At 54.2% G+C, this 57000-nt stretch carries 52 protein-coding genes (2 of these 52 cut by a window edge); 26 read left to right on the plus strand and 26 right to left on the minus strand.

All coding sequences use genetic code 11. From position 1 onward, the window contains the following. Nucleotides 1-631 carry the 3' portion of a putrescine utilization regulator PtrR gene (gene ptrR / locus AC3Y5R_RS03095; protein WP_489920090.1) on the plus strand. 272 nt of this gene lie to the left of the window's left edge, so the window shows 631 of its 903 coding nt (coding positions 273-903); the start codon falls outside the window, past its left edge; it ends in the stop codon at nt 629-631. A gap of 145 nt (nt 632-776) precedes the next feature. On the opposite strand, the gene fabV is transcribed toward ptrR, so the two are convergent. The 3 genes from fabV to dsdA form a co-directional block, all read right to left on the minus strand. Next, nucleotides 777-1973: an enoyl-ACP reductase FabV gene (gene fabV / locus AC3Y5R_RS03100; RefSeq protein WP_489920091.1), complete on the minus strand. Its 1197-nt coding sequence runs from the start codon at nt 1971-1973 to the stop codon at nt 777-779. Between the two features lie 165 nt (nt 1974-2138). Next, entirely contained in the window at nt 2139-3797 is a 1659-nt protein-coding gene (gene eptB / locus AC3Y5R_RS03105; protein ID WP_489920092.1) for a kdo(2)-lipid A phosphoethanolamine 7''-transferase, read from the minus strand. Between the two features lie 261 nt (nt 3798-4058). Next, nucleotides 4059-5381: a D-serine ammonia-lyase gene (dsdA, locus tag AC3Y5R_RS03110; RefSeq protein WP_489920093.1), complete on the minus strand. Its 1323-nt coding sequence runs from the start codon at nt 5379-5381 to the stop codon at nt 4059-4061. A 342-nt stretch (nt 5382-5723) separates the two neighbouring features. On the opposite strand from dsdA, the gene AC3Y5R_RS03115 reads away from it, so the two are divergent. After that, complete coding sequence (locus AC3Y5R_RS03115; protein WP_489920094.1) at nt 5724-6998, plus strand: Glu/Leu/Phe/Val family dehydrogenase; 1275 nt, start codon at nt 5724-5726, stop codon at nt 6996-6998. Nucleotides 6999-7306: 308 nt separating this feature from the next. On the opposite strand, the gene AC3Y5R_RS03120 is transcribed toward AC3Y5R_RS03115, so the two are convergent. From AC3Y5R_RS03120 to AC3Y5R_RS03130, 3 genes are all read right to left on the minus strand, one after another. Continuing rightward, on the minus strand, nt 7307-7714 hold the full coding sequence (locus AC3Y5R_RS03120; protein WP_489920095.1) for a hypothetical protein: 408 nt from the start codon (nt 7712-7714) through the stop codon (nt 7307-7309). A gap of 62 nt (nt 7715-7776) precedes the next feature. After that, the gene (locus AC3Y5R_RS03125) at nt 7777-8223 is read right to left on the minus strand and encodes a DUF441 domain-containing protein (RefSeq protein WP_158781385.1); all 447 of its coding nucleotides are present in this window, start codon (nt 8221-8223) and stop codon (nt 7777-7779) included. 96 nt (nt 8224-8319) lie between these two features. After that, a complete protein-coding gene (locus AC3Y5R_RS03130; protein WP_489920096.1) occupies nt 8320-8955 on the minus strand; it encodes a hypothetical protein in 636 nt (211 codons plus the stop codon). 249 nt (nt 8956-9204) lie between these two features. On the opposite strand from AC3Y5R_RS03130, the gene hpxO reads away from it, so the two are divergent. Then, nucleotides 9205-10362, plus strand: a complete 1158-nt coding sequence (hpxO, locus tag AC3Y5R_RS03135; RefSeq protein WP_489920097.1) for an FAD-dependent urate hydroxylase HpxO — start codon at nt 9205-9207, stop codon at nt 10360-10362. Between the two features lie 29 nt (nt 10363-10391). Here the strand turns inward: hpxO and bdcA are convergent, their stop codons facing one another. After that, on the minus strand, nt 10392-11105 hold the full coding sequence (bdcA, locus tag AC3Y5R_RS03140; protein ID WP_489920098.1) for an SDR family oxidoreductase: 714 nt from the start codon (nt 11103-11105) through the stop codon (nt 10392-10394). 75 nt (nt 11106-11180) lie between these two features. Between bdcA and AC3Y5R_RS03145 the strand changes: the two genes are divergently transcribed. Then, on the plus strand, nt 11181-11774 hold the full coding sequence (locus AC3Y5R_RS03145; protein WP_489920169.1) for a TetR/AcrR family transcriptional regulator: 594 nt from the start codon (nt 11181-11183) through the stop codon (nt 11772-11774). Nucleotides 11775-11826: 52 nt separating this feature from the next. Here the strand turns inward: AC3Y5R_RS03145 and dcp are convergent, their stop codons facing one another. Both dcp and guaD read right to left on the minus strand, forming a co-directional pair. After that, nucleotides 11827-13872 carry a peptidyl-dipeptidase Dcp gene (gene dcp, locus AC3Y5R_RS03150; RefSeq protein ID WP_489920099.1) on the minus strand — a complete coding sequence of 682 codons (2046 nt, stop codon included), beginning with the start codon at nt 13870-13872 and terminating at the stop codon, nt 11827-11829. A gap of 60 nt (nt 13873-13932) precedes the next feature. Continuing rightward, nucleotides 13933-15264, minus strand: coding sequence for a guanine deaminase (gene guaD, locus AC3Y5R_RS03155; RefSeq protein ID WP_489920100.1), 1332 nt, complete (start codon nt 15262-15264; stop codon nt 13933-13935). Nucleotides 15265-15671: 407 nt separating this feature from the next. On the opposite strand from guaD, the gene ydfG reads away from it, so the two are divergent. Further along, the gene (ydfG, locus tag AC3Y5R_RS03160) at nt 15672-16418 is read left to right on the plus strand and encodes a bifunctional NADP-dependent 3-hydroxy acid dehydrogenase/3-hydroxypropionate dehydrogenase YdfG (protein WP_489920101.1); all 747 of its coding nucleotides are present in this window, start codon (nt 15672-15674) and stop codon (nt 16416-16418) included. A gap of 72 nt (nt 16419-16490) precedes the next feature. Here ydfG and AC3Y5R_RS03165 read toward each other — a convergent pair whose 3' ends face one another. Further along, the gene (locus tag AC3Y5R_RS03165) at nt 16491-16820 is read right to left on the minus strand and encodes a YnfA family protein (protein ID WP_158781377.1); all 330 of its coding nucleotides are present in this window, start codon (nt 16818-16820) and stop codon (nt 16491-16493) included. A gap of 143 nt (nt 16821-16963) precedes the next feature. On the opposite strand from AC3Y5R_RS03165, the gene AC3Y5R_RS03170 reads away from it, so the two are divergent. The 3 genes from AC3Y5R_RS03170 to AC3Y5R_RS03180 all read left to right on the plus strand — a co-directional run bounded on the left by AC3Y5R_RS03170 (nt 16964) and on the right by AC3Y5R_RS03180 (nt 18390). Then, a complete protein-coding gene (locus AC3Y5R_RS03170; protein WP_489920170.1) occupies nt 16964-17311 on the plus strand; it encodes a DUF1283 family protein in 348 nt (115 codons plus the stop codon). A 48-nt stretch (nt 17312-17359) separates the two neighbouring features. Continuing rightward, a complete protein-coding gene (locus AC3Y5R_RS03175) occupies nt 17360-17659 on the plus strand; it encodes a DUF1161 domain-containing protein (protein ID WP_489920102.1) in 300 nt (99 codons plus the stop codon). Between the two features lie 251 nt (nt 17660-17910). Further along, nucleotides 17911-18390 carry a cold-shock protein gene (locus AC3Y5R_RS03180; protein ID WP_489920103.1) on the plus strand — a complete coding sequence of 160 codons (480 nt, stop codon included), beginning with the start codon at nt 17911-17913 and terminating at the stop codon, nt 18388-18390. Between the two features lie 66 nt (nt 18391-18456). Here the strand turns inward: AC3Y5R_RS03180 and AC3Y5R_RS03185 are convergent, their stop codons facing one another. Then, a complete protein-coding gene (locus AC3Y5R_RS03185; protein ID WP_489920104.1) occupies nt 18457-19911 on the minus strand; it encodes an MDR family MFS transporter in 1455 nt (484 codons plus the stop codon). A gap of 317 nt (nt 19912-20228) precedes the next feature. Between AC3Y5R_RS03185 and osmY the strand changes: the two genes are divergently transcribed. From osmY to osmV, 4 genes are all read left to right on the plus strand, one after another. Continuing rightward, nucleotides 20229-20927 carry an osmoprotectant ABC transporter permease OsmY gene (osmY, locus tag AC3Y5R_RS03190; RefSeq protein ID WP_489920171.1) on the plus strand — a complete coding sequence of 233 codons (699 nt, stop codon included), beginning with the start codon at nt 20229-20231 and terminating at the stop codon, nt 20925-20927. An 81-nt stretch (nt 20928-21008) separates the two neighbouring features. Beyond that, nucleotides 21009-21875, plus strand: a complete 867-nt coding sequence (locus tag AC3Y5R_RS03195) for a glycine betaine ABC transporter substrate-binding protein (protein ID WP_489920172.1) — start codon at nt 21009-21011, stop codon at nt 21873-21875. Nucleotides 21876-21884: 9 nt separating this feature from the next. After that, complete coding sequence (gene osmW / locus AC3Y5R_RS03200; RefSeq protein ID WP_489920105.1) at nt 21885-22532, plus strand: osmoprotectant ABC transporter permease OsmW; 648 nt, start codon at nt 21885-21887, stop codon at nt 22530-22532. Beyond that, nucleotides 22532-23671, plus strand: a complete 1140-nt coding sequence (gene osmV / locus AC3Y5R_RS03205; RefSeq protein ID WP_489920106.1) for an osmoprotectant ABC transporter ATP-binding protein OsmV — start codon at nt 22532-22534, stop codon at nt 23669-23671. The genes osmW and osmV overlap by 1 nt, the downstream gene beginning before the upstream one ends. 52 nt (nt 23672-23723) lie before the next feature. On the opposite strand, the gene bioD is transcribed toward osmV, so the two are convergent. The 3 genes from bioD to AC3Y5R_RS03220 all read right to left on the minus strand — a co-directional run bounded on the left by bioD (nt 23724) and on the right by AC3Y5R_RS03220 (nt 26773). Further along, nucleotides 23724-24395, minus strand: coding sequence for a dethiobiotin synthase (bioD, locus tag AC3Y5R_RS03210; protein ID WP_489920107.1), 672 nt, complete (start codon nt 24393-24395; stop codon nt 23724-23726). A 131-nt stretch (nt 24396-24526) separates the two neighbouring features. Continuing rightward, entirely contained in the window at nt 24527-25744 is a 1218-nt protein-coding gene (gene mlc / locus AC3Y5R_RS03215) for a sugar metabolism global transcriptional regulator Mlc (protein ID WP_489920108.1), read from the minus strand. 135 nt (nt 25745-25879) lie between these two features. Further along, nucleotides 25880-26773: a LysR family transcriptional regulator gene (locus tag AC3Y5R_RS03220; RefSeq protein WP_489920109.1), complete on the minus strand. Its 894-nt coding sequence runs from the start codon at nt 26771-26773 to the stop codon at nt 25880-25882. Nucleotides 26774-26873: 100 nt separating this feature from the next. Here AC3Y5R_RS03220 and AC3Y5R_RS03225 point away from each other — a divergent pair, with 100 nt between their 5' ends. Further along, nucleotides 26874-28121, plus strand: coding sequence for an MFS transporter (locus AC3Y5R_RS03225; RefSeq protein ID WP_489920110.1), 1248 nt, complete (start codon nt 26874-26876; stop codon nt 28119-28121). Between the two features lie 89 nt (nt 28122-28210). Here the strand turns inward: AC3Y5R_RS03225 and msrA are convergent, their stop codons facing one another. Then, nucleotides 28211-28738 (minus strand): peptide-methionine (S)-S-oxide reductase MsrA, encoded by a 528-nt coding sequence (gene msrA, locus AC3Y5R_RS03230; RefSeq protein WP_489920111.1) that lies wholly within the window; start codon nt 28736-28738, stop codon nt 28211-28213. A gap of 33 nt (nt 28739-28771) precedes the next feature. After that, nucleotides 28772-29410, minus strand: coding sequence for a TetR/AcrR family transcriptional regulator (locus tag AC3Y5R_RS03235; protein ID WP_158781364.1), 639 nt, complete (start codon nt 29408-29410; stop codon nt 28772-28774). A gap of 300 nt (nt 29411-29710) precedes the next feature. On the opposite strand from AC3Y5R_RS03235, the gene bhsA (AC3Y5R_RS03240) reads away from it, so the two are divergent. The 3 genes from bhsA (AC3Y5R_RS03240) (at nt 29711) to AC3Y5R_RS03250 (ending at nt 32789) form a co-directional block, all read left to right on the plus strand. Beyond that, a complete protein-coding gene (gene bhsA / locus AC3Y5R_RS03240) occupies nt 29711-29965 on the plus strand; it encodes a multiple stress resistance protein BhsA (protein WP_489920112.1) in 255 nt (84 codons plus the stop codon). Between the two features lie 55 nt (nt 29966-30020). Continuing rightward, nucleotides 30021-30278: a multiple stress resistance protein BhsA gene (bhsA, locus tag AC3Y5R_RS03245; protein WP_489920113.1), complete on the plus strand. Its 258-nt coding sequence runs from the start codon at nt 30021-30023 to the stop codon at nt 30276-30278. Nucleotides 30279-30746: 468 nt separating this feature from the next. After that, entirely contained in the window at nt 30747-32789 is a 2043-nt protein-coding gene (locus AC3Y5R_RS03250) for a choline transporter (RefSeq protein ID WP_489920114.1), read from the plus strand. Nucleotides 32790-32828: 39 nt separating this feature from the next. Here AC3Y5R_RS03250 and AC3Y5R_RS03255 read toward each other — a convergent pair whose 3' ends face one another. After that, nucleotides 32829-33902: an AbrB family transcriptional regulator gene (locus tag AC3Y5R_RS03255; RefSeq protein ID WP_489920115.1), complete on the minus strand. Its 1074-nt coding sequence runs from the start codon at nt 33900-33902 to the stop codon at nt 32829-32831. A 19-nt stretch (nt 33903-33921) separates the two neighbouring features. After that, nucleotides 33922-34347, minus strand: a complete 426-nt coding sequence (locus AC3Y5R_RS03260) for a MarR family winged helix-turn-helix transcriptional regulator (RefSeq protein ID WP_489920116.1) — start codon at nt 34345-34347, stop codon at nt 33922-33924. Between the two features lie 660 nt (nt 34348-35007). Here AC3Y5R_RS03260 and AC3Y5R_RS03265 point away from each other — a divergent pair. Together AC3Y5R_RS03265 and tus are read left to right on the plus strand one after the other, a co-directional pair. Beyond that, on the plus strand, nt 35008-35409 hold the full coding sequence (locus AC3Y5R_RS03265; RefSeq protein ID WP_158781358.1) for an H-NS family histone-like protein: 402 nt from the start codon (nt 35008-35010) through the stop codon (nt 35407-35409). A gap of 170 nt (nt 35410-35579) precedes the next feature. Then, nucleotides 35580-36518: a DNA replication terminus site-binding protein gene (gene tus / locus AC3Y5R_RS03270; RefSeq protein WP_489920117.1), complete on the plus strand. Its 939-nt coding sequence runs from the start codon at nt 35580-35582 to the stop codon at nt 36516-36518. Between the two features lie 61 nt (nt 36519-36579). Here tus and fumC read toward each other — a convergent pair whose 3' ends face one another. Next, nucleotides 36580-37977, minus strand: coding sequence for a class II fumarate hydratase (gene fumC, locus AC3Y5R_RS03275; RefSeq protein WP_489920118.1), 1398 nt, complete (start codon nt 37975-37977; stop codon nt 36580-36582). A gap of 195 nt (nt 37978-38172) precedes the next feature. On the opposite strand from fumC, the gene manA reads away from it, so the two are divergent. Both manA and AC3Y5R_RS03285 read left to right on the plus strand, forming a co-directional pair. Then, complete coding sequence (gene manA / locus AC3Y5R_RS03280; protein ID WP_489920119.1) at nt 38173-39357, plus strand: mannose-6-phosphate isomerase; 1185 nt, start codon at nt 38173-38175, stop codon at nt 39355-39357. Between the two features lie 134 nt (nt 39358-39491). Beyond that, complete coding sequence (locus tag AC3Y5R_RS03285; RefSeq protein WP_489920120.1) at nt 39492-40994, plus strand: YdgA family protein; 1503 nt, start codon at nt 39492-39494, stop codon at nt 40992-40994. A 59-nt stretch (nt 40995-41053) separates the two neighbouring features. On the opposite strand, the gene AC3Y5R_RS03290 is transcribed toward AC3Y5R_RS03285, so the two are convergent. Continuing rightward, nucleotides 41054-41920, minus strand: a complete 867-nt coding sequence (locus AC3Y5R_RS03290) for an SDR family oxidoreductase (protein ID WP_489920121.1) — start codon at nt 41918-41920, stop codon at nt 41054-41056. A gap of 79 nt (nt 41921-41999) precedes the next feature. Here AC3Y5R_RS03290 and AC3Y5R_RS03295 point away from each other — a divergent pair, with 79 nt between their 5' ends. Continuing rightward, nucleotides 42000-42929: a LysR family transcriptional regulator gene (locus AC3Y5R_RS03295; RefSeq protein WP_489920122.1), complete on the plus strand. Its 930-nt coding sequence runs from the start codon at nt 42000-42002 to the stop codon at nt 42927-42929. 471 nt (nt 42930-43400) lie between these two features. On the opposite strand, the gene AC3Y5R_RS03300 is transcribed toward AC3Y5R_RS03295, so the two are convergent. Then, nucleotides 43401-44432, minus strand: a complete 1032-nt coding sequence (locus AC3Y5R_RS03300) for a Mal regulon transcriptional regulator MalI (RefSeq protein WP_158781353.1) — start codon at nt 44430-44432, stop codon at nt 43401-43403. A 198-nt stretch (nt 44433-44630) separates the two neighbouring features. Here AC3Y5R_RS03300 and malX point away from each other — a divergent pair, with 198 nt between their 5' ends. The 3 genes from malX (at nt 44631) to add (ending at nt 48622) form a co-directional block, all read left to right on the plus strand. After that, nucleotides 44631-46229: a maltose/glucose-specific PTS transporter subunit IIBC gene (gene malX / locus AC3Y5R_RS03305; protein WP_489920123.1), complete on the plus strand. Its 1599-nt coding sequence runs from the start codon at nt 44631-44633 to the stop codon at nt 46227-46229. A 107-nt stretch (nt 46230-46336) separates the two neighbouring features. Continuing rightward, nucleotides 46337-47524 (plus strand): MalY/PatB family protein, encoded by a 1188-nt coding sequence (locus AC3Y5R_RS03310; RefSeq protein WP_489920124.1) that lies wholly within the window; start codon nt 46337-46339, stop codon nt 47522-47524. Between the two features lie 99 nt (nt 47525-47623). Further along, entirely contained in the window at nt 47624-48622 is a 999-nt protein-coding gene (gene add, locus AC3Y5R_RS03315) for an adenosine deaminase (protein WP_489920125.1), read from the plus strand. Nucleotides 48623-48778: 156 nt separating this feature from the next. Here the strand turns inward: add and AC3Y5R_RS03320 are convergent, their stop codons facing one another. The 5 genes from AC3Y5R_RS03320 to AC3Y5R_RS03340 form a co-directional block, all read right to left on the minus strand. Beyond that, nucleotides 48779-49819: an oxidoreductase gene (locus AC3Y5R_RS03320; protein ID WP_489920126.1), complete on the minus strand. Its 1041-nt coding sequence runs from the start codon at nt 49817-49819 to the stop codon at nt 48779-48781. Between the two features lie 209 nt (nt 49820-50028). Further along, complete coding sequence (gene araC, locus AC3Y5R_RS03325) at nt 50029-50946, minus strand: arabinose operon transcriptional regulator AraC (RefSeq protein ID WP_158781348.1); 918 nt, start codon at nt 50944-50946, stop codon at nt 50029-50031. Nucleotides 50947-50955: 9 nt separating this feature from the next. Further along, nucleotides 50956-51945: an L-arabinose ABC transporter permease AraH gene (gene araH / locus AC3Y5R_RS03330; RefSeq protein WP_489920127.1), complete on the minus strand. Its 990-nt coding sequence runs from the start codon at nt 51943-51945 to the stop codon at nt 50956-50958. 17 nt (nt 51946-51962) lie between these two features. Beyond that, entirely contained in the window at nt 51963-53486 is a 1524-nt protein-coding gene (gene araG, locus AC3Y5R_RS03335; RefSeq protein WP_489920128.1) for an L-arabinose ABC transporter ATP-binding protein AraG, read from the minus strand. Between the two features lie 63 nt (nt 53487-53549). Continuing rightward, nucleotides 53550-54533 (minus strand): arabinose ABC transporter substrate-binding protein, encoded by a 984-nt coding sequence (locus AC3Y5R_RS03340; protein ID WP_489920129.1) that lies wholly within the window; start codon nt 54531-54533, stop codon nt 53550-53552. Nucleotides 54534-54897: 364 nt separating this feature from the next. Between AC3Y5R_RS03340 and AC3Y5R_RS03345 the strand changes: the two genes are divergently transcribed. Together AC3Y5R_RS03345 and araA are read left to right on the plus strand one after the other, a co-directional pair. After that, nucleotides 54898-56580, plus strand: a complete 1683-nt coding sequence (locus AC3Y5R_RS03345; protein WP_489920130.1) for a ribulokinase — start codon at nt 54898-54900, stop codon at nt 56578-56580. Between the two features lie 10 nt (nt 56581-56590). After that, on the plus strand, nt 56591-57000 hold the start of the coding sequence (araA, locus tag AC3Y5R_RS03350; RefSeq protein WP_489920131.1) for an L-arabinose isomerase. Its footprint extends 1096 nt past the window's final position; 410 of the gene's 1506 nt are visible here — the first part of the coding sequence; the start codon lies at nt 56591-56593; the stop codon falls past the right edge of the window.

The raw sequence follows: 57000 nt of genomic DNA on the forward strand, positions 1-57000 counted from the left end.
TACCCTAGGCTCAATTGAAAGCACCGCTGCGGTTCGCCTGCCTCCGCTGATTGCCCGCTATCATCAGGCCTGGCCGGAGGTGGAACTGGATCTCTCGACCGGCCCTTCCGGCGATATGACGGACGGTTTGCTGGCCGGACAGTTCAGTGCGGTATTTACAGACGGACCGCCCAGGCATCCGCAGCTTGAGGGAATACCGGTTTTTGCGGAGGAGATGGTGCTGATTTCGTCGCTGAATCATCCGCCGGTCAGCTCAGCTGAGGATATTGCCGGCTCAACCATCTATGCATTCCGCGCCAACTGCTCCTACCGGCGTTTGTTTGAGAACTGGTTTGCACGGGACAACGCCGCACCGGGGAAAATTTTTGAAATGGAATCCTATCACGGCATTGTAGCCTGCGTCAGTGCAGGAGCCGGGCTGGCGATGATCCCGCAAAGTATGTTGCAGAGCATGCCGGGACGTGACAGCGTGCTGGCCTGGCCGTTGGCCGGAAAGCGCGGACATCTGCATATCTGGCTGGTCTGGCGAAAAGACAGCCATTCCGCCAATCTGCAGGCCATGGTGAAAATGCTGAAATCCGATCGGAAAATTCCCACAGGCCAGACGGAAAGCGACTACATACCCGTCTGAGCCCGTAGAGAACAACTCTCAGGTTTGGTGCTGGTTTGTACGTCATTTGATACGCTGATTTTCACGGCAGCGGCCAGGCTTTAATTTGCTGAATTAAAAGCAAAAAAAAGCCTGTCCGCAGACAGGCTTTTTGCTTTTCACCTGATTACATCTGCACCAGGTTTTTGATTTTCACATCCGGGTTCACGTCAGCTTCGTAATCGACGCCCTGCAGACCAAAACCAAACAGGTGCATAAATTCGGTTTTATAACCGACGAAATCGGTCAGCTCGTTCAGGTTTTCGTTGGTCACCGTCGGCCACAGCTTAACCACTTCATCCTGCACTTCCGGCTTCAGCTCTTTGTAGTCCGCACGCAGACGGCCAACATCATCCAGAATCGGCGCCTGGCCATACAGGCTGTCTTTGAACAAGCCATAGACCTGCTCGATACAGCCTTCGTGAGTACCTTTGGCTTTCATCACTTTGAACAGCAGCGAAAGGTACAGTGGCATCACCGGGATCGCAGAACTGGCCTGAGTCACCACGGCTTTCAGTACGGAAACGCGCGCATCGCCGCCCTTTTCAGCCAGCGTTTCGCGGATAGACAGCACACGTTTGTCCAGATCCTTCTTCGCTTCGCCGATTGAGCCGTTCCAGTAAATGTCATGGGTGATCTGCTCGCCCAGGTAGGTGAAGGCGGTGGTTTTCGCGCCGTCGGCCAGCACGCCAGCAGCTTTCAGATCGTCGATCCACATCTGCCAGTCTTCACCCCCCATGACCGCCACGGTACCGTCGATCTCTTCCTGGGAAGCCGGTTCCAGCGTGATATCGGTAATGGTTTCTTTATCGGTGTTCAGGCCGCGGGTGGTCAGCGTTTTACCTACTGGCTTCAGCGTGGAGTTAAACACTTCACCGGTTTTCGGATGGGTACGACGTGGCGCAGCCAGGCTGTACACCACCAGGTCAACCTGACCCAGATCCTGTTTAATCAGTTCAATGGTCTTCTGCTTCACTTCATCCGAGTAAGCGTCGCCGTTGATGCTTTTGGCATACAGGCCTTTCGCTTCAGCGAACTCTTCAAAAGCGGCGGAGTTGTACCAGCCAGCGGTAGCCGGCTTACTCTCTTCGCCCGGACGCTCGAAGAACACGCCCAGCGTGTCAGCGCCACAGCCGAAGGCAGCAGAGATACGGGCAGCAAGGCCGTAACCAGTGGAGGCACCAATCACCAGGACCTTTTTCGGGCCGTTAGCAATCTGGCCGTGGCTGGTGACGTACTCGATCTGTTTTTCAACGTTTGCTTTGCAACCCGCCGGATGGGCAGTAACACAGATGAAGCCACGGATGCGTGGTTTAATAATCATGTCGACCTCAATTGGAACTGTCTTAAGTAAATATGGGCAACAGAATACCTGCTTGTGACGATTCAGGCAAAGATGACAGACACTTATCACCCGCACGGGCGGGACAAATCACCTTTTTGCTCACTCTTCGTCCGTTATCCCCGGTATAACTTTATGCCGGTCAACTCAGTGGTTAACGTGGCACCAGTTACGCAGTTCGTTAATCCCACCATCCGGCGAGGTATAGCCGATACAGCCGAGGATGCTGTTGAACAGTTTCTCGTGGAATACCGGCGTTTTATCCTTCGCCAGCGTTTTCAACTGCCGGAAAGCGGCAGCGTTATAAGGCTGCTGGAGAAATTTATCCGAAGCCCAGACCATAATCGGTACGGTACGCTGTGCCATTGGCGCCTGGTCTCTCGGGGTGCCGTGGAAATGCATGTTTTTGGAGATCGACTCGCCATGATCGGAGGCATAAAACACGATCGCGTTTTTGTTCCGAAGCTGGTTGAACACCTGCTCCAGTACGTAATCGGTATACAGCAGGCTGTTGTCGTAAGAGTTCACCATCTCCTTTGTTGAACAACTGTCATCTATCCCTTTGCATTCCGGCAGGTAGCGGGCAAACGATCGCGGATAGCGTTCGGTATACAGATAGTGTGAGCCTTTGGTGTGCAGCACAATCAGGTGTTTGCCCTGCGGATGGCGTTCGACAGAGTCCTTCAACTCGCTGACCAGCGCCATATCGTCAATCGGTTTGCCGACGTTACGCTTCTCGGACTGAATGGTTTCTCGCAGCGCGTAGTCATCTGCCATCACTTTGTTATAGAACCAGGCTTCGCTCTGCATCGCAAACAGCTCGGAAGAGAACCCCTGCTTTTTCAGTACGGAGAACACATTCATCTCTTTCAACGTACGCTCCGGTGCTTCGGAAGCTCCGCCTTCACGCACGAACATGCAGCGCAACGACAGTTTGGTCGAGGTATCGCACGAATATCCCTGCAGCGCGGCCAGATTGGGTTCTTTATCCAGATATGGCGTGTTGTCGCGGCCATAACCATAGACGCCCATATGGTCACGGCGGGCACTTTCACCAATCACAAACACCACGTAAAGATCGTTCACATCTTTCGGCGGTGTATAGGTGAAGTGGGCCGCAGGATCGAACAGGTTACGACTGTCTTCTGCCTGGCTCCAGCTGCTGTAGGCCAGCAGCCCCATCCCGGACAGCCAGTTTGACGGCGAATAGCTGCCAGCGACCACGCCACCGTAGCTGGCCATCATGCGATTCTGCTGCTTGTCCATCTCCTCCTGGTGGCTCCCCATCACCTTCAGCGGCAGCCAGCAGCACAACCCGGCGGCGATCATCGTGCCGCCACGGCGCAAAAACGCGCCCGTATTCCTGCGGTGAAGCGCAGCTTCCGGTAGCGGCGTCAACCACAGCATCAGCAGCGGCAACAGGCTGACCAGCACCGTCCAGACTTCAAAGTGCCAGCCCACTGACTCTTTCGAGAGATCAAGACTGTCAGTCGCCATCACGGCAGCAATGATGCCGTAGCCAATATCCACGTTGAAAAAGATCATGTAGTAGCTGGCGGCAACAGAACAAATGACCAGCAACGAGAGCAGAATGCGGAACAGCAGACGCCCTGCCATTGAGGCCAGCAGCGTGGTGAAGAGGACCAGCGCGAAGGCGGCAACCACCTCAATGGCGGTTGACAGGGCCGCATCATAGTGGAGTTGATGGAAGCGGCGGAAAAATATTGGCAGGTTTAACAGTATCCCAATGTAAAAAGCGATAAAGCAACAGACCCGGTTCTGGGTCAAAAAATGCAGTTTTTTCATCTGTGTCGTCGTTGTTATTGCAAGTGAATGTCATGCCAGAAACAGACCTGATTTGCTCTGCATACTGTCATATCGGTGATTTTGCTGAAGGTCAGACAGGGTAAAAGCGGGCGAGTTTAGTTATTGAGGTGGAATTAAGAGTCTTCTGTTGTAACAAGAAGTGTGAAGGAAACGTAAAACCACCTGTAGAAAGGTTACAGGTGGCGTGGTTAAGGCTGGACCTGCTCAGCGGCATGCCCGCAATAATCCTCCGATGGCTCCCTAAGCCCCAAGATACTTCGCCATCTCCTCCGCCGGCACCATACCGCCGCCGGTGGCCCACACCAGATGCGTGGCCTGACTGAGCTGCTGCGGGCTTATCCCCTGTGCTGCCAGCGCGTCCTGTGCCTGCTGCATCCGCCATGGCCCCGGCATCCCCGCCAGCGCCGAAGGCTCCAGCTTCAGGTGCTCATCTCTGGCCAGCAGGCCGAGCAGGTCAAACATCTGCCGATCGCTTACGGTAAAGAAACCGGTCAGCAGTCGTTCCATTGCCCGGCCGACAAAACCGGAAGCGCGTCCGACCGCCAGACCATCAGCAGCCGTCAGGTTATCAATGCCGAGCTGCTGAACGGAAACAGCATCATGCAGACCAGTATGGACGCCCAGCAGCATGCAGGGGGAATGTGTTGGCTCGGCGAACACACAATGCACACTATCGCCAAACGCCAGCTTCAGCCCGAAGGCCACGCCGCCAGGGCCACCACCCACACCGCACGGCAGATAAACGAACAGCGGATGTTCAGCATCAACCTTTACCTGCATTTCTTTCAGCTGTTTGCGTACGCGCCCGCCCGCAACCGCATAGCCTAGAAACAGCGTGCGGGAGTTTTCGTCATCGATGAAAAAGCAGCGCGAATCGCTGGCCGCTTCACGCCTTCCCTGCTCAACGGCCATACCATAGTCCTGTTTATACTCGACCACGTTGACGCCGTTTACGCGCAGCTTATTCTTCTTCCATTCCCGCGCATCGGCAGACATATGTACGCTGACGCCAAAGCCCAGACGTGCGCTGACGATGCCAATTGATAATCCGAGATTACCGGTTGAACCCACGGCGATGCGGTACTGAGAGAAGAACTCACGAAATGCCTGCGAATTTAAGATGCTGTAGTCATCACTTTCCTTCAGCAGTCCGGCCTCAATGGCCAGTTTTTCCGCATGAGTCAGCACTTCATAGATGCCGCCACGAGCCTTTATCGAACCGGAAATTGGCAGATGGCTGTCTTTTTTCAGCAGTAAACGGCCGCCAGATTTGATACCCAGGCGGACATCAAGCGTCTTTTGCAGTGTGGGTAACGGGACGATAGCGGATTCAATAATCCCCTGAGCCGCTGCCGTCTCCGGAAATGCGCTCATCAGAAAAGGTGCAAAACGCTGCAGGCGCTGAGCGGCTTCTTCCACCTGATCCGCGGTGAGTCCGACATAAGGCAAACCCTCTTCGGTGCTGGTGGCCTTTGAGTTAATCCAGGTGACCGGCTCCAGATCGCACAGAGTCTTCACCAGCGGAAAGGCATTTTTTAACTGTTGCTGCATATCGGCGTCCATCGACACTCCTCCGTTATCTCACGGTTCGCCGCGGCCGGGTTCACTAACCCTGACGGCAGAATTTGATCGCATTCAAAGTTTTGAAAAATAACACCAAAGCGGATGATATGCACTTTATCTGCATAAATATGGGTATAACACTGAACACCATCAGACTGCCTGCCATTTACCTAATTATTTATTCGCCATCCATTCGTTCAAACGCAGTATCGCAACAGATTTAACATTAATTTAAAGGATTACATACATAAGAACGGTGATAGATTGAGCCACGCATAAGTCATATGCACTAAACACTCCACGTTTTTGCAGCACATATAACTAATTCAATAAAGGTTTGTTATGGACAAGCTATCCTACGTTTCCGACAGCAGCACAACGGCCTGGTCAACCTACTTACAACAAATCGACCGCGTCGCCCCTTACCTGGGCGATCTCACCCGCTGGATCGATACCCTTCGCCATCCCAAACGCGCTCTGATTGTTGATATCCCCCTGCAGATGGACGACGGCTCAATCCGCCATTTCGAGGGCTTCCGCGTTCAGCACAACCTTTCACGCGGGCCGGGTAAAGGCGGCATCCGCTACCATCCGGATGTGGACCTTAACGAAGTGATGGCGCTGTCAGCCTGGATGACGATCAAATGTGCCGCAGTTAACCTGCCTTACGGCGGCGCGAAAGGCGGCATCCGCGTCGATCCCTTCAAGCTCTCTGAAGGAGAACTCGAGCGTCTGACCCGCCGGTATACCAGCGAGATTGGGCTGATTATTGGACCACAGAAGGATATTCCGGCTCCGGATGTCGGCACCAACGCCAAAGTGATGGCGTGGATGATGGACACCTATTCAATGAACCACGGTACCACGATCACTGGTGTGGTCACCGGCAAGCCAATTCATCTGGGCGGATCGCTGGGACGTGAAAAAGCCACAGGTCGCGGCGTGTTTATCACCGGCCGTGAAGTGGCCCGCCGCTCGGGCATTGAGATTGCCGATGCGAGAATTGCGGTGCAGGGCTTTGGTAACGTGGGCAGCGAAGCCGCACGTCTGTTCGTGGCTGCCGGTGCGCGTGTGGTGGTGATGCAGGATCACTCAGCCACCCTGTTCAACCCGGACGGTATTGACCTGGCAGCGCTGACCGAATGGCAGGCCGCCAATAAAAAAATCGCCGGATTCAGCGGCGCGGAAGAGATTGTCAGCGAGGCATTCTGGACAGTTCAGATGGATATTCTGATCCCGGCGGCGCTGGAAGGCCAGATCACCCGTGAGCGCGCGGAAAAGCTGAGTTGTAAGCTGGTGCTGGAAGGGGCAAACGGCCCGACCTACCCGGAAGCTGACGACGTGCTCAGTTCACGCGGTATCACCGTGGTGCCGGACGTGGTCTGTAACGCGGGCGGGGTGACGGTCAGCTACTTCGAATGGGTGCAGGACATGGCCAGCTTCTTCTGGAGCGAGAGCGAAATCAACGACCGCATGGACAAGATCATGACTGAAGCGATGATCCACGTCTGGGACAAAGCCAGAGAGAAAGAGTGCAGCCTGCGTACAGCCGCTTATATCGTGGCCTGTGAACGCATTCTGATGGCCCGTAAGGATCGCGGTATCTACCCTGGTTGAGAATACACGAAAGATGACCGGCCACCAGATTTAGCTACCGGGAGCCGGTCACTTTTTTCTGATCTGTTACACGGCAGATCGCCTCATTCGTAATTGACCCAGCTGGAACCGCTGTCAGCCAAACGGACACAGTTCTCAACCCAGCGAACTCCTTCAACCACTTTTTGCATCCGAGAACTTGTCGGCGCTGTCGCAGGAAGCCTGAAAGATGTCACCGCCAGCCGGAGCTATCTGCGCAGCGTCGGATTTTAACGTTCGATGATGGTAAACAAGTGGCCATTATTGAACCTTCTGGCCGTTTTGTAGCGCTATTCGCCCCGAACTGCCTGATACTGGGTTTTAAACGCCTCGTTCTCTTCAGTCAGACGGATAGCGGCCTCAATCATTTCATTCTGCACCAGCGAGGTCGCCCCTCCGCTGGTCCGCCAGTGGATATACAGCACGCAAAGCGCGGCAACCTGCAACATATCGTTTTCCGCACTGCCACCGTCAAAGCCGTACTCTTCATCGGACCAGCGGTAGATCTCCGCCACAAACGGCATTTCACCGTTTTCATCCAGCGGGGGCATCGTGGCAAAAAGCGCCAGCATTTCCGGCGTGGCGACATAGCTCTGGCGACCTACAGCATCCAGCTGTTTGCCCCTTGCACGCGCGTTATTTGCTTGTCTGGCCTTAACTTTTGCGCGCTTATTACGCTTGTCCTGTTTAGTACTCACCGGCTTTCTCCCGCATCAAAAAAAAGAGCGTGATCATAGCAGAGTTCACCGGCGCAGGACGGCTACATTTTACCGATAAACAGGGAGACCAGACCGGCCGCAATCAACGGTCCGACCGGTACGCCACGAAACAGCGATACGCCAATAATCGTGCCGATCAGCAGGCCGCCCACTACCGTGGGTTGCGTACTCATCAGGGTGACACCGCGTCCGCCAACCCAGGAGACAAAGATGCCAACCGCAATTGCCAGCAGGGATTTCCAGTTCATAAAGGAGTGCATCAGTGTGCTGGCGGGAATGCCACCGCTGGCAATGGGAGCCATCACTCCGATGGTCAGGATGATGATCCCCACCGTCACACCCTGCTTCTCAATCCAGGGGAAAGTGGCGTTGAGCGGGGTCATTCGCACCACAATCAGCACCAGCAGGGCAATGGCTACGGTCAGGTTGTGGCTGAAATAGCTGAGGCCAGCCAGGAAAAGCAAAATAAACAGCGTCAGATCGAACATGGTTTTCCCGCAAAGGTATTGGTAACTTATTATCCCTACACCTTAAAACGGTTTTTCACTCCGCTCTACTTTTTTTAACACTCTAAATACATTTGCTCAGTAAATCGTCTCAATGGCGGCCTGCAGGCTGACCGACGGTCCGGTCAGTACTGCCAGCGTGCTGGTGATATATTTTTCAGCACCCGCCATCGAGGCCTGTGCCAGCACGATGCAGCCCAGCGAACATTCCGGGCGCTGCTGAATATAGCTGGCAATTTGCTGGTGATAACCTTCAATATCACCAGCGTTAAAAAAGGCCCAGGCGCGGGGGATCAGCTCGACGGAGAGACGGTCGCCAGGGATAAAGGCGGTAAAAAGATGTGTGGTCATTTCCATCTTGGACTCTGCCGTGCAGAGCACCAGTATCGAGCCATGATAGCGGGAAGCCACCTTCGCCAGCGAGGCATCCACTCTCAACACCGGCTTACTGAAATGTTTTGCATCCCATGCCACCGCGCCGAGCGTGGTACAGGTCACAATCACCGCATCAGCATGCTGGCACATCTCTTCTATGATCTGCCGGGTGGTATCGGCGATGGCAGGTGTGACCTCATTGGCCTCAATGGCACTGGCAAGCAGTTCACTCTCCACGCGGTGCAACAGCTGGATATCTTCGTAATCCAGCGTGTGTAGTGCCTCTTCAAACACGTCAATGTTGCTTCTTGCAGCGTGCAAACAGGCTATAATCGCCATGCTGGTCTCTCCGGCAGAGTAATCCTGACACTGTGGCAAATTTGCTGGCCTTTGCCAACCTGTCCTGTGAAATAAGGCAAATGTTTCACCGGAGAATCACCAAATCAGTGCAATGCCCCGCCCCGATGCAAAACTTCATGAAACTATAGTTTCATTTATTGTGAAAACCCGGTACTGAAGGCATTTCCGATTCATAAGAAACTGGTATGGAAATTGCTTCACTGTTGATGAATCCTGAAGGAGAGACAGATGAAAGCAATAGTGATTGGAGCGGGGATCGGCGGCATGTGCACCGCGATTGCCCTGAAACGTTTTGGTATCGACACTGCGGTCTGTGAAGCCGTCAAAGAGATCAAGCCCGTGGGTGCGGCGATCTCCATCTGGCCTAATGGCGTCAAGTGCCTGAACTTCCTTGGGATGAAAGAGCAGTTGCGCGCGCTCGGCGGCCCGATGCGCTCGATGGCCTATAACGATTTTCTGCATGGCAACACCCTCACCCGCTTCAGCCTTGACCCGCTGGTAGCGGACTCCGGCGAACGGCCCTATCCTGTTGCGCGGGCCGAGTTGCAGGCGATGCTGCTGGACACTTATGGCCGCGACAAGGTGCAGTTCGGTAAGCGGGTCGCCCGCGTGGAGCAGGATGAAAATGGCGTCACCGCCTGGTTTGAGGACGGTAGCGAGACCCATGGCGATCTGCTGATTGCCTGCGACGGCACTCATTCCGTGGTGCGAAAATACGTACTGGGCAGAACGGTTGAACGCCGTTATGCAGGCTATGTGAACTGGAATGGTCTGGTGGCAATCGACGAAAGCATCGCTCCTGCGCAGCAATGGACTACCTTTGTTGGCGAAGGTAAACGTGTTTCACTGATGCCGGTGGCGAACAATCGCTTCTATTTCTTCTTTGATGTGCCGCTACCCGCAGGTCTGGCAGAAGACCGCAGCAGCCTGCGCAACGACCTGAAACGCTACTTCAGCGGCTGGGCAGAGCCGGTGCAGAAGCTGATTGACCTGATCAACCCGGAAACCACCAACCGTGTGGAAATCCATGATATCGATCCTTTCGCGCAGCTGGTTAAAGGCCGGGTTGCCCTGCTGGGTGATGCCGCTCACAGCACCACGCCGGATATCGGTCAGGGCGGCTGTGCCGCAATGGAAGATGCCGTGGTGTTGGCTAACGTACTGCAGACCAATTCGCTGGGGATTGAAGATGCCCTGCGGCGTTATCAGCATAAGCGCGCCGACCGGGTGAAAGATCTGGTGCTGAAGGCGAGAAAACGCTGTGATGTGACGCACGGTAAAGAGATGGCGGTGACCGAGCAGTGGTATGAAGATCTGAAAAGCGAAACCGGCGAACGCATTATCAATGGTATGTGCGACACCATCCAGGGCGGCCCGCTGGCCTGAAAAACGGGGACGTCAGTCCCCTGTTATTCTCAGGAACCAAACGCACCATCAATGGTATGCATCGCTCCCGTCACGAAACCGGCTTCCGGACCAGCCAGCCAGGCAACCATCCCGGCCACTTCTTCAGGGCGCCCATGACGTTTCAGTGCCATAAAGCTGTGCATCAACTCTTTCCTTGGCCCTTCAGCCGGATTCGCATCTGTATCGATCGGCCCGGGTTGTACCACATTGATAGTGATGCCTCGAGGACCGAAATCACGCGCCAGTCCTCTCGCCATTCCCTGCAGGGCTGATTTACTCATGGCGTAAGAGGCCATGCCGGGAACTGGCATCCGGTCACCATTAACGGAACCGATGATGATGATCCGTCCGCCCTCGGGCATCTGCCGGGCCGCCTCTACGGACGCATAATAGGGCGCGTGGATATTGATGCGAAAAAGACGGTCGACTTCGTCAAAATCCTGTTCCAACGCATCGCCGAACAAGACGATCCCGGCATTAACCACTAAAACGTCGAGTGGAGCGCTATCCCTGACCCGCGCTATAACTGAATCCCGGTCTGAACTGTCGGTCTGGACCGCCACGCTGCCCGTGTCATCTGCCACTTTTCCGGCAGCCTCTGGCGAGCCGGAATAAGTGAACGTCACTGCCGCACCTTCTGACGAAAAGCGCTGAACGATGGCTGCACCAATCCCCCGGCTGCCGCCAAGCACCAACACAGACTTTCCTTTAAACGCAGACATAGAAACACTCCTGAGTAATTTTGTAGTAACCTATATAAAATGTCTCAGAAGACGCTGTCAATTGGTTTTGTAATGATGACTACAAAAATATTACGTTCCCCTGGTCGTCCCCGTCGTTTCGATCCGGAACAGGCTGTCGCAACAGCTCAACATTTATTTCATGCTCACGGCTACGATGCTGTTAACGTCGTGCATGTCACTGAGGCGCTTAGCATCAATCCTCCGAGTTTCTATGCTGCCTTCGGCAGTAAAGGCGGACTCTATTCAAGGGTTCTTGATCGTTATGCCTGTACCGATGCGATTCCCCTCGAAGATCTGCTTCTGAGTGACCGGCCAGTGGCTGAATGCCTTGTCTCCGTTCTGGAGGACGCCGCCCGACGCTATGCATCCGGTCCCGGTGTTGCTGGCTGTCTGGTGCTGGAGGGGATCCGGAGTATTGACCCGGAAGCAAGAAAGGCGGCCAGCGTCTTCCACGCAGCCGCTGAAGAGAAACTCCGCGACTATATTGCCGCACGTCACCCCGAATGTGCGGAGCGCCTGACCGACTTCATCAGCACCACGCTGTCTGGCCTCTCGGCTAAAGCGCGTTACGGTTACAGTCAGGATCGCCTGATGGCAACCGCGCGGCTGGCAGGCTTGGTTGTGGTGCATGAGATTTCTGTTAAGTGAGCCATTCCATGCAGGGATCGCAGCAGCAATGGAATGGCCTGCACCTGAAAAATTATGCCTCTTTCAGGCCCCGGTTTATCAGCATAGGTTCGATCTCCGGATCGTGACCACGCCAGTCTGAATAGAGTTTTTTCAGGTCCTCGCTGTTGCCGCGTGACAGGATTTTCTCACGATAGATCTGGCCGTTTTCCCGCGTCAGGCCGCCCCGCTCCCGGAACCATTCGAAGCCGTCATCGGCCAGCATCTGCGTCCACAGGTAGGCGTAATAACCCGCAGCGTAGCCACCTCCCCAGATATGATTGAAATAGCTGGAACGATAACGCGGCGGTACGGCTGCCAGATCAACCCGATCGGCCTGCAGGGCGCTCTTCTCGAAGCTGTCGACATCCTGCTCTGGCTCGCCCGCTGACAGGCTGTGCCAGTGCATATCCAGTAGTGCTGCGGCCAGTAGCTCAGTCATGTCATAGCCCTTGTTGAACTTACTGGCTTTGATGATTTTCTCATGCAGAGCGGCAGGCATTGCCTCACCAGTCTGATAATGGCGGGCGAAGTTTTTAAACACCTGCTCATCGCTCGCCCAATGCTCATTGCACTGTGAAGGAAACTCGACAAAGTCTCTCGGCGTGGCCGTGCCCGACAGGCCCGGATAGCGCTGCTCCGCAAACAGGCCATGCAGCGTGTGGCCAAATTCGTGGAACATAGTGATGACATCTTCCCAGGAGATCAGCGCGGGCTGGCCGGCAACCGGTTTGCTGTAGTTGCAGACGTTGTAGATCACCGGCATCGATTCCAGCAGGGTCGATTGCTCAACGAAGTTACCCATCCACGCGCCGCCGCTTTTGTTGTCCCGCTTAAAGAAGTCGGTATAGAACAGCGCCATCGGCTCGCCGTTGCTGTCAACAATCTCATAAACCTTCACATCCGGATGATACACAGGGATATCGGATCGGGGCTTAAAGGTGATGCCAAAGAGCTGGGTGGCGGCGTAGAACACCCCGTTTTCCAGCACGCTGGTGATTTCGAAATAAGGTTTAATCTCGCTGTCATTGAGATCGTATTTCGCCTTGCGTACCTGTTCGGCATAGAACTGCCAGTCCCAGGGCGCGAGACTGAAACCGCCCTTTTGCTGGTCGATGACCTGTTGGATATCAGCGGCTTCCCGCCTGGCACGGGAAGTGGCTGCAGGAACGATTTCCCGCATAAAATCCAGCGCGGCCTGCGGCGTTTTCGCCATCTGGTTCTGCAGATTCCACTGCGCATAATTTTCGAAACCCAGCAGCTGCGCCTGGCGGGCACGCACGCTTGCCAGCCGGGCGATCAGGCTGCGGGTGTCGTTGTCATCGTTTTTCTCTGCCCGGTTCCAGCCAAGACTGAACAGGGCCTCACGTGTTTGTCGATCGCTAAGATCCTGCAGCGCGGGTTGTTGGGTCGTGTTTTGTAACGCCAGCAGCCATTTACCCTGTAGCCCCTTTTCACTGGCGGCCTGTGCGGCAGCGCTCAGTTCAGCTTCACTCAATCCGGCAAGCTGTGCAGGATCTTCCACGCTTAACCCACCGGATTTCGTCGCGGCCAGCAGCCGGTTGGTGAACTGGGTACTCAGGCTGGCAGCCTGTTGGTTGAGGACTTTCAGCCGGGCTTTCTGATCTTCATCCAGGCTCGCTCCGGCCAGCTGGAAAGTCTGCCAGGTCACCTCGACCAGCCGCAGAGATTCCGCATCCAGCTTCAAGTTCCCGCGCTGTTGCCAGACAGCGTTAAGTCGCGCAAACAGCTTTGCATCCAGTTTGATGTCATCTTCCAGCGCGGTCAGCTTTGGCGACATCTCTTCATCCAGTGCCTGCAGAGTATCGTTGGTGTTGGCGGCGGTCATGGCACCAATTACCGCCCCGACGCGTTTCAGCATCTGGCCGCACAACTCCAGAGCCTGATAAGTATTTTCAAAAGTCGGCGCATCAGGGTTATCGGCGATGCGTTGCACTTCTTCACGCTTTTGCTGCATACCTTCTTCCAGCGCAGGACGGTAATCGCTCTCGCTGATTTTATCGAACGGCGGTGCCTGGAAAGGCAGTGTGCTTTGCTGACTGAACGGATTGATTGGCATGATTTATCTCCTTGTCTGATAAACACTTCAGCACAGGAAAAGAGACTGCGCAAGCTGGCCTCAGGCCGCCTTCACCTCAGCATTCTGCTGCCAGACGCACTGGCCGTTAACCCAGGTGCAGGCGATATTGCGGTCGTCACCCAGCGTCATCAGCACAAACAGTTTTTCCCAGATGTCGCGGCTGTTACCGTGACGCATCTGCTGCAAAGCGGAAACGGCCGGGTCCAGCACCACAAAATCAGCCTCTTTGCCCGGCATAAAATTGCCGATGCGATCCTGCAGATCCAGCGCCTGAGCACCGCCCAGCGTGGCATGATAAAACGCTTCGCAGGCTGTCAGTTTATAATGCTGAAGTTGCCCCACCTTGTAGGCCTCACCCAGCGTTTTCAGCATGCTGAAGGTGGTTCCCGCACCGACATCGGTGCCGATCCCCAGCTTCACTCCCTTCTCCCAGCAGGTTTTCAGATTGAACAGACCGCTGCCCAGAAACAGGTTAGAGGTCGGACAGAAGGCCGCCGCCGAGTCGGTGTGATGCAGGCAATCCCACTCTTTCTCTTCCAGATGCAGGCAGTGCGCAAAGACGCTGCGACGGCCGGTAAGCTGGTACTGATGATAAACGTCAAGATAACCATCATGTTCTGGAAACAACGCTTTAACCCATTCAATTTCCTGTGGGTTCTCACTCAAATGGGTATGTAGCCAGGTATCGGGATATTCCGCCTTCAACTGGCGTACTTTTTCCAGCAGAGCCGGAGAGGATGTCGGTGCGAAACGCGGGGTCAGCGCATAGCTCAGGCGGCCATGGTTGTGCCAGCGATCGATCAGTTTACGGGTTTGCTGGTAGCTCTCTTCCGGCGTCTCGGTCAGATAATCCGGCGCGTTACGATCCATCATCACTTTACCGGCGATAAGACGCATGTTGAGTGCCTCCGCCGCGCTGAACAGCGCATCCACCGACTGGGGATGAACGGTACCAAAAACCAGCGCGGTGGTGGTGCCATTACTCAGCAGCTGCTGCAGAAAGAAGGCGGACATTTTTGCCGAATGTTCCGGACAGTGATACTGGCTTTCAACCGGAAAAGTGTACTGCTGGAGCCATTCCAGCAGTTGCTCGCCAAAGGCACCGATCATTTCCGTTTGCGGATAGTGGATATGCGTGTCAACAAACCCCGGCACAATCAGTCTGCCACGATAGTCAGTCACCACGCTTTCATCAGTCAGCTGATGGCGGCCCTCTTCCCAGCTCTGTAGCGAGACAATTTCACCGCCGTTAAGCAGGAGCAAACCGTCTTCAATATAGCGGGCATGCTCAGGTAACTGCCGGGGATCGGTTACCGTCGCGGTTAGGTCAAAAAAGCTGCCACGAACAGCCTGTGTTACTGACACTGACATAGTGATTCCTTGTGAGAGCTTGTACCGCTCTCTGAGTGTTGTTGCAGGTGATGAGGTATTTATAAAAGTAAAAAGCAAAGACTATGCCAGTTGATGTAACTCATAGATTATCATTATATATCAATACATTATATAAATAAAGACTACTACAGCAGACCACCCTGTACGTAATCGTATGCGCAATCGCTTGCTTTGATATGCAAACGGTTGCTTTTCGAAATATCATCTTTCACAGCGGTTGACGGATGCTTTATTAATACTTTTACGCACCAGCAGACAGCGGGTTGTTGCCGCTGCGCACCATCAGCGTGCAACATTTCTTATTAATCATCACATTTCCTTTCTTATCACTCCCCGGGGGAAGTGGTATGGTGATGTAACCCCAAAATGTGTTGAGGAACAGTGAGATGATTGTATTTGTTACTGGTGCCACCGCGGGCTTTGGAGAGAGCATCACCCGCCGCTTTATCGCTCAGGGCCATAAAGTGATTGCGACCGGTCGTCGTCAGGAACGCCTGCAGGCGCTGAAAGATGAACTCGGTGACAGCCTCTTTATCCTGCAGCTGGATGTCCGCAACCGTGCCGGGATTGAAGAGGCGCTGGCCAGCCTGCCTGCCGACTGGCGCAATATTGACGTACTGGTGAACAATGCCGGGCTCGCGCTGGGAATTGAACCCGCACACAAAGCCAGCCTGGATGACTGGGAAGCAATGATTGATACCAACAACAAAGGCCTGGTCTATATGACCCGCGCCGTGCTGCCAGCAATGGTGGAACGCAACATCGGGCATATCATTAATCTGGGCTCTATTGCCGGAAGCTGGCCCTATGCCGGTGGCAACGTTTATGGAGCAACCAAAGCCTTTGTACGCCAGTTCAGTCTTAACCTGCGAACCGACCTGCACGGCACCGCCCTGCGCGTCACGGATATCGAGCCAGGTCTGGTTGGCGGAACGGAATTTTCAAACGTGCGCTTTAAAGGTGACGATGCCAAAGCCGACAGCGTGTATGAAGGTGCCGAACCCCTGACCGCAGAAGACGTCACGGAAGCGGTTTACTGGGTGGCGACGTTGCCGAAGCACGTCAACATCAATACGCTGGAGATGATGCCGGTAGGCCAGACGCTGGCCGGTCTGAAAGTGCATAAAGCTTAATAGCGTGTTGTGTGGCGGGCTGGTCGTCCGCCACTGTGTTGAACAGTTCCTGTTGCCAGCAACCAACCCGATTCAGGCTCGTCCCCATCCCGCCACAATAATCAACATGCCACTAAATGCCACCGCTGCGCCCAGCCAGTCGTAATGACTGAGTTTGACCCCATCGATAAAACGCAACCATAACAACGCGGTCACCACATACACCCCGCCGTAAGCCGCGTAAACCCGCCCACTCGCCGCCGGATGCAACGTCAGCAACCAGACAAACAGCGCCAGACTTGCCGCCGCAGGTAACAGCAGCAGCACCGAAGCCCCTTTTCTCAGCCAAAGCCAGGGGAGAAAGCAGCCAATAATTTCCGCCAGCGCGGTAAGAAAAAACAGCAGTGTTGTTTTTAGTAACATACTAATCTCTCTGAATCATAAACGATGTCACAGGCTTCAGTACGGACCCGGCGAGGCAGATGATATACTAAACATAGCGATCGTCGCAGCTGCACAATACTGCTGTGAGGGATAAACACAAGGAACCGATGATGAAGATGACGATGAAAAAATGGCAAAAACAGCTGAGCACCGCCGCTCTGCCACTGGTGCTCTTTGGCACCCTGTTCAGCATTCAGCCCGGCGCTCAGGCGAAAACGGACACCCTGATCATCCAGGACGGCAGCAGCCCCCTGTCCAACGAACAGGCCCGCCAGCAGAAACAGCAGTGGGATGCCACTCAGCGCCTGCGTAATAAAGAGAATCTCAGAGATGAGAAAAACTTCGACAAAAGCGATCGGGCTATTGATACCCGTGATGCCTGTGAACAAAGTCTGAACGTTAACGCCTACTGGGAACCGAACACGCTGCGTTGTCTGGATCGTCGCACCGGCCGTCCGGTTGCCCCCTGATAATATAATGCTGCTATAGTTATCGCTGGTTTCATGCAAAAGGAAAGGATGATGAAAAGGTTTAAGTGGATATTAACTGCTCTGATTATTGCCACCCCGCTGGCGGTACAGGCATCATGTGAAACGGTCAAAGCGGACATTAACCAGAAAATTATCAATAATGGCGTACCGGCTTCCGGTTTTTCACTGGAAATAGTACCTAATGACCAGGCCGATCAGGCTGGCGGCCAGGTAGTGGGACACTGCGAAAACGACACGCAGAAGATCGTCTATAAACGAAGTGGTAGCGACAGTGATGCGCCTGCTCCGGCCACTACCGGAACGTCACAGGACGCACCTTCCTCTTAAGACGACTCATGTCGTGAAGCCAGTCGGTTGTATAACTGACTGGCTGTTTACAGGCATTGCAGAACCCTTTCCCCGAATCAGGGGTTTCACTCCGAATGGCATACACCGCTACCTGACCACCGGGTTTCCTCGCACAGCTGAAATTTATCGTCCAGACTTAAATCAAAGACGTAGTCTGCGCAGGCATTGTGCTTTACACTGCGCGCTGCAAAAAACTGAGTAGATTAACGATTAAGCGGGCGGAAACGGCGATGAACGGAACGATCACAACCTGGTTTAAAGACAAAGGTTTTGGCTTTATTAAAGATGAAAACGGCGACAACCGTTATTTTCATGTGATTAAGGTCGCCAATCCTGAGCTGATTAAGAAAGATGCTGCGGTGACTTTCGAACCCACCACTAATAACAAAGGCTTGTCCGCATATGCGGTGAAAGTCCTGCCAGAAAGCAAATACATCTATATTGCAGGCGAGCGCCTTAAGCTCACCTCAATCAAGTCTTACCTGGTTTTCAGCGAAGAAGTGCCTGCCGAAACACGAATTGATAAAGAAAATGCGGTACTTTCAGTGGGCGTTCTGATGAACAGTATCAAACCGAAATCAGCTGCTGCACAGCCTGGTGAAATGCGATCGCTGAAAAAACTGGCGATCACCACCTTCCAGGGAACGACGTTAATCTTCTCGGAAGATGAGATAGATGTGGAGAGTACGGTTAAACTGCTCAAGGTCTGAATCCATCCGGCCGGATTCTTGCACCTTCCCAGGATTTCGGCATCGCTTACTGACCTTTAAAAAACACTATTCTGGCCTGCGTGCCGGGATCAACCATGCAATAACCAGGCTGCCCAGCGCAATCACCACCGATACGGCAAAAACCCAGTGCAGTGAGGTAGCAATTTCACCGATCATCTGCCGCAGGTTGCCCGGTGCCAGCGCGTCACGCTGGGCCTGTGACATAATTTGCTGCACCGGATCGCTGTGTTCGGGTAAACGCAACAACAGGTTATAATTCAGCACCGCCCCCATCACTGCTGTGCCCAGCGCAGAACCCAGCATGCGGCTGAACATGATTGAGGCGGTACAAATCCCGCGAATTTCAAACTCAGCGTCATTCTGAACTGCAATCAGAAACGTGGTGCTGGTCATCCCCATCCCTGTGCCAATCACAAATGCCGATAAACCGGCGTGCAGGACTGAACTGTCGCTGTGCAGCGTCAGCAGCATTGCCGTGCCAATAATTAACAGCAATGAGCCGGTTTGCGCGGTAAAACGGTATGAAGTGCGCTGCATCAGTCGCCCACTCAGCGTACTCGCCAGCGGCCAGCCTATTGACATCATTGCCAGCGCACTGCCCGCCTGCAGCGGCGTGCCGCCATTTACTCCCTGGATCCAGGTTGGCAGGAATGCGCTGATCCCCATCATCGCCGCCCCGATAACCAGATTTCCGGCATTGCCTGCGACAATGGTGCGGTTCTGCCACATAGCCAGCGGAAACAGTGGCTCGCCGGAATGCTTTTCATGACATAACAAAGCATACCCGGCCAATCCCGCCAACAGCAGCAGCGCCACAACCCAATAGCCCAGCGTTTCAGCCTGCAGCAGCGCCGTCAGCAAGGCGGCTACTGCCAGCATCAGCCAGCCGCTGCCTGCCAGATTGAGTTTTTGCCGCTCCTCGTTACGTGATTCCGGGAACCAGCGGGCCAGCATCAGCATCGAAACAATCCCGATTGGCACATTAACCCAGAAAATAAGCGCCCAGTTGAAATGCTGCACAATCCACGCGCCGGTCAGCGGACCAATAATCGCCGACACGCCCCATACGCTGGAGAGCCATCCCTGGATGTTAGCCCGCTCTTTAGGCTGATAAACATCCGCGATGATGGTTGCGGTCAGCGGCATAATCGCCCCGGCACCCAGTCCCTGAAAAGCCCGAAACAAGATCAGCCAGCCCATGTGTGAGGCAAAGCCACACAAAACAGACCCGAGTAAAAACAGTGAGGTGCCAATAAAGAAGACCCGCTTTCTGCCCCATAAATCAGCCAGACGGCCATAAATGGGCACGGTCACTGCCTGAGTCAGCAGGTAGATGGAGAAAACCCAGCCAAACTGAGAAAACCCGCCAAGTTCCGCAATAATTGTGGGCATCGCCGTGGCGACAATGGTGACCTCAATCGCGGCCATAAACATCGCCAGCATTGAGGCGATCAGGATCCAGTGACGGTGTGCCACCGGTGCATGTGTTGTTTCTGACATAGGTATCCTTTCTTAATGTCCTCTCATTCTGGCCTGGTTTTCAGTTCAGAATTTCCGAATTGTGCGGTGGGGGCAATGTGACGTTGTCACTAATATGACGATGAATTTTTTTTATGGACCTCAGCCCAGCGTTTACAAGGGTTCGGGCCAAAAACGTCGAAATTCTATCCTGCTGATTTTTGGCCCGAAACTGGCACTGAGTGACAGAGACTGCTATAGCTTTTAAAGCACTTTTTACCGCTTGATAACAAAAAAGCGCCAGAAGAGTTATTTATTGATTTTCAGGGAGAGTGGATTCCATGCAAAACGCAACGCTCATGCGGCGCGCCTTACTTGCCGTGCTGTTTATTATCGTGGTGGTCGCCCTGCTGGTTTATGGACTGGGCCTGGACACTATTAAAGCCCGACAGGTCGACCTGGTTTATCTGGGACAACAGCATATGAAACTGGTGTTCTGGTCAATGCTGTTCGCGCTACTGGTTGGTATTCCCAGCGGCATCCTCCTCAGCCGACCTTTTGCCCGCGGCTGGGCAGAGTATGTCATGCAAATCTTTAACGTCGGAAACACTCTTCCGCCACTGGCCGTTCTGGCTCTGGCGATGGTAATTATCGGGATTGGCGATCGCCCGGCCGTTATTGCCCTGTTCCTGGCCTCACTACTGCCCATTGTACGTAACACTTATTCCGGACTCTGCTCAGTTCCGGCTTCTCTGATTGAGGCCGCCAACGGCATCGGTATGACCAAAGGCCAGCGCCTGCGTCAGGTCGAGCTGCCAAACGCCTGGCCAGTAATGCTTTCCGGGATCCGTGTCGCGACCGCCATCAACGTCGGCACTGCCCCGCTGGCGTTCCTGATTGGCGCCAGCAGCTACGGCGAGCTGATCTTCCCGGGTATTTACCTGAACGACTTCCCGACGCTTATCCTCGGCGCAGCGGCAACAGCCCTGTTTGCGCTGATCCTCGATATGCTGCTGGCTGGCCTGGGCCGCGTGCTCAGCCCACATACCGCCGTATAAAAGAACAATCAGGAGCTGATTATGGCGAAGGCCACCCCTTTGACCCGCTGGGTCCGCAATACCGCACTGGCACTGAGTGTCATGCTGGCAGCCACTGCCACCGTCTCGGCCGCCGCACCTATTGTGATGGCGACCAAAAGTTTCACCGAGCAACATATTCTTTCAGCGCTCACCACGCTCTATCTGCGCAAGAAAGGATTCCAGATTGAACCTAAAACCAATATCGCCACCACCATTGGTCGTAATGCGATGATCAACAAGCAGATTGATATGACATGGGAATATACCGGCACTTCGCTGATTATTTTCAACCATATCAACAAGCCGATGTCCCCGCAGGAAGCCTATAACACGGTGAAAACGCTGGATGCAAAACTGGGCCTGGTCTGGCTCAACCCTGCCCCGATGAACAATACCTATGCTTTCGCGATGCAGCGCAAGCGGGCTGAATCTGAGCATATCGACACCATGTCTCAATTGGTGGCAAAAATTGAGGATATCCGCAAAAACGATCCGGACCATAACTGGATGCTGGGTCTGGATCTGGAGTTTGCCGGCCGCTCTGATGGCCTTAAGCCACTGCAGAAAGCTTACAACATGCAGCTGGATCGGCCGCAGATCCGCCAGATGGACCCCGGTCTGGTCTATAACGCAGTGCGTGATGGCTTTGTGGATGCCGGTCTTATTTACACCACCGATGGCCGCGTGAAAGGTTTCGACCTGAAAGTGCTGAAGGATGATAAAGGTTTCTTCCCGAGCTATGCCGTAACCCCAGTTGTCACCAAAGAAACGCTCGACTCCCACCCGGGTCTGGCCGATGCGCTGAACAGCCTGTCGCCGCTGATCACCGATGAAGCAATCACCGAGATGAATAAGCGCGTGGACATTGATCATCAGTCTCCACAGCAGGTGGCGAGCGATTTCCTGAAATCTAAAGGCCTGATCTGAGGAGGATGAATGGACACTATCCATTATATTATTAATAACTGGAGTTATTTAGGCAGCCTCACCCTTCAGCATCTGTGGCTGGTTGGGCTGGCCGTCGGCCTCGCCATCATCATCGGCGTACCGGTCGGCATCATGACTGTGCGGTATAAATGGCTGGCAACCCCGGTACTGGGGCTGGCAACCATCGTCCTGACGATCCCGTCAATCGCCCTTTTCGGCCTGATGATCCCGCTATTTTCGATGATCGGACAGGGTATAGGCGTGTTACCCGCCGTGACCGCTGTGTTTCTCTATTCACTGCTGCCGATTGTGCGCAATACCCATACCGCGCTGGAGAACCTGCCCGGCGGGCTGCGCGAAGCAGGCCGGGGGATTGGCATGACCTTCTGGCAGCGTCTGCGCTGGGTGGAAATCCCGATGGCACTGCCGGTCATTTTCGGCGGTATCCGTACCGCTGTGGTAATGAATGTTGGCGTGATGGCGATTGCCGCCGTTATTGGTGCGGGTGGTCTGGGCCTGCTGCTGCTTGACGGCATCAGCGGCAGTGACATCCGTATGTTGATTGCAGGCGCGCTGATGATTTGTCTGCTGGCAATTATTCTCGACTGGCTGCTGCATCGTTTGCAGCTGGCGCTGACTCCTAAGGGGATTCGATAATGATAAAACTGGAAAACCTCACCAAAACCTTTACGCAAAAGAACGGCAATCCGATTAACGCCGTTGATAATGTCAGCCTTAATGTGCCGGAAGGCGAAATGTGCGTGCTGCTTGGCCCTTCCGGCTGCGGCAAATCGACCACGCTGAAAATGATTAACCGCCTGATCCCCTCTTCCAGCGGCAAAATTTTTATTAATGGCGAAGATACCAGTGGACTGGATACGGTCACGCTGCGCCGTAACATTGGCTATGTGATCCAGCAGATTGGCCTGTTCCCGAACATGACCATTGAAGAGAACATCACCGTGGTGCCGAGGATGCTGGGCTGGGACAAAAAACGCTGCCGCGACCGCGCCAGTGAGCTGATGAGCATGGTGGCGCTGGATCCGAAAACGTTCCTGCAGCGCTACCCACGCGAATTGTCCGGCGGCCAGCAGCAGCGTATCGGGGTGATCCGTGCTCTGGCCGCAGATCCACCGGTACTGCTGATGGATGAACCGTTCGGCGCAGTCGACCCGATTAACCGGGAGGTGATCCAGAATGAGTTTCTGGACATGCAGCGTCAGCTGAAGAAAACAGTGATGCTGGTCAGCCACGATATTGATGAAGCACTGAAACTTGGTGACCGGATTGCGGTGTTTGGCCAGGGGAAAATAGTGCAGTGCGCCAGTCCGGATGAGCTGCTGGCAACGCCGCGCAATGACTTCGTTGGATCGTTTGTCGGCCAGGACCGCACGCTGAAACGTCTGCTGCTGGTTTCTGCTGGCGACGTTACCGATCAGCAGCCAACCATTACCGTCAAACGTACAACCACGCTGACTGAAGCCTTTGGCACCATGGATGACAACGATATGCGTTCAATTACCGTGGTTGACGATGAGGGCAAACCTCTGGGCTTTGTGAAGCGTCGCGAAGCACGTAACGCCAGCGGAACCTGCGTTGACATGCTGCATACGTTTAAAGTGACAGGCCGTGCGGAAGAGAACCTGCGCGTGGTGCTGTCTAAGCTGTATGAGCACAACACCACATGGATGCCGATTGTCGATGAGGATGGCCGCTACAGCGGTGAGATTTCCCAGGATTACATTGCTGACTATCTCAGCTCAGGCCGTACGCGCCGCGCGCTGAATATGGCCTGATGCTGAGAGTGCGGCAGGGAAGCCGCAAATTCTTCTTACCCCACTCCCCGAATTACCCTCTGCCCACACCACTCAGATCCAGATACTTCGCCAGATCGCGCGTTTCCGCCCTTGGCAGATAAGGCAGCTCTCCCATAATTGGTGCCGGAATATTGTTGCTCAGCACATCGATGATCTCGGCGTAATGTGCCAGCCCCGGATTAATGCGGTTTGCCACCCAGCCCAGCAGAGGCAGCCCGTCATTAATAATGGCCTGCGCGGTCAGCAGCGCGTGGCTGATACAGCCCAGTTTGATGCCCACCACCATCACCACCGGCAGTTTCTCTTCCACTGCCCAGTCCGATAACGGACGCATATCATTCATCAGGCTGCGCCAGCCTCCGGTGCCTTCCACCACCACGTGATCCGCCTGGTCACACAGGTAATGCAGCCCCTGGCTCAGAGTACGGTAGTCAATAAGAGTATCGCGGCTGGTGCTGATCTCATCGGCCAGCAAAGTGACCGGATTGATGGCCGCATAAGGTAAGACAAGAGATGAGGAAGATTGCAGGATCAGCGCGTCTTTATTACGCGGGCCGGCTTCAGTTTGCTGGCTACCTTTGGCCACAGGTTTGTAACCTGCCACCCGTTTGTTTCCTGCGGACAGCTTCTGCAGGAGCGCACGGCTGACCACTGTTTTACCTACTTCGGTATCGGTCCCCGTAACAAATAAACGCTTTAACATACCGCTCTCCACAATCTGCTCCGATGAGAAATGATAAATAATAATTAACAATTTCAAAGCAGATATCTTAGGCCATGGGCCGGAAAAGCAGCTTGCGTTAGCGCAATCTTTTTAGCAATAAAGAGATATCGTCAGCCCTGCAGCAATTTCACCAGCAGCGTGCCGTTATAAAGCGCATCTTTGACCAGCGCAGCGCCCGGCATGGTGCCAATGTTATGAAACTGGGTCGGCTCAACGACGATTTCATGGCTGTAAGCGGGAAGAGACTGGCGACGAATGCAGTCGGTAATGGCCGGATGTAAAATCTCCTTCGCCCGGTTCAGTGGTGAACCGATCAGGATTTTTTGAGGATTAAATAAGTTAACCATAATAGCCAGAATACGGCCGACGCTGTGCCCCACGCCGGTAATAATATCCTTCGCCAGCTGATCGCCAGCCAGCGCCGCGTCACAAAGCGATTCAGTAGTCAGCGGCTGATTATGCAACAGCGTACTGAGCGAGGCCTGCATGCGTTGAGCAGCCAGCTCCAGCACGCTCTGACTGCTGGCCACCGTTTCCAGACAGCCATGATTACCGCAATAGCACTGTTTGCCGTAAGGATCGACCTGGGTGTGACCTATCTCGACCAGCGTACTGCTGCCGCTGTGCAGCAGACGTCCGCCAGTAATTACCCCGGCCCCGACATTATGGTCAATCACTACCTGGATCACGTTGCTGGTATCTCGCGAGGCGCCAAACAGCGACTCAGCCAGGGTCCAGGCGCAGATATCATGCTGAATATAGACTGGCAGACCCGTCCGTTTTTCCAGCTCCGGCCCGAGTGCCATTTCACTGACGTGATAGAAAGGCATGCGGTGAACAATTCCCTGTGCGGCATCCATTATGCCTGGCAGCGTAATGGCAATGGCGGTCAGCCGCTCCAGTCTTTTCTGGTGGTGGATGAAAAAGCTATCGATCTCACTGATAATCCGGTTCAGCAGCGGCTTTGGATCGTCTACGGGGAGCGGAAGAGTCTCTTCCACCACCATCTGGCTCCTTAAATCTCTCAGTGCCAGAGTAATATCCCCTTTCCCGATACGGACGGAAAGATAGTGCCAGGCAACGGTATCAAGGATCAGCCCGACGGCCGGACGTCCCCGGCTGCCAGCTTCATGAAACTCCGTCTCCTGCACCAGATGAGCTTCCAGCATTTCGCGCACTATCTTGGTAATGCTGGCAGGAGCCAGCTGGGCTTTGCGGGCCAGTTCAATACGCGAAATGGGACCAAACCGATCAATCAGCCTGTACACTGCGCCTGCATTAGTCTGTTTAATCTGGTCGATATGGCCAGGTTGACTGTCCGTTATCACGCCCTGCTCTCACTTATTTTCGCGCTTCTAAATAAACCTTCTGGCCATGGTGAAACACTTACCGGACTGCGTCAAATATTTGATTAGGAATGTGATTTGCAGCACATAAAAGCGGGTTAAACGTCTGATTAACACTCACTCAGACACTTTCAGCAGCAGGTTTTTCATATGTTTCATCACCGCGCTGACTTCACGCCGGTCAGACCACACCAGCCAGACTTCGGACCAGGCATCCTCTTCCTGCAGCGGGATCCAGCTTACCTCTTTCAGCCGGGCACGGCGAAATGAGGCCGGCAGAATGGAAACGCCCAGGCCGGTCGCCACCAGGCCCAGAATGGTCATCGCCTCTCCCACTTCCTGAGCTATCGCCGGGGAGATATTGTAGCGTTGCAGCAGCGTCAGCGTTTCCGAATACAGCGCTGTGCCCACCTGCGGATCGAAGAAAACAAAAGGTTCGCCGTCCAGATCCGTGACGGAGATAGTTTCCCGCTGTGCCAGCCGGTGAGCATGGTGAACAACCGCGCACAAAGGTTCGCGCAACATTAACTGGTGGTCCAGCGTCTCTGGCAGCGGTGTGTTGCGCATGACGCCCAGATCCAGCCGCCCCTCGTTCAGCGGCTCAATCTGCTGGCGGGTGTTAATTTCCTGCATACGGATATGAACGCCGGGGTAACGCTGCCTGAAAGTGAACAAGGCATCCGAAACCGCAGTAATAAATGGTGCGGATGAGGTAAAACCAATCCGCAGCTCCCCTTCCTCTCCCCTGTGCAGCCTGGCGGCTTTATCCGCCGCGGTGACAACGTTCTGCATAATTTGCCGGGCATCGGCAAGAAACTGCGCACCGGCAGCAGTCAGCTGCACGCTGCGGTTAGTACGGGCGAACAGCCGGGCACCGATTTGCTGCTCCAGCATCTGAATCTGCTGGCTCAGCGGCGGCTGGGAGATGTTCAGACGTTGCGCGGCGCGGCCAAAATGTAGCTCTTCCGCGACGGCGATAAAGTAACGCAGATGGCGCAGCTCGATATTCATATTTTAAAAGTATCATTCAAGATTATTAATAGATTAGACATCATATTAATCCCTCTTTACAGTTAACAGAATGATTTTTCACCTTTTCAAAGGATTTGCAGTGAACCGCTCCTCGCAAACCGCCACGCTGGATGACAGCGTTAAGCGCCCTTCCGGACAACCTTCCATTGAGTACATCAGACGTGGTACGCCGCAGTATATGCGCGTTACCCTGGCACTCTTTTCTGCCGGGCTGGCCACTTTTGCCCTGCTTTATTGCGTGCAGCCCATTCTGCCGGTGCTTTCTCAGGAGTTTGGCGTTTCCCCGGCCACCAGTAGCCTTTCACTGTCCATTTCGACCGGCCTGCTGGCGCTTGGCCTGCTGGTCACCGGCCCGTTGTCAGATGCCATCGGCAGGAAATCGGTGATGGTCACCGCGCTGCTGCTGGCGGCTGTCTGTACGCTGCTGTCCGCCACCATGACCAGCTGGCATGGCATTCTGATTATGCGTGCGCTGACCGGTTTGTCGCTGAGCGGCGTTGCCGCAGTGGGCATGACCTACCTCAGCGAGGAAGTCCATCCCAGCGTGATTGCCTTTTCGATGGGACTCTATATCAGCGGTAACTCTATCGGGGGAATGAGCGGACGTTTGCTCAGCGGAGTGATAACCGACTTCAGTTCGTGGCGCGTGGCCATTGCCGCCATTGGCTGCTTCGCCCTGGCTTCGGCGCTGATGTTCTGGAAAATTTTACCGCCTTCCCGACATTTTCGCCCTGCCTCACTGAAGCCTCGCAGTTTACTGATTAACTTTCGCCTGCACTGGCGCGACAGCGGCCTGCCACTACTGTTCGCCGAAGGTTTTCTGCTGATGGGTGCTTTCGTGACCCTCTTTAACTATATTGGCTATCGCCTGCTGGCCCCGCCTTATTCGCTGAACCAGGCGATTGTTGGCCTGCTGTCTGTGGTGTATCTCACCGGTTCGTGGAGTTCGCCAAAGGCCGGGGCGATGACCGCGAAATTCGGTCGTGCGCCGGTGTTGCTGTTCTCAACGGCGATAATGATTGTGGGCGTACTGATTACTCTGCTCAGCTCAGTGTGGCTGATTCTGGTGGGCATGATGCTGTTTACCGCAGGTTTCTTCGCGGCACACTCGGTGGCAAGTGGCTGGATTGGCCCACGCGCCCGTCGCGCCAAGGGGCAGGCTTCTTCGCTCTATCTGTTCAGCTACTATCTGGGCTCAAGCCTGGCAGGCACGCTGGGCGGCGTATTCTGGCATCACTTTGGCTGGCACGGCATTACCGTGTTTATCACCGCATTGCTGGCGATTGCGCTGCTGGTGGCGGTGCGTCTGAAGAGCAGAAAGCTGTAGAAATAAAAAAGTCCCGCACTACAGAGAGCGCGGGACTGATCACAATGGAGGGCCTTTCTGATACTGATTACGCCCCCGAAGGCAAAGTCTTATTTAGTGCGGTTAGCATAACGCTTCTGCAGCTTCTGCAATTTTGGTGGGATCACCGCCAGGCAATACCGGTTTTCCTGACCTTCACCTTCCCAGTAATTCTGATGGTAGTCTTCAGCAGGATACCATTCACCGGTTTCAATAGTGGTAACAACCGGATCGCTCTGTTCACTCTGGGCACGGGCAATTGCCGCTTTGGCTTCAATAGCCTGGGCTTCATCGGCCGGAAAAATCGCTGAGCGATACTGGGTGCCAATATCGTTACCCTGACGGTTCAACTGGGTCGGATCGTGGGTGGCGAAGCTGATATCCAGCAGATCGCCGTAGCTGATTTTTTCCGGATCAAACCCCAGACGAATCGCTTCTGCATGACCGGTATCTCCGGCACAAACCTGACGATAAGTTGGATTTGGTAGATGGCCGCCAATATACCCACTTTCCACCGACTCAACGCCGTTGATCTGTTTAAACACCGCTTCGGTACACCAGAAGCAGCCCCCGGCGATGGTTGCATACTCAATTGTCATGATTAACTCCTCTTTTACAACGCCGCCCGGTAATCAGGTACCAAGCTTGCTTAACGCGGGCCATTGCAGCATAAGTGTATCAATAATGCTATCCAGTTCCGCACGGCTGGCCCCTTCCCGGGCGCGTACTGACATCCCCTGCAACAAACAGCCAAGATAAGCGCATAAAGCAGTGATATTGGTTTGCGCAGGCAGTTCACCCAGTTGCTGTCTGGCCAGCAGGAAGGTCTGCAGATCGTTTTCCTGGCTGGTATGGCGTGCCCGCAGCATATCTGCCACTTCTGTCGACTCTGCCGAAAGCGCGGTGGACGTGCAGATAAAGAAGCAGCCTGCCGGTTTGCCTCCCTCAGTGAAGCAGGCAGCCGTGGAGCGGAAATAACTTTCAACGCCCTTGGCCACGCAGCTTTCGGGACAGGCAAGCGCCGCTTTACGCTGACCCGCATACTTTTCTATATAGCGGTCAATCGCGGCACGGAACATCCCCTCTTTATTGGTGAATTCCGCATACAGCGTGGGAGCCTTGGCCCCCGTTGCTTCAACAAGATCGGAAAGCGAAGTGGCTTCATAACCATGACGCCAGAACAGGAGCAATGCTTTATCTAACGCTGCTTCCCGATCAAAGGTTTTTGGCCTTCCCCGACCCTTACGTGTGCAGATATCCTGATCGCTCATGGTTCCTCACTTGCTGCCGTCGGCGAATAAATTACCGATCATTATAAAAAAATTTGACCGCTGCTGTCGAGTCCCTTCTCAGTCTGTGAAAAATGCCTCTCATAACAGGATGAGCTCCCTGCCTTAAGCTTTTTTTTGAAAGTTTAAATCATTTTTTATCATAGGTTTAGAGATTAAATTAACGATCGATAATAAAATAACATTGACGAAGTGATTACCGGGGAATAACATTTAATTATCGATCGTTAATTAATAACGACGCAGACATGAATTTAACCGAATACAAAGAGAGAAAAAATCATGAAAACCATCAAAATGACCCTGGCCGCCATCGCACTGACTTCCGTTTCATTCGCTGGCTTTGCAGCCGATTTGGTCGGTACAGAACCTGCCCATCAGGAACAGGTCGGCGTAGTGTCTGCCAGCGGCAGCAACCTGTCCTCACTGGAATCCCAACTTGCAGCAAAAGCTGATGCAGCGGGCGCTAAATCATTCCGCATCAACAGCACCACCGGGAATAACCGCATGCATGGTACTGCAGTGATTTATCAGTAATTGCACCGTTTGAGCTTTGCTTCCAAATCAGAATTTTAAAATTAAGGGTATCGTCATGAAAAACATTAAATTCGCTTTAGCTGCTGTAGTTTTAGGTTCCATTTCCTTTGCCAGCCTGGCCGCCGATCAGGTTGAAAGCGCCCCAGCCAATCAGCAAAAAGTTGGCGTAATCAGCGCAACGGGCAGCACCAACCTGACCTCTCTGGAAAACCAACTCTCGGAGAAGGCCGAACTGGCGGGCGCGAAATCTTTTCGCATCACTTCGACCTCTGGTCAGAACAACCTGCATGGCACAGCCGTCATCTATAATTAATCGTCTGCCAGCCAGTATTATCGCGAATGCCGCCAGTGCTAAGCCACTGGCGGCTTTATTTTACTCTCAATAAAAAATCTCCGGAAAACATCCCTCTCCTCACCGGTGGAATATCCTTAAACCAATAACCCTTCTCTTGGCATGGTTTATTTCTGACGACCAGAAATTTCCGCAACAAAATTAAACCACACTCTGAATGAGTGTTATTACCCTGGCTCTGTGACAAAATTTATTTTTAATTGAATGCTCAATCAATAAAACTTATCATAATCCCCACTTTGTTAACAACAATCTGTATGAGAGGTGCAAAAAATGTAAGAAAACTTCCCACTAATCAATAAAATAATTCATAAATCCTGTCAACTTCCTCAGTGTAGTTAGCGGATATGCGGCGGATGTTTCCCAGTATGCGCTAAGGCACGCTTTGCGAAGAGAGACGGTTTCCCGTTCATTTTTTTCGGAGATGGTATGCCGGTAACTGAAATACCCAGAAAAGAGCAGCAAGACCGCATTAATCCCGTGGTTTTTTATACTTCTGCAGTACTGATCCTGCTATTTTCCCTGACCACAATTTTCTTCACTGATTTATCCGACAGATGGATCAACAATACCCTTGAGTGGGTCTCCAATACTTTCGGCTGGTATTATTTACTGGCGGCCACCGTGTATATCGTTTTCGTGGTGTTGATTGCAGCCTCGCGCTTTGGTTCCATCAAGCTCGGGCCGGAGCAGTCAAAACCCGAATTCAGTTTGATGAGCTGGGCAGCAATGTTGTTTGCCGCTGGCATCGGTATTGACCTGATGTTCTTCTCCGTGGCGGAGCCGGTGACGCAATATATGATGCCGCCGGAAGGTCAGGGTCAGACAATGGAAGCAGCGCGCCAGGCGATGGTCTGGACACTGTTCCACTACGGCCTGACCGGCTGGGCAATGTATGCGCTGATGGGCATTGCGCTGGGCTACTTCAGCTACCGCTACGGCCTGCCATTAACCATTCGTTCGGCGCTCTACCCGATATTTGGCAAACGCATTAACGGCCCTATTGGTCACTCTGTTGATATTGCCGCGGTGATCGGCACCATCTTTGGTATTGCCACCACATTGGGCATCGGTGTGGTCCAGCTGAACTACGGTCTGAAGGTTCTGTTCCACGTGCCTGAAGGTTTGACCGCCCAGGCGGCGCTGATTGCCCTGTCGGTGATTATGGCGACAATTTCCGTAACCTCCGGTGTCAATAAAGGTATCCGTATTCTGTCGGAGCTGAACGTGCTGCTGGCACTGGGGCTGATCCTGTTCGTGCTGTTTATGGGCGATACCAGCTTCCTGCTGAACGCACTGGTGCTCAACGTGGGCGACTACATTAATCGCTTTATGAGCATGACGCTGAACAGCTTTGCCTTCGACCGACCGACGGAGTGGATGAACAACTGGACGCTGTTTTTCTGGGCCTGGTGGGTTGCCTGGTCGCCGTTTGTCGGGCTGTTCCTTGCGCGTATCTCCCGTGGCCGCACCATCCGCCAGTTTGTGGTAGGAACGCTGACCATTCCGTTTATCTTCACACTGCTGTGGCTGTCGATTTTCGGCAACAGCGCGCTGAATGAGATCATTCACGGCAACCTGGGCTTTGCGCAGGAGACACTGGCACACCCGGAACGCGGCTTTTACAGCCTGCTGGCCCAGTATCCGGCATTTACCTTCAGTGCTTCGGTAGCAACCATCACCGGCCTGTTGTTCTATGTGACCTCGGCAGATTCCGGTTCGCTGGTGCTGGGTAATTTCACCTCGCGCCTGAGCGATATCAACAGTGACGCGCCGAACTGGCTGCGGATTTTCTGGTCACTGGCGATCGGTTTGCTGACGCTGGGCATGCTGATGGTGAACGGCGTCACTGCGTTACAGAAGACCACGGTGATCATGGGCCTGCCCTTCAGCTTTGTAATTTTCTTTGTAATGGCCGGGTTGTACAAATCCCTGCGGGTTGAAGACCATCGCAGGGCAAGCAATGCCGTCAGTACTCCGCCGGTACCGGTTTCACGGGAAGACCGCCTGAACTGGAAGCAACGTATCTCGCGCGTGATGAACTATCCGGGCAGCACTCATACCCGCAAGATGCTGGATACCGTTTGCCGTCCGGCGATGGAAGAAGTGGCGCTGGAGCTGAAACGTCGTGGTGCGCAGGTGCAGGTCAGTGAACTGCCACCGCAGGAAGATGAACGTCTGAACCATCTGGAGATGCTGGTCACGCTGGGCGACGAACAAAGTTTCCTGTATCAAATCTGGCCACAGCGTTATTCCGTTCCGGCTTTTACCTACCGGGCACGCAGCGGCAAGTCTGATTACTTCCGGCTGGAAACCTTCCTGCTGGAGGGCACTCAGGGCAATGACCTGATGGATTACACCAAAGAACAAATCATCAATGACATCCTCGACCAGTACGAGCGTCACCTGACCTTCCTGCATATCCACCGGGAAGCGCCGGGGAACACCATGCCATTCCCGGAAGTGTCATAAACTTAAAGGCCAGACTTCCGCAGTCTGGCCTTTATGCTATCAGCCATTTTCCCCCTGCTTCGCCTGACGGGCCGCCATGGTATTTGCCATCCATCTTGCCAGCGCCGGTCCGGTGATCAGCACCAGCAGAAAACGCCCGGTCTGCATCGACATCACAAACGAAATATCCACGTTGCTGGAAGAAGCGATGATCGCCACCGAATCAGCCCCACCGGGGCTGGTCGCCAGATAGGCGGTCAGTGGATCAATGCCCGCAAAATGCACCAGAAGAAACGCAAATCCACCACAAATCGCGACCAGGCTGAAGATGGAAAGCAGCAGGCGCGGTAATGCTTTAGCAACATATAACAGGATCGCGCGATTAAACCGCAGGCCAATACTCCAGCCAATCAAAGCATAAGAGACCATCAGTAACGCCGGAGGTAACTCAATATTTAGCAGATGAGTGTCCTGAGCAATAATCCCGCCCGCCAGAGAGAGTAATAAGGGCCCGGCTGGAATGCGCAGATAACGACTGGCAATCACACAACAAGCAATTAATACCAGCGTCACGCCAAACGGCCCCCAGGCAACCGGCTGGATAATATCAAAGCTTGACGGTGCGGAAGCGGACGGCGGCGGTGCCCAGACCCTTGCTACCAGCGTTGCTGCAATTGCAACAATCACCACCCGCAGATATTGCATAAAAGCCACCAGGCGTACATCGGCACCGTAACTTTCAGCCATTAATGTCATTGCAGTGGCCGCGCCCGGAGAAGATCCCCATATCGCTGTGGAACCGGGTAATACCTGATAACGGGTCAGCAACCAACCCAGGAAGGTACTGGCAACAATCACTGAAAGAATACTGGCAGCAAACAACGGCCAGTTTTTTGCCATTTCTATAAATACCGAGGCAGGAATGGCTCTGGCAATCATGCTGCCGACCACGCCCTGCGCCAGATAAAATAAATGGCGATGGATGACCAGCGGTTTATCTCTGGCAGCAAACACAATGGCGGCAGCCATCGGTCCCAATAATAGTGCAGCAGGTAAATGCAGGCTTTCCAACGCAACAACGACCACGGCCGAAACCAGAATCAGCCAGAACCAGCGCAAGGGAGGGGTTTTCATTATGTTCTCCGGTTGGAAATTAAGCGTCAGCGAGGCGGGCTAACAATTCAACCGCCTCACTGAGCCGTTGCTGTTCTTCGGGTGAAAATTTGTTCTGGATAGTTTTCACCAGCCAGTCATCCCGCTGCGCCCTGTTCTCTTCTATTAATCTCCGGCAGGCTTCATTGGGGGAATACACTTTTTTACGGCCGTCGGCAGGATCGGACAGCGCGACCAGCAAGCCGGCGTTTTCCAGTACGGTGATAATGGCCCCCATAGATTGTGGGCGCATCCCTTCCAGCAGGGCCAGTTCGGTGACGGTCGCCGGGCCCATGCGATACAGGTGGCCAAGGGCGGAAATTTGCGACCAGGTCAGGTCGCCTGGAGGAGCCTGTTCACGCAGGCGGCGACGCAAACGCCCTATGACGTCGCGGAGGTCGGCAGCGGTTGCCGGGAGATTTTTCATGATTTTCAGTCCGGAGAGGCGAATTGTTTATCCTGACATAAGCCAAGGAAAACTACAAAGGTTAGCTTCATATTTTTCTTTCTCCTGCACAGTAATGTGTGCACTGCTCCAGAAGCTACACTTTACTAATTATGAACATCGGTACTGACGCGACAAATTAAATGTCACTTTTAGTATGTTGTAACTAAAAAAGTGATTCTTTGCTGTGCTACTTTCCGTGTCTGTGCAGCCCCACCTTCTATCCTGAGCAAACGATAATCTCTTAATCGTGACAGCTCAGGGTGATGGTCTTAAATAGAAAGTGTTACGGTGCTGTCGCAAATTGAATAAATTTCTGTCCCCGAAGAGGACGATAACGCAAATCGGGACCATTTAATTCAATTTAAAATGTGACATAAATCCGCTGCAATTATCGACTAAACCCCACCGTCAGGCAGTTCATTCGCTCAACCTCAGCATGGTTTAAGGTGTAGGACTATTCCCAATAAGTGTAAATATATTTCCATTTTCTTCGGGGTCATTCGCAAAAAATATGAAAAACCGCTTAAATAAAGAGATATTTTGTTGATTAGGTGTTTTTAACTGACGAATTTGTCTGTACACTGGTCTTCGATTCATACACTGATTAATTTTAAACCACCCAACGCTACGGATTCCTTTATGAGCGAAACTCTGAAAGTATTAAATAACATTCGAACCCTTCGTGCACAGGCTCGTGAAGTTTCTTTAACTGAACTTGAAGAGATGCTGGAAAAACTCGAAGCGGTTGTCAACGAACGCCGTGATGCAGAAGCGGCTATCGCTTCTGAAATCAAGGAAAAAGAAGAGAAACTGGCAAAATACCGTCAGATGCTGCTGGACGACGGCATTGATTTAAGCGAACTGACTTCTGCTGAAAATACTTCCGGCAAATCTCGTGCTAAGCGTGCTCCACGTCCGGCTAAATACCAGTACACTGACGAAAATGGCGAAACCAAATCCTGGACCGGCCAGGGTCGTACCCCGGCTGTGATTAAGCAGGCGCTGGATGCTGGTAAGAAACTTGAAGATTTCCTGATCTAATCTTCCACCACGCTGGTTAACCCCGGCGTGGCTTCTTCTTTCCTCTCTCTCTTCTCTTCTTTATACCGTTCTTCTACCTGTCATATAATTTCTTCTACCCAGTTGTTGACGCTGAAAATTATTTCCGCTTCTGCTACCCTTATGAGCATGTTGTAACTAAGAGAGTCGCTATGAGCCGATATGATGCTGTTGATGAACTGCACCGCTGCGTGGCCAGACTGGAAGCTGCCCTCGCCTCTTTTACCTACCAGCTTCCACAGCAGCGCCTGCTGGCAGCCCGGGTGTTTGAGCTTCCCCCAATAAAAAAAGGCCAGGAGCACGAGCCACTAAATGAAATAAAAGTCGTGCAGCATCTGGCACAACCGGCGTTACAAATGGCACTAACTCATTACAGCCGTCTTTTTATGCAACACCAGTCTGAAACCCTGAGCACTAAATCCGCGGTTCGCCTTCCCGGCGCGATTTGTGTAGAAGCCAGTGCGGATGAAGCCAACCTGCTGAAACAGCAAATCGACACGATTAATACGCTGAAAGCAAGGCTGGAACAGATAATAACCGTTGATTCCGGTGTCTCCAGTGAAGAAAGATTTGAATTTGTGCACCAGCACCTTCGCGGGCTTATAACGCTGAATGCCTACAGGACAATAACACTGGTGGAAGGGGTTGACTCGGTACGATTCGGCTGGGCGAATAAGCATATTATTAAGAATGTCACCCGGGATTCGATCCTCGATAAACTAAAAAAAAGTGTGCAGTCCGGCCGCGCTATGGCTCCCTGGTCGCGTGAACAGTGGGCTGAAAAATTAGACAGTGAGATAGCCGTCCTTAATTCTTTGCCGGCGAAGGCGCGACTGAAGATTAAGCGTCCGGTTAAGGTTCAGCCAGTGGCCAGAGTATGGAATAAACAACAGCAGAAGCAAACTCAGCTCGCCTGTCCTTCCCCCCTGCTGGTGCTGTGTGCCGATGCCGGTCAGCTCCCCAAATTGGGTGAGTTATTAAATTATGATGCTGCTAATGTTACTCATCGTTTCAAACCGCAGGCGGAAACCCTTTATCCGGTGATCCCGCGGCTACACCTTTATAGCAACAGACTCCCCGGATGCAGATAAAAGCCAGGCGGCAGGCAAAAAAAAGAGCGGAATATTTTCCGCTCTGCCGGAACCCGGAGGATTATGATTTCATACTGCCGACCATATCTTCCGGACGAACCCAGGCATCAAACTCTTCTTCCGTCAGATAACCCAGCTTCAGCGCCGACCCTTTAAGCGTCAGGCCCTCTTTGTGTGCTTTTTTAGCTATTTCGGCCGCTTTATCGTAGCCGATATGGGTATTTAACGCCGTAACCAGCATCAGCGATTCATTAAGCAACTGCGAAATCCGGTCGTGATTCGGTTCGATTCCGACCGCGCAGTGGTGATTAAAGCTGTCCATGCCATCGGCCAGCATGCGTACCGATTGCAGGAAATTGTGGATGATCATCGGACGGTAAACGTTCAGCTCAAAGTTACCGGAAGCCCCTCCCATATTCACCGCCACATCATTGCCCATCACCTGGCAGCACAGCATGGTCATCGCTTCACACTGAGTCGGATTTACTTTGCCCGGCATAATCGAACTGCCCGGCTCGTTTTCCGGTATTGATATTTCGCCTATTCCACAACGTGGACCGGAAGATAACCAGCGCACGTCGTTAGCAATTTTCATTAATGAAGCAGCCAGTCCTTTCAGCGAGCCATGAGCATGCACCAGCGCATCACAGGTGGCAAGCGCTTCAAACTTGTTGGGTGAAGTCACAAAAGGCTGGCTGGTCAGTTCTGCCAGCTCTTTTGCCACGCGCACGGCATATTCCGGATGGGTATTCAGCCCGGTCCCCACCGCCGTGCCACCCAGCGCCAGCTCAGCCACGTGCGGAATACTTTGCTCAATATGCTTCAGGTTATGGTTCAACATCGCCACCCAGCCGGAAATCTCCTGCCCCAGCGTCAGCGGTGTGGCATCCTGCAAATGCGTGCGGCCAATTTTAACGATGTCTTTAAAAGCCTCAGCCTTGTCGTTAAGGGTTTTCTGCAGCACCTTAAGCTGAGGCAGCAGATGTTCCCTCACAGCAATCACCGCGGCAACGTGCATCGCCGTCGGGAAGACGTCATTGGAGCTCTGGCTTTTGTTCACATCGTCATTTGGGTGAACCAGGCGGGACATACCGCGCTCGCCGCCAAGCAGTTCGCTGGCACGGTTGGCGAGCACTTCATTCATATTCATGTTGGTCTGAGTGCCGGAACCGGTCTGCCAGATAGCCAGCGGAAACTCGCTGCCGTGCCGATTATCCAGCACCTCATCGGCGGCTTTAATAATCGCCTGAGCCCGCTCGTCCGGCAGCAATTTTAAATCATTGTTAACTTTTGCCGCAGCGCGTTTGGTCAGCGCCAGCGCGTGAACCAGTTCGACGGGCATTTTTTCTGTGGAGATACGGAAGTGTTCCAGTGAGCGCTGAGTCTGTGCGCCCCAGAGTTTATCTGCAGGTACATCGATGGGGCCCATTGAGTCTTTTTCAATGCGATTCGCGGCCATGAGTGTCTCCTCTGGTAATTATATGAATAAAGCCCCTCTATTCGCCCCTGCGGGCGTAAAGCACGGGCCGTAGTTTGGCATACAATAATTTAACATTATGCGACTCATTCGTCCTTCCTGCACTGAAGATTGTCTTTTTGGCGCGGTTTTCTGCTTTAATACGCAGAGTGATAACCGGATTATCTGTGAGTGAACATGCAAAAATTAATCAATTCGCTGCAAAATTATGCATGGGGCAGCCGCCAGGCCCTGACCGAGCTTTATGGTATTGCCAACCCTGCCCAGCAGCCAATGGCCGAGCTGTGGATGGGCGCGCACCCTAAAAGTCCTTCCTTTATAGAAGTTGATGGACAGAAGCACTCATTGCGGGACGTAATTGAACAGGATAAAGACCGTTTGCTCGGTAAAGCAGTGGCGACTAAGTTTGGCGAGTTGCCGTTCCTGTTCAAAGTCCTGTGCGCCGATCAGCCGCTCTCCATCCAGGTGCACCCCAGCAAATCAGCCGCTGAAATTGGCTTTGCTAAAGAGAACGCAGCAGGCATTCCACTTTCCGCTGCTGAGCGTAACTATAAGGATGCCAACCACAAACCTGAGCTGGTGTTTGCCCTGACGCCGTTCCGCGCGATCAACGGTTTCCGCGAGCTGCATGAAATCGTTTCGCTGCTGCAGCCGGTAGCCGGTGCGCATCCGGCCATTGCCCATTTTCTGAAATCTCCTGAGATGAGTAGCCTTTCTCAACTGTTCTCCTCCCTGCTTTCCATGCAGGGCGAAGAGAAAAGCCTGGCGCTGGATATCCTGAAAGCTGCCCTGCACAGCCAGCATGGCGAACCGTGGGATACCGTGCAGCTGATTGCTGAGTTCTACCCGGAAGACAGCGGCCTATTCTCGCCGCTGCTGCTGAATGTGATTGAGCTGCAGCCGGGTGAAGCGATGTTCCTGTTCGCCGAAACGCCTCATGCCTACCTGAAAGGGGTGGCACTGGAAGTGATGGCGAACTCTGATAACGTGCTGCGCGCAGGCCTGACGCCGAAATACATCGATATTCCGGAGCTGATGGCTAACCTGAAGTTTGAAGCAAAACCTTACGCCAGCCTGCTCACTCAGCCGATGCATCAGGGTGAAACGCTCAGCTTCCCGGTGCCGGTAGAGGATTTTGCTTTCTCACTGCATCAGCTCGGTGCCATACCGCAGGCCGTCAGCCAGCAAAGTGCCGCTATCCTGTTCTGCGTTGAAGGCCAGGTGGTGATTGGTCAGGGCGACAGCCATCTGACGCTGAAGCCAGGCGAATCCTGTTTTATCCCGGCAGATCAGTCACCTGTAACCCTGGCCGGCACGGGTCGCGTGGCACGGGTTTACAACGATCTGAGCGATTGCGGCTGACGTGATAAGCCACAGTTGCTATTATGATTTAAGTTATTAAACAAAAACGCCTTTATGGCGTTTTTTACTTCGCCGGGCTTTTGCCAGCAGGAAGGAATTGCCGGCGCCAGTGACTGATAAGGACGACTTTACAGATGAAGAAAACCAAGATAGCTGTCGGCGTGGTTGTTGCCCTTGGCGTGATTTGGACCGGAGCCGCATGGTTCACCGGCAAACAACTGGAAAAGAATATGGATCAGCTGGTGCAGAACGCTAATGCCCAGATGAACAACATGGCGCCAGAAAGCCGCCTGCAGCTGAGCTACCAGGATTTCCAGCGCGGCGTGTTCAGCAGTACCGCCCGCATTGTGTTGCAGTCCAGCTCGCAAACTGAAGATAACTCGGTGATCAAACCGGGACAGAGCATTGTGTTTGATGAGAAGATCGATCATGGTCCCTTCCCGTTTGCCCAGTTGAAAAAATTCAACCTGATCCCAAGTATGGCTTCCGTACATACCCAGCTGGAAAATACCGATGCGGTGAAGAAGCTGTTTGAAATGGCTCAGGGAAAATCTGTGATCCAGGCTGATACCCGCATTGGCTACGGCGGTGCAACTGCTTCAGACATCACCCTGTTGCCGGTGGATTACAACAATGCCCAAACCGGCGAGCGTTTCGCTTCCAACGGGGGCAAACTGAACGTCAGCGCTGATGACAAAGGCGACAAGGTCGATTTCAGCGGTGACCTGGACAGCCTGGCGCTGACCACCAAAAATCAGTTGGATATGCCGGTTCTGTTCACCGCCAACGGCCTGAAGCTGAATGCCAACACCCACCTCAGTCCGGAAGGAATGCGCATCGGCGATCAGAGCATTAACCTGCAGAAGCTGACCGCGGCCGTTAATGGCCAGGAGGCGTTTACCGCGCAGGGCCTGAACGGGAAATCCTCTTTCAGTTCTGAAAAGAGCCTGATTTCCGGCACCATCGATTACGCACTGGATTCGCTGAAGATCCAGAATCAGGACTTCGGTCAGGGCAAGCTGGCGATCAAACTGTCGCAGTTCGATGCCAACGGCATGAAAGCCTTCTCTGAAAACTATAACCGTCAGGTGCAGTCGCTGTTGAATGAGCCGGGAGTAAGCGATAATCCGGAGCTGTATCAGCAGCGCATGAGTCAGGTACTCAGCGCGAACCTGCCGCTGCTGCTGAAAGGCGACCCGGTAGTGAACATCGCGCCGCTGAGCTGGAAAAATGACAAGGGCGAGAGCAGCTTCAACCTCTCAGTGCACTTCAAAGATCCGGCAACCGGCGCGCCTCAGCCACAGAACATCACCCAGGCGGTGGATAACGTGCTGAAAACGCTGGACGGCAAGCTGACCATTTCAATGGATATGGCGACCGAGCTGATGACCCACGTGGCAATGGCCGAAGGCTATAAGCAGGAAGATGCGGCCAGACTGGCGGATCAGCAGGTCAAAGGCGTGGCGGCGATGGGCCAGATGTTCAAGCTGACTACGCAGCAGGATAACAACATCATCACCAGCCTGCAGTATGCTACCGGCCAGGTGACGATGAACGGTGAGAAAATGCCTCTCGACCAGTTCCTTGCGCGCTATATGCTGGGCGGTGGAGTGGCACCTGCCGGGATGCCGCAATAACACTCATCGCTCTATGCCCCCGGTTCACGGGGGCATATTCCAGCTTTAATCTTTTTTCACTACACTTTGAGCTTTAACAAACCTTCCGTACCAAACGCCTGATAAATCCCGGCAGTGACCTGCTCAAGCTTCTCGTTCATCATGCTCACCGGCTCCGCCATCCCCAGAAAATCGACCACGGTTCTGTTTGGGCGTTCGCCAGCTGGCGTATGAATCAGATTAACAATGGCATCAACGACCCTGGCTGGATCCTGCTCCGGTCGGGTTTCAAGAAAGGCCTGATAGCTCTCCAGCGCCTGCGCAGCAGCACTGGCGAGATCACCATACTGTTTCAGGCGGTCACTGTCTTCAGGATGAATCAGATTGCCGATCCAGGAGGTTTTAAAGCCGCCCGGTTCCACCAGCACAACATCAATCCCGGACTGCGACAACTCCACGCGATAAGTATCACTCAGCGTCTCCAGTGCATATTTAGTCGCGCTGTAAGGGCCATAAAATGGCATCGACAGGCGTCCCAACAGGCTGGACACGTTAATCACCAGACCGGTGCCTTTTTCGCGCAGGGTTGGCAGAGCAGCACGCATCATACGGTGGACGCCGACGACGTTAATATCGAACAGACCCAGCATCTGATCGGCTGTAAAGCCTTCACTCAGGCCGTGAGTGCCGGTTCCTGCCACGTTGGCCAGCACATCGAGTCCTCCCAAAGTATTGATCGCCGCTTTGGTCCCCAATTCCACGCTTTGATCATCTGTCAGATCAATTTCGATTACCGTAGCCCCTGCGGCGCGTAAAGCGTTTGCCTCACCCGCATTGCGACCTTCTGCATCGCGCATCGTAGCCACCAGCTGATGACCTTTGGCTAACAATGCCCGTGCGGTCAACGCACCAAAAGCCCCGCTGGCACCTGTTATCAGTATTTTCATTATTCACTCTGCGGTTGTTTTCAGGAGCACCAGACTAACTCCGTTGCGAATAACCGAACAATCACCTAACATCGAACGCATGGTTACTCATTTTAAAACAATCGACTTCTACGAACTGCAGGCTTTTGCCTGTGTGGTGCGTTATGGCGGTATCACTGCTGCCGCACAGGCGCTCGGTATTTCCAAATCGACGGTTTCGCTGCAAATCACCCGTCTTGAGCAACGGTTGGGTGCACGCCTGCTGGAACGAAGCTCCCGCCGGGTTGCTCTGACCCGGGAAGGCGAACAGGTTTTGCCGCGCATTCAGTCATTACTGGCTGAGGCAGACCGGCTTCTGGAGGAGACAACTCTGACGATTTCCGCACCGCGCGGAACAGTGAGAATGGCGGTTTCACCGCCGTTGGGAGCTGCGGTGCTCGAGTATCTGGTTCCGGCACTCGGAGAGCGCTATCCGGAGATTTCCCTGATAGTCGTACCCGGCTATGATCTCGACGATCTTCAGGATCCGGCTCTCGATTTTGCTATCCGGGTAGGCAATATCCGCGATGATGCGCTGGTCGCGAGCAACATAGGATCCTTTTCCCGCATTCTGGTCTGTGCGCCCACTCATCCGGCCGCACAAATAACATCGGTCGGAGAGCTGAACAATGTCCCCCTGCTGGCCTTTTCTGGCCGGTCAACACATGCAGGATGGCGGTTGCAGAAAAAGCGGGACAGAGAGCAGGAAGTTGTGCTGGATCGTGAAGTCCGGTTCGCCATTCCGGACTTTGATATGCTGCTGCGCCTCACCCGTCTCGGCCACGGCGTAACTGAGGCACCTGACTTTCTGGTGCGCAGGGATATTGCTGAAGGAGGGCTGGTGCAGGTTCTTCCTGACTGGTTGTCGCCGCCGGTTGAAGTCCTGCTCGCCAGGCGAGCGGGGATATCCCGGGTCAGCAGAGTGGCTGCTGTGCTTGAAGAAGCCCGGCGGGCTGTTTCCTGCGTACTTACTGAGGTAATGAATCAGTAACTTTCCAGATAACGACCAGATAATTGTCTTCCCTGCTGAAAAAGCACTCCCGGCACCAGATGATGTCGGTCACTAAATCCATCAGTTCGACTGCCATCCAGGCAACGCCCCAGTCCGGCACTGAGGGTATGCACCACTTTCTGCAATCAATTAAAAAAGGCAAAGCCCCACATGGACAGATATTTCCTATGCCACGCCCAATACTGACGTGCTGTGGTGGATAGCTAAACGGGTATCAAACCAATCTGTTTATGGTGTTGAGGGCCAATGGAACGAAAACGCATGTTTGAATGCTAATTCATTGTTGGTTTTGAATTTTTAAACTTATTATGCTCAGTGGCACGAAAACTCACGTTAAAGGATTTTGGTTCGGACAGATGGTGTCTGTTATAAAAAAAGTCGCTGATCAGTACTCTGGATTTCACGACATCGTAATGCCGTGATACCCAGCCGCAAATTATGCGCCCTTCTTTATGCCGACCCGCGTTCAATAAGCACCGGAGGCAGGATCACGTTTTGCACCGCGCCTTCTGGCAGGGCCATTCTTTGTATTAAACGCACCGCCGCGCTGCGGCCGATTTCCCGCGCCGAGCTGGTGATAAAAGTCAGTGGGGGATCGGTCAGCTCCGCTTCCGGCGTGTCGCCAAATCCTACCAGCGCCATCTGCTGACCATAATAGCTGTCCACCGCGCCTTTGCCGATGGTTCTGCCGGTATGCTGCAGGCCGAAGTAACAGCCCAGCGCGACCGGGGCGTTATGGCAGAGAATGGCGGTAATGGTGGGATGATGATGGATCAGCTGCTCCGTGATGTCCGCAACATCTCGCTGATGGCGTCCACACTCCACGATCCATTCGCTGCGAAATGGCAGTCCGTACTGCAGCAGCGTGGCGCAATAGCCCCCGATGCGTTCAGCGCGGGTCAGCGAGGACCCCGAACCGCCCAGCCAGGCGATACAGTGATGCCCGCGCTTGATCAGATATTCGGTTGCCATCTTCGCCGCATGCAGATTATCCGGACGGATGGAGTCAGTTTCATCCAGGCTACTGGCGCGTGACGCGCAGATCAGCGCAATCCCCTGCTCCCGGGCTTTCTCCACCAGATGCGAAGCATTTTCTGCGCCACCGCCCAGCACAATGCCTTCCACGCCCTGCGCCACCAGCGAATCGAAGCAGCGATCGATGTTCTGCCCCCGGCTGCCGCTCTGCGTCAGGAACAGCACCTTGTCATTTTTTTCCAGCCCTTCGCTCAGCCCTGCCGTCATCTCGGCATAGAAGGGATGGCAGATATCCCGCACAATCAGGCCGACCACGCCACTGCCTCCTCCCCGCAACATTGCTGCAGAACGGTTACGCACAAACCCCAGTGTTTCGATAGCCTGATTAACACGGTCCGCCGTGGCTGGCGAAATACGGCCTTTTCCGGAAAGGACCAACGAAACCGTGGTGACAGAGACACCGGCTTCGGCGGCAACATCATTGATAGTGATTTTTTTCAGCGACATAGTTAACCGATTCAGGCCGGGCAAAAAAAGCGCACAGCGCAGCGAAAATACAGAGGTAAAACGTTACACCTCCAGTAAGGCAAATAAAACCTGAGTAACGCGAAATACTGTGATTTGACGCTCATTAATGTTCGGTAAAACGTTTTATCATTTTTTTATCTCAGCAGAGGCTGAGCTTTTTTTAAGCCAGGAGCATCTATGTCGGCCACCCCTGTTAAACAAAAAATCACGCTCTGGGAATTTTTCCAGAGCCTTGGAAAGACCTTTATGTTGCCCGTCGCCCTGCTCTCTTTTTGCGGCATTATGTTGGGCATTGGCAGTTCGCTGAGCAGCCACGACGTCATTACCCTGATCCCGTTCCTCGGCAATCCGGTTCTGCAGCTGATCTTCACCTGGATGAGCAAAGTCGGCTCTTTTGCCTTCACTTATCTGCCGGTGATGTTCGCCATTGCCATTCCGTTGGGGATGGCGCGTGAGAACAAAGGCGTGGCTGCCTTCTCCGGTTTCGTCGGATTTGCGGTGATGAACCTGGCAGTAAACTTCTGGCTGAATGCCAAAGGCATTCTGCCAACCACCGACGCGACTGTTCTGAAAGCCAATAACATCCAGAACATCATCGGCATTCAGTCAATTGATACCGGTATTCTGGGGGCGGTGATCGTCGGTATTATCGTTTTTTATCTGCATGAACGTTTTCACACCATCCGCCTGCCAGATGCGCTGGCATTCTTCGGTGGCACACGTTTTGTCCCGATTATCACCACTCTGGTCATGGGTCTGGTCGGCCTGGTTATTCCGTTGATCTGGCCTGCATTTGCGGCAGCCATCACCGGCCTGGGCTGGGTGATTAACGGCGCGGGTGAGTTTGGACCGATGATTTTTGGTACCGGCGAACGTCTGCTGCTGCCGTTTGGCCTGCAGCATATTCTGGTGGCGATTATCCGCTTTACCGATGCGGGCGGCACCCTGGACGTCTGCGGACACAGCGTCAGCGGTGCGCTGACCATCTTCCAGGCGCAGCTCTCCTGTCCGACCACCAGCGGCTTCTCTGAAAGCGCCACCCGCTTCCTTTCGCAGGGTAAAATGCCTGCCTTCCTCGGCGGCCTGCCGGGTGCGGCGCTGGCGATGTATCACTGTGCACGTCCAGAAAACCGCCACAAAATTAAAGGTCTGCTGATCTCCGGCGTGGTGGCCTGCGTGGTTGGCGGCACCACCGAACCGATTGAATTCCTGTTCCTGTTCGTCGCGCCAGTGCTGTATGTGATCCACGCGCTGCTGACCGGTTTGGGCTTCACCGTAATGGCGGTGCTGGGCGTGACCATTGGTAATACCGACGGCAACGTTATCGACTTCGTGGTGTTTGGTATTCTGCATGGCCTGTCGACCAAATGGTATTATGTGCCGGTGGTGGCAGCGATCTGGTTTGCCGGTTACTACCTGATTTTCCGCTTCGCTATCACCCGCTTCAATATCAAAACGCCAGGGCGTGATATTGATAACACCACAAGCATGGAGAAAAACTTCTCCAGCGCCGTGGCCGGAAAATCAGGCTACAACACCCCTGCGATCCTTGCGGCTCTGGGTGGCATGGAGAATATCACCTCACTGGATAACTGCCTGACACGTCTGCGTCTGCAGGTGAAAGATATGAGCCTGGTGGACGACGCCGCATTAAAGGCCAACCGCGTGATCGGCGTGGTGCATCTTAACCAGCACAGTCTGCAGGTGGTGATTGGCCCGCAGGTGCAGTCGGTGAAAGATGAAATGGCCAGCCTGATGCAGCCTGCCCCGGTCTGACCAGGCAAGAGCAAAGGAATAAACCAGCCTGAGCGTAAGCAAAAGGCCTGACGCACTGGTCTGACTGAAACCGGCGCCTTCACGGCGCCGTTTTATTTGAGGATGTTATGTCTGATTTTGACCGCGTAATCGACCGCCACGGCAGCTGGTGTACCCAGTGGGACTTTGTGGCCGACCGTTTTGGCCGCGACGATCTGCTGCCTTTCACCATCTCCGATATGGATTTCGCCACCGCGCCCTGCATTACCGCCGAGTTGCACAAACGAGTGGCGCATGGCGTGCTGGGTTACAGCCGCTGGCAGCACGATGATTTTCTCTCCTCCATTACTCACTGGTATCAGATGCGTTTTGAGGTTACTGCCAGACCAGAGCAGATCGTTTATGGTCCGTCAGTGATCTACATGGTGGCGCAAATGATCCGCCACTGGTCACAGCCGGGTGATGGCGTGGTGATCCACACTCCCGCCTACGATGCGTTTTACAAAGCGATTGAAGGAAATCAGCGCAACGTGCTGGCTCTGCCGCTGCGTCGTGTGAATGCTGAGTGGCAATGTGATATGGCAGAGCTGGAAACGCTGCTGGCGCGTGATGATTGCAAAGTGCTGCTGCTGTGCAGCCCGCATAATCCGACCGGCAAAGTCTGGCAGCGCCAGGAGCTGGAGCAGATGTCTGCGCTGTGCCAGCGGCACAACGTTCGGGTGATCAGCGACGAAATCCATATGGATATGGTGACGGGAGAGGCGCAGCATCTTCCCTGGTCAGAAGTGGCGAGCGGACGCTGGGCGCTGTTCACCTCAGCTTCAAAGAGCTTCAACATTCCGGCTCTGACCGGCGCTTATGGCTTTATCAGCGATGAACAGGACCGCGCGGCCTGGTTTCAGGCGCTGAAGAATGCCGATGGTCTCTCATCTCCTGCCGTGCTGGCCGTGGCCGCGCATATTGCGGCTTATCGCCACGGCAGCCACTGGCTGGATGCGCTGCGTGATTACCTCCGCGACAACCTGCAGCATGTGGCCCGACGGTTGAATGAGGCTTTCCCTGAACTCAAATGGCAGCCTCCGCAGGCCACCTACCTGGCGTGGATCGATCTGAATCCGTTGGCGATCGATGAGCATCAGCTGCAAAAAGAGCTGATAGAACAGCAAAAGGTGGCGATCATGCCCGGTTATACCTACGGCCCTGAAGGTCAGGGATATCTCCGGCTGAACGTCGGCTGCCCGCGCAGTAAAGTGGATGACGGGCTGGACCGCTTGATTGCCGGAATTGCGCGCTGCCACTCAGCCAGGCTCAAATAATCGGCAGTTAAAAAAGGGATTGCGCAATTCGCTGGCGGAGTTGCGCAAAATGTTTTTATACTGTTCTGCACTTTACGGTTAACAACAGAGTGCACTCACATGATCGACAGCCAGCTTCCCCTCACCGACATTCATCGCCACCTTGATGGCAATATTCGTGCACAAACCATTCTTGATTTAGGCCGCGAGTTTAACCTGACCCTACCCGCCTCCACGCTGGAGACGTTACGCCCGCACGTGCAGGTAACCAGCAACGAGCCGGACCTGGTCAGCTTCCTGCAGAAGCTGGACTGGGGCGTGAAGGTGCTGGGCTCGCTGGATGCCTGCCGTCGCGTGGCGATGGAAAACGTGGAGGATGCCGCCCGCGCGGGTATTCACTACGCGGAGTTGCGTTTCTCTCCCGGCTATATGGCTATGACCCATAACCTGCCGGTTGCTGGCGTGGTGGAGGCGGTCATCGACGGGATCCGCGCCGGTTGCCAGCAGCATGATATTGAGGTGCGGCTGACAGGTATCATGAGCCGGACCTTTGGCGAGGAAGCCTGTCTGCGCGAGCTGGAAGGTTTACTGGCCCATCGCGACGGCATCACTGCCCTCGACCTGGCCGGAGACGAGTTGGGCTTTCCGGGCAGCCAGTTCCTCAGCCATTTCAACCGCGCGCGTGATGCCGGATTCCGCATTACCGTTCATGCTGGCGAAGCAGCAGGTCCGGAGAGCATCTGGCAGGCTATCCGCGAGCTGGGTGCCGAGCGTATCGGGCATGGCGTGAAGGCGGTGGAAGATCCGGCACTGATGGATTTCCTCGCGGCACACCAGATTGGCGTGGAATCCTGCCTGACTTCCAACATCCAGACCAGTACCGTCTCTTCACTGGCACATCATCCACTGGTGACGTTCCTTGACCACGGCATTCTGGCAACCATCAACACCGATGACCCGGCGGTTCAGGGCATTGAGCTGGCGCATGAATATCAGGTGGCTGCACCTGCGGCAGGACTGAGCCGGGAGCAGATCCGTACCGCGCAGGAGAACGGCCTGAAGATTGCGTTTTTAAGCGAAACAGAGAAACAGGCTATTCGCGCCAAAGTGGCAGCCTGAATTTACGGGCGTCTTCGGGGACGCCCACTATCAGGAGATAAACGGAAAAAAACAGGAGTAAGTGAATAAATATTTATTTCAAGAGGGATATTGAGTAAATGAAAAAAAAGAACGACATCAGATGCCGTTCTTTTTTAATTATCAGGGAAGAAAAAGTTATTTCAGCGACAGCGTCTGGCGTTTTTCCGCAGACTGCAGGCCCAGTTCAATCAGCTCCATCACCTGAATTGCCTCTTCCGCCGTTACCGGATTGTTACCATCACCATTTATTGCATCGCGGATACCGGCGTAATAAGCAGGATAGTTGCCAGGCGTGGTCAGCAGCGTCTCTTCTGCCATCAGATCGCCGTTAGCTAACGTCACCACGCCATCGCGCATATCGTAACCCCAGTCTTCCTGCGGCGGGCGGGCACCCGCTTTAAGGTTATCTTCCTGCGGGTCAAGACCGTACTTCACGTAGCTGCCTTTGGTGCCGTGAACCTGGTAACGGGCAGATTCTGCAGCCACCAGCATGCTGGCGTGCAGCACCACACGGCGCTGAGGATAGGTCAGCACGGCATGGAAGTAATCCGTGGTCTGGGCACCCGGACGCAGTTCAGCCATATCAACGTTAATCGCCACTGGCGAACCGAACAGCTGCAAAGCCTGGTCAATCACGTGCGGCCCCAGATCGTACCAGATGCCGCTACCTGCACCCTTCTGCTCGCGCCAGCGGTTACGTACTTCCGGACGAAATCGGTCAAAATGCGATTCGAAATAACGCACTTCACCCAGCGTGCCCTGCGCCAGCAATGTTTTCAGCGTCAGGAAATCACTGTCCCAGCGGCGGTTATGGAACACTGACAGCAGCAGCCCTTTGGCTTTTGCCAGCGCATCCAGTTCACGGGCCTGCGAAAGGGTCACGGTGAAAGGCTTATCAACCACCACGTGCTTACCGGCATTCAGCGCGGCTTTCGCCAGCGGGAAATGGGTGTCATTCGGCGTCGGAATTACGATCAGCTGCAGCGAAGGGTCATCAAACAGCGCCTGTGGGTCCGACACTACCTGAGTGGTTGGCCAGTCGGCATGGACTTTGCCGGCATCGCTGCTGGAGACAACCGCCAGTTCCATCCCGGCGGTGCCCGCGATTAACGGGGCATGGAAGGTCTTGCTGGCGAAGCCGTAACCGACCAGCCCTACACGAATTTTGTCGCTCATTTGCATTCCTCTTGTCTCTGACCCTGATGATTTAAGACCATCATCCGGGTAAGAACAAGCGGGAATTACCTTAATTGTTTCCCCGTCATACTTCGAGTTGCATGTGCGTTGGCTGCACGAGCACACCTCCAGTCACTTACCAGAGTAAGATCCTGGGGATTTGCTCGCTGGCCGCCTGCCTGAAACTCGAATTATTTAGGGGAGGATTGTTACTGGTTGGCACTTCTGGGCAAATCCCAGGTCTCCTGGGCGACCAGCGCATCATGCGCATCATGCGAGCGGCGGCGGAAGTCGCTGGGACTGACGCCAACCCTTTTACGAAACACACGGGAGAAATAGAGCTGATCGTCGTAGCCGACAATGCGACCCACGGTGGCGATCGGTTCCTGAGTATTCTGCAGCAGCATCTTGGCGCGGATCACCCGCTGATCCTCACGCCAGCGCAGTAGATTCACGCCCATCTGCTCGCGGAACAGGTGGGCCAGCCGCGAAGGAGAAAGGCAGACGTGGTTGGCTACCTCGTCGATTTTCAGTTCCCCGGCCAGATTACTGGTGACAAACTGGCAGGCCTCAATTACCCGCGGATCGCGGATTTGCTGATGGCTGCGCGGATCTTCTTCCACCGCCCGCAACAACAACCGCTCCAGCAGATTCATCGCCAGCTCTTCGGCAAAGCGTCGCCCTGAAGTGTGAGTCTGCTCAATATTGGCGAACAACCTTTCGAATTCCCCGCGCAGCGGTTCCGGCAACCTGAGCCGCCCGACGCTGCGGGTTTCATCCTGCCACACCAGCCAGTCGCTCCAGTAGGCTCGCGGGCGGAAGTAGATCCAGCGATGGTGCCAGCTGTCGCTTCCCGGCGATCGACCATAGTAATGCGGCGTTTTTGGCCGGAACAGCAGCAGGTCGCCGGGTTCACAGTCGAAAGCGTCCTCGCCGCTGAACACCTGACCGCGTCCTTTGGTAGTCAGGTTAATGATATAGCCCTTCATGCCCTGAGGCCGGTCAATAAAAAAATCGAGAGGATCACCCGCGTTAATCGGCGTCAGTCCGGCCACCAGCCAGGCATTAAAGGGATAGCCGGGTAGCAGCGGGTTTGATTGCGCCACCGGGGCTAAACGATGATACATGACGCCTCCTCAGGCCGTTTTGGCTTTCTGTTTGTAGCGGTCGAAAATCACCGCAGCTAACAGTATCAGACCGCGCACCACGTACTGTGAGAACGGCGAGATATTGAGAAGATTCATCGCATTCTCAACCGTACCAAGGATCAGCACCCCGGCCACCACGTAGGAAATTTTGCCGATGCCGCCCTTCAGCGACACGCCACCCAGCACGCAGGCTGAGATAACAATCAGCTCATAGCCCAGCGAAGTCATGGGCTGTCCGCTGGTCATGCGTGAGGCGAGGATAATACCCGCGGCGGCCGAAACCAGCCCGGAGAGAATAAAGATAATGATGCGGGTACGCACCACCGGCACGCCTGCCAGTCTTGCCGCTTCTTCATTGCCACCAATCGCCAGCGTGTTGCGGCCAAACGTGGTTTTATTCAGCAGGAAGCCAAAAATCACCATGGTGCCGATGGTCAGCCAGACCGGCGCAGGTACGCCAAGCCAGTTGGCATATCCCAGCGCAAAAAAGCGTTCATCTTCAATACCCACCGCCTTACCGTCGGAAAAAATATAGGCCAGGCCGCGTACAATTTGCATCGTTGCCAGCGTGGTGATCAGTGCATTGATCTTCAGCTTCGCAATCACAAAGCCGTTGATAAAGCCGCAGGCCACACCGAGCAGCAGACCGGCAGCGATGCCAATCCACAAGCTTTCGGTCATATTGATCACCACTGCGGTGGTGACCCCGGCGCAGGCAATTACTGAAGCGACGGAAAGATCGAAATCGCCTGAGGCCAGGCAGAACAGCATGCCGCAGGCCACCATGCCGGACATCGACATCGCCAGTCCAAGCCCCTTCATATTGATCAGCGAGCCAAAGTTCGGCACAAACAAGGTGCAGCAAATAAACAGCACGGCAAACACGACCAGCATGCCGAAGTTATCCCAGATGCGGCCCAGGTTAACGCGCTGAGAGCGTACCGGTGGCGTCGCGGAGGAAGTGGTGGAAGATGACATCAGAGATCTCCTTCAGATCAGGCCACAGCGGCAGTTTTTTGGGTGGTTTTTGGCATAGCCAGGCTCAGGGTTAGCGCTTCAGTGGCTTCAGAATGGCTCAGCTCACCGGCGATTTCCCCTTCGCGCATCACCAGGATACGGTCGGCCAGCCCCATGACTTCGGGCAGGTCGCTGGAGGCGAACAGCACCGCGATGCCCCTATCCGCCAGCGCATAAATCAGGTTATAGATTTCATGCTTCGCTCCCACATCAATGCCGCGGGTCGGCTCATCCAGCAGGATCACTTTCATCTCTTCCGAAAGCCAGCGTCCGAGGATCGCTTTCTGCTGGTTACCGCCGGACAGGTTCATGATCGGCTGGTCCGCCGAAGGGGTTTTGATATTCAGTGAATGAATATGGGACTCAGCATTTTTGCTTTCCCAGCGATTATCAATCAGGCATCCGGCGGTCAGGTTGTTGCGACGGGCGCTGATATTGATGTTGTCGCGCACTGAATGCACCGGGATGATGCCATCAGCCTTACGGTCTTCCGGACAGAGCAGAATTCCGGCACGAATAGCATGAGCAGGCTCTCTGACCACCAGCTTTTCACCATCCAGCAACAGCTCGCCGCCGGTCAGTCTGGTTGCGCCAAAAAGGCCTTTCATCAGCTCGCTGCGCCCGGCACCGACCAGGCCAAATAGCCCAACGATTTCCCCGGCACGCACGCTGAGGGAAACGGGCATCCGCACGCCTTTAGCCTGCACGTTATTCAGCTGCAGTCTGATTTCACCCGTTTTTCGCGGTGAATAGCCGTAGATGTCGCCAATTTCGCGACCGACCATTGCCTGCACCAGTTGATCATGGCTGGTTTGACTGACATCTTTGAACGTCCGCACGTAGCGTCCGTCTTTAAACACGGTAATCGCATCGCTGAGGGCAAAAATCTCCTCCATACGGTGTGAGACATACAGCACAACTCTTCCCTGTTCACGCAACTGGCGGATCACCCGGAACAGATGCTCAATCTCACGAGCGGAAAGCGAGCTGGTTGGCTCATCAAAGGCGATCACTTTGGCATTTCGCGCCAGAGCTTTCGCAATCTCCACCATCTGCCACTGCCCCAGAGAGAGGTTTTTCAGCGGCGTATCCGGATCGATATCCATACCAAGGTTCTGCAACTGCTGGCCCGCTTCATAACGCAGCAGCGAGCGATTCACAAAACCAGCCCGCTGCGGCAACTGGCCAAGGTAGATATTTTCAGCCACCGACATCTCCGGGATCAGATGCAACTCCTGATAGATGATGGCAATCCCCGCATCCAGCGCATCGGTGGTGTGAGTGAAGCTGACCGGCTGGCCTTTCACGCGGATTTCGCCGCTACTGGGCTGATAGCTGCCGCTGAGGATCTTCAGCAGCGTGGATTTTCCGGCACCGTTTTCGCCCATCAGCGCGTGAACCTCGCCAGCCGCACAGTCAAAACTGATATCCTGAAGCGCCTTGACACCGGGGAAGGTTTTACCGATACCGTGGAAGCTGAGATAAGGGGGTTGCGTGCTCATTGATCCTCCTGCATACGTGACACTGTAACCTTAGGGCCGCCTGATGCGCGGCCCTCTGTGGTTTTACATCAGGCCTTTTTTAGCCAGCTCGGTTTTGAAGTTGTCGCGGGTAATCAGCACCACATCAGTTACTTCGGTAAATTTCGGTGGTTCGGTCCCTTTGGTTACCCAGTTGTAGAGCATTTGCGTGCTCTTGTAGCCATGCACGTCCGGGCTTGGCAACAGCGAGCCATAGAAGCCGGTTGGCTGACCTTTCGACAGTTCGCTGACCGCATCCACGCCGTTAATGCCGATACCAATCACATCCGGTGCTTTGAACCCCTGGCCTTCAGTGGCGCGCACGCCGCCGAGGACGGTGTTGTCGTTCATACCGAGGATCAGCCAGTGTTTCACGCCGGGATGCTGCACCAGCAGCGAATTACCGGCATCGAATGCGCCAGGGATATCATTGGATTTGGTCGGGACTTTGTAGATCTGCGCTGCCAGGAAACCGGCCGCTTTCAACGCATCCATTGAGCCGGTAGTGCGGCGACGGGCGGTATCCAGTTCATCGGCGGTGATCGCCATCACACCGGTATCTTTCGCCTCCCATCCGCGCTTTTTCATCTCCTTATACAGCTCCTGCCCCTGACGCTCGCCGATTTTGGTGGCCGCCATCATCACCAGCGGCACGGTGTCCATGGGCTTCCCTTTTGCGGTGACAAACTGGTCATCCACCGCGATCACCTTAAGGTCATAGCTGCGCGCTTTGGCCTCAATAGCCGAACCCAGTTTCGGGTCAGGCGTGCAGATAACAAAACCTTTAGCCCCACTGGCGGCCAGACTGTCAATGGCGTTCAGGGTTTTTTCCCCGTCGGGAACGGCAATTTTGATCACTTCAAAACCCAGCTCTTTACCGGCTTTATCGGCAAACTTCCACTCGGTCTGGAACCAGGGTTCCTCTGGCTGCTTGACCAGGAAACCCAGCTTCAGGGTCTCCGCCATAGCCGATTGTGACATAACGGCTGCGAGGCCAACGGCGGCCAGCGCGTGGGAAATTTTGTGCATGAGGCTCTCCGGCAAAGTCACCGCTTTTGGCGGTGTGATGTAAACGGTATCAATTGGAATGCCTGAACGCTTAACAGGCTGTAATAACGATTCATTCGGGCCATGACACCCGTTAAGGCACCGATAAGCGCTAGTTGTATCGGGATTAATTCCGTGAAAGGGAGAGCGTTATCACACCCTGAGATAACAGCAGATTCGTGCATATATTCAGCCAGTTTAATCAACTCATTACATTTGACCGCGGTCACAAAAGCGCCTCTGATGACAGAAAAGTGCATATCTACAGCGTTCGCTTCCTAACCGCCCCGGCCGCGGCTTCTTAGGGTAGTAAGACAGCAGTTACCTACCGCCAGGAGATCAGATAATGCAGTTGGGTGCTATCACTATAGGGCTGGATTTTGGCAGCGATTCAGTCCGCGCACTGGCGGTCGATTGTGCCAGTGGAGAAGAGTTGCAGACGCAGGTTGTTGCCTATCCACGCTGGCAGGCAGGCCAGTTCTGTCTGAGCCGCATTAACCAGTTTCGTCACCATCCACAGGACTATATCGATGCTTTTGAACAGGCAATTGGTGACGTTGTCACTAAACTGTCACCTGAACAACGGCTGAATGTGGTTGGCATCGGCGTGGACTCCACGGGATCGACCCCTGCTCCCATCGACCGCGACGGCAACGTGCTGGCGCTACGTCCTGAGTTTGCGGAAAACCCCAATGCGATGTTTGTGTTGTGGAAAGACCACACCGCCATTAAAGAAGCTGAGGAGATTACCGCACTCTGTCACAGCGGGAAGTTTGAAGATTACTCGCGCTTTATCGGTGGCATTTACTCATCGGAATGGTTCTGGGCCAAAATCCTGCACGTCAGCCGTGAAGATGCAGCAGTGCGTGAGGCAGCAGTGTCGTGGATTGAGCTGTGCGACTGGGTTCCGGCCCTGCTCAGTGGCACCACGGCACCACAAGCCATTCGCCGCGGCCGCTGCGCCGCCGGGCATAAATCGCTGTGGCATCCCGACTGGCAGGGGCTGCCAACAGCAGAATTTCTTGACGAGCTTGATCCGATACTGACCCGGCATCTTGACTTCCCACTGTTCACAGAGACGTGGACCGCCGATCTGCCAGTCGGAAAAATCACGTCAGAATGGGCCAGCCGCCTTGGCTTGCCAGAGAGCGTCACCCTTTCCGGCGGTGCTTTTGACTGCCATATGGGCGCGGTGGGTGCTGGTGCCGGACCTTACACACTGGTTAAAGTTATCGGCACCTCGACCTGCGACATCCTGATTGCCGACCAGAACCGCGTGGGCAGCCGGGCGATTAAGGGGATCTGCGGACAGGTTAACGGCAGCGTGATGCCGGAGATGATCGGGCTGGAAGCAGGACAGTCGGCGTTTGGTGATATGTATGCGTGGTTCAGCCACCTGCTGAGCTGGCCGCTGACCAGGGCTGCAGAGCAGCACCCTCATCTGCAGACAGAGCTGGCAGGCATCCAGAAGAACCTGCTTAACGAACTCACTACCGCCTGGGCTGCCGATCCGCAGCTGGATCACCTGCCGGTAGTACTGGACTGGTTCAATGGACGTCGCACACCTTTCGCCAACCAGCGCCTGAAAGGCGTGATCACCGATCTGAACCTTGGCACCGATGCCCCGGCACTGTTCGGCGGATTTATAGCCGCCACCGCTTTCGGTGCACGCGCCATTATGGAGTGTTTTGAGCAGCAGGATATCCCGGTTGAAAGCCTGCTGACGCTGGGTGGTATCGCCCGCAAATCCCCGGCAATCATGCAAGTGTGCTGTGATGTGATGAACCGGCCGCTGGATATCGTCGCCTCTGATGAGTGCTGTGCGCTGGGCGCAGCGATTTTTGCTGCCGTCGCCGCCGGAGTGCATGCCGATGTCCCTGCCGCCCAGCAGAAAATGGCCAGTCCGATTGCCACCACCCTGCAACCAGACGCCTCTCGCGTCGAAAATTATCAGCAACTTTATTTGCGTTACCTTCAGTGGTGTGAAACGTCCGAACCGCTGTTCGCCGCGCGCCCGTCCAAAATTTAAGGAGAATTGTATGACTCAGCTTAACGCGCTTAACGTGTGGTTTGTGATTGGTACTCAGCATCTTTATGGCGCGGAGACGTTACGTCAGGTCGAACATCATGCTCAGCAGGTGGTGGACGGGCTTAACCGTGAGGGCAATCTGCCCTTCACCCTGACCCTGAAACCGCTGGTGAAAAGTCCGGACGAAGCGCTGGCGCTGTGCCGACTGGCCAACCATGCCGAAGAGTGTCTGGGTATTGTCACCTGGCTGCATACCTTCTCACCGGCAAAAATGTGGATTGGCGGCCTGTCGATCCTGAATAAACCGCTGCTGCAGTTCCATACCCAGTTCAACGCCGAGATCCCCTGGGACAGCATGGATATGGACTTTATGAATCTGAACCAGACGGCGCACGGCGGCCGTGAGTTTGGTTTTATCGG

It is taken from the genome of Erwinia sp. 009765445 (assembly GCF_058137865.1).

What these genes read in the sequence shown, in the direction of transcription:
- araG (WP_489920128.1), bottom strand. Translation starts at nt 53,486, where the DNA reads ATGAGCACGCAACCCCCTTATCTCAGCTTCCACGGTATCGGTAAAACC.
- osmY (WP_489920171.1), top strand. Translation starts at nt 20,229, where the DNA reads ATGCGGCGCGCCTTACTTGCCGTGCTGTTTATTATCGTGGTGGTCGCC.
- AC3Y5R_RS03310 (WP_489920124.1), top strand. Translation starts at nt 46,337, where the DNA reads ATGTCTGATTTTGACCGCGTAATCGACCGCCACGGCAGCTGGTGTACC.
- osmV (WP_489920106.1), top strand. Translation starts at nt 22,532, where the DNA reads ATGATAAAACTGGAAAACCTCACCAAAACCTTTACGCAAAAGAACGGC.
- bhsA (WP_489920113.1), top strand. Translation starts at nt 30,021, where the DNA reads ATGAAAAACATTAAATTCGCTTTAGCTGCTGTAGTTTTAGGTTCCATT.
- AC3Y5R_RS03115 (WP_489920094.1), top strand. Translation starts at nt 5,724, where the DNA reads ATGGACAAGCTATCCTACGTTTCCGACAGCAGCACAACGGCCTGGTCA.
- tus (WP_489920117.1), top strand. Translation starts at nt 35,580, where the DNA reads ATGAGCCGATATGATGCTGTTGATGAACTGCACCGCTGCGTGGCCAGA.
- AC3Y5R_RS03300 (WP_158781353.1), bottom strand. Translation starts at nt 44,432, where the DNA reads ATGTCGCTGAAAAAAATCACTATCAATGATGTTGCCGCCGAAGCCGGT.
- AC3Y5R_RS03290 (WP_489920121.1), bottom strand. Translation starts at nt 41,920, where the DNA reads ATGAAAATACTGATAACAGGTGCCAGCGGGGCTTTTGGTGCGTTGACC.
- osmW (WP_489920105.1), top strand. Translation starts at nt 21,885, where the DNA reads ATGGACACTATCCATTATATTATTAATAACTGGAGTTATTTAGGCAGC.
- AC3Y5R_RS03185 (WP_489920104.1), bottom strand. Translation starts at nt 19,911, where the DNA reads ATGTCAGAAACAACACATGCACCGGTGGCACACCGTCACTGGATCCTG.
- AC3Y5R_RS03235 (WP_158781364.1), bottom strand. Translation starts at nt 29,410, where the DNA reads ATGAGCGATCAGGATATCTGCACACGTAAGGGTCGGGGAAGGCCAAAA.
- ydfG (WP_489920101.1), top strand. Translation starts at nt 15,672, where the DNA reads ATGATTGTATTTGTTACTGGTGCCACCGCGGGCTTTGGAGAGAGCATC.
- araH (WP_489920127.1), bottom strand. Translation starts at nt 51,945, where the DNA reads ATGTCATCTTCCACCACTTCCTCCGCGACGCCACCGGTACGCTCTCAG.
- dsdA (WP_489920093.1), bottom strand. Translation starts at nt 5,381, where the DNA reads ATGGACGCCGATATGCAGCAACAGTTAAAAAATGCCTTTCCGCTGGTG.
- AC3Y5R_RS03125 (WP_158781385.1), bottom strand. Translation starts at nt 8,223, where the DNA reads ATGTTCGATCTGACGCTGTTTATTTTGCTTTTCCTGGCTGGCCTCAGC.
- AC3Y5R_RS03260 (WP_489920116.1), bottom strand. Translation starts at nt 34,347, where the DNA reads ATGAAAAATCTCCCGGCAACCGCTGCCGACCTCCGCGACGTCATAGGG.
- guaD (WP_489920100.1), bottom strand. Translation starts at nt 15,264, where the DNA reads ATGTCAGTGTCAGTAACACAGGCTGTTCGTGGCAGCTTTTTTGACCTA.
- AC3Y5R_RS03295 (WP_489920122.1), top strand. Translation starts at nt 42,000, where the DNA reads ATGGTTACTCATTTTAAAACAATCGACTTCTACGAACTGCAGGCTTTT.
- bhsA (WP_489920112.1), top strand. Translation starts at nt 29,711, where the DNA reads ATGAAAACCATCAAAATGACCCTGGCCGCCATCGCACTGACTTCCGTT.
- msrA (WP_489920111.1), bottom strand. Translation starts at nt 28,738, where the DNA reads ATGACAATTGAGTATGCAACCATCGCCGGGGGCTGCTTCTGGTGTACC.
- AC3Y5R_RS03175 (WP_489920102.1), top strand. Translation starts at nt 17,360, where the DNA reads ATGATGAAAAGGTTTAAGTGGATATTAACTGCTCTGATTATTGCCACC.
- AC3Y5R_RS03265 (WP_158781358.1), top strand. Translation starts at nt 35,008, where the DNA reads ATGAGCGAAACTCTGAAAGTATTAAATAACATTCGAACCCTTCGTGCA.
- AC3Y5R_RS03220 (WP_489920109.1), bottom strand. Translation starts at nt 26,773, where the DNA reads ATGAATATCGAGCTGCGCCATCTGCGTTACTTTATCGCCGTCGCGGAA.
- add (WP_489920125.1), top strand. Translation starts at nt 47,624, where the DNA reads ATGATCGACAGCCAGCTTCCCCTCACCGACATTCATCGCCACCTTGAT.
- malX (WP_489920123.1), top strand. Translation starts at nt 44,631, where the DNA reads ATGTCGGCCACCCCTGTTAAACAAAAAATCACGCTCTGGGAATTTTTC.
- fabV (WP_489920091.1), bottom strand. Translation starts at nt 1,973, where the DNA reads ATGATTATTAAACCACGCATCCGTGGCTTCATCTGTGTTACTGCCCAT.
- bdcA (WP_489920098.1), bottom strand. Translation starts at nt 11,105, where the DNA reads ATGTCTGCGTTTAAAGGAAAGTCTGTGTTGGTGCTTGGCGGCAGCCGG.
- araC (WP_158781348.1), bottom strand. Translation starts at nt 50,946, where the DNA reads ATGTATCATCGTTTAGCCCCGGTGGCGCAATCAAACCCGCTGCTACCC.
- AC3Y5R_RS03145 (WP_489920169.1), top strand. Translation starts at nt 11,181, where the DNA reads ATGACTACAAAAATATTACGTTCCCCTGGTCGTCCCCGTCGTTTCGAT.
- AC3Y5R_RS03165 (WP_158781377.1), bottom strand. Translation starts at nt 16,820, where the DNA reads ATGTTACTAAAAACAACACTGCTGTTTTTTCTTACCGCGCTGGCGGAA.
- dcp (WP_489920099.1), bottom strand. Translation starts at nt 13,872, where the DNA reads ATGCCAATCAATCCGTTCAGTCAGCAAAGCACACTGCCTTTCCAGGCA.
- bioD (WP_489920107.1), bottom strand. Translation starts at nt 24,395, where the DNA reads ATGTTAAAGCGTTTATTTGTTACGGGGACCGATACCGAAGTAGGTAAA.
- AC3Y5R_RS03180 (WP_489920103.1), top strand. Translation starts at nt 17,911, where the DNA reads ATGAACGGAACGATCACAACCTGGTTTAAAGACAAAGGTTTTGGCTTT.
- AC3Y5R_RS03250 (WP_489920114.1), top strand. Translation starts at nt 30,747, where the DNA reads ATGCCGGTAACTGAAATACCCAGAAAAGAGCAGCAAGACCGCATTAAT.
- manA (WP_489920119.1), top strand. Translation starts at nt 38,173, where the DNA reads ATGCAAAAATTAATCAATTCGCTGCAAAATTATGCATGGGGCAGCCGC.
- AC3Y5R_RS03255 (WP_489920115.1), bottom strand. Translation starts at nt 33,902, where the DNA reads ATGAAAACCCCTCCCTTGCGCTGGTTCTGGCTGATTCTGGTTTCGGCC.
- AC3Y5R_RS03340 (WP_489920129.1), bottom strand. Translation starts at nt 54,533, where the DNA reads ATGCACAAAATTTCCCACGCGCTGGCCGCCGTTGGCCTCGCAGCCGTT.
- eptB (WP_489920092.1), bottom strand. Translation starts at nt 3,797, where the DNA reads ATGAAAAAACTGCATTTTTTGACCCAGAACCGGGTCTGTTGCTTTATC.
- AC3Y5R_RS03130 (WP_489920096.1), bottom strand. Translation starts at nt 8,955, where the DNA reads ATGGCGATTATAGCCTGTTTGCACGCTGCAAGAAGCAACATTGACGTG.
- AC3Y5R_RS03170 (WP_489920170.1), top strand. Translation starts at nt 16,964, where the DNA reads ATGAAAAAATGGCAAAAACAGCTGAGCACCGCCGCTCTGCCACTGGTG.
- AC3Y5R_RS03320 (WP_489920126.1), bottom strand. Translation starts at nt 49,819, where the DNA reads ATGAGCGACAAAATTCGTGTAGGGCTGGTCGGTTACGGCTTCGCCAGC.
- AC3Y5R_RS03345 (WP_489920130.1), top strand. Translation starts at nt 54,898, where the DNA reads ATGCAGTTGGGTGCTATCACTATAGGGCTGGATTTTGGCAGCGATTCA.
- AC3Y5R_RS03195 (WP_489920172.1), top strand. Translation starts at nt 21,009, where the DNA reads ATGCTGGCAGCCACTGCCACCGTCTCGGCCGCCGCACCTATTGTGATG.
- fumC (WP_489920118.1), bottom strand. Translation starts at nt 37,977, where the DNA reads ATGGCCGCGAATCGCATTGAAAAAGACTCAATGGGCCCCATCGATGTA.
- AC3Y5R_RS03285 (WP_489920120.1), top strand. Translation starts at nt 39,492, where the DNA reads ATGAAGAAAACCAAGATAGCTGTCGGCGTGGTTGTTGCCCTTGGCGTG.
- hpxO (WP_489920097.1), top strand. Translation starts at nt 9,205, where the DNA reads ATGAAAGCAATAGTGATTGGAGCGGGGATCGGCGGCATGTGCACCGCG.